This window comes from Arthrobacter echini, assembly GCF_004803505.1.
GTDB classification, from domain to species: domain Bacteria; phylum Actinomycetota; class Actinomycetes; order Actinomycetales; family Micrococcaceae; genus Arthrobacter_D; species Arthrobacter_D echini.
In genome coordinates, this window is sequence record NZ_SSWH01000001.1 from 225,411 (window position 1) to 279,840 (window position 54,430).

At 66.4% G+C, this 54,430-nt stretch carries 60 protein-coding genes and 1 tRNA gene (2 of these 61 only partly in view); 31 read left to right on the forward strand and 30 right to left on the reverse strand.

Annotated elements, in window-relative coordinates; genetic code table 11:
- Together E8P82_RS01090 and E8P82_RS01095 are read left to right on the forward strand one after the other, a co-directional pair.
- Positions 1–823 carry the 3' portion of an alcohol dehydrogenase catalytic domain-containing protein gene (locus tag E8P82_RS01090; protein WP_136452881.1) on the forward strand. Its footprint begins 299 nt before the window's first position, so only the last 823 of its 1,122 coding nucleotides appear in the window; the start codon falls outside the window, past its left edge; its stop codon occupies positions 821–823.
- Between the two features lie 69 nt (positions 824–892).
- Entirely contained in the window at positions 893–1,756 is an 864-nt protein-coding gene (locus tag E8P82_RS01095) for an aldo/keto reductase (RefSeq protein ID WP_136452642.1), read from the forward strand.
- A 33-nt stretch (positions 1,757–1,789) separates the two neighbouring features.
- On the opposite strand, the gene E8P82_RS01100 is transcribed toward E8P82_RS01095, so the two are convergent.
- Positions 1,790–2,455 (reverse strand): cyclase family protein, encoded by a 666-nt coding sequence (locus E8P82_RS01100; protein ID WP_136452643.1) that lies wholly within the window; start codon positions 2,453–2,455, stop codon positions 1,790–1,792.
- Positions 2,442–3,866, reverse strand: a complete 1,425-nt coding sequence (locus E8P82_RS01105) for a purine-cytosine permease family protein (RefSeq protein WP_136452644.1) — start codon at positions 3,864–3,866, stop codon at positions 2,442–2,444. The genes E8P82_RS01100 and E8P82_RS01105 overlap by 14 nt, the downstream gene beginning before the upstream one ends.
- Before the next feature lie 148 nt (positions 3,867–4,014).
- Between E8P82_RS01105 and E8P82_RS01110 the strand changes: the two genes are divergently transcribed.
- Positions 4,015–4,713 (forward strand): SDR family oxidoreductase, encoded by a 699-nt coding sequence (locus tag E8P82_RS01110; RefSeq protein WP_136452645.1) that lies wholly within the window; start codon positions 4,015–4,017, stop codon positions 4,711–4,713.
- A gap of 147 nt (positions 4,714–4,860) precedes the next feature.
- On the opposite strand, the gene E8P82_RS01115 is transcribed toward E8P82_RS01110, so the two are convergent.
- The 3 genes from E8P82_RS01115 to E8P82_RS01125 all read right to left on the reverse strand — a co-directional run bounded on the left by E8P82_RS01115 (position 4,861) and on the right by E8P82_RS01125 (position 7,890).
- Positions 4,861–6,270 (reverse strand): MBL fold metallo-hydrolase, encoded by a 1,410-nt coding sequence (locus tag E8P82_RS01115; RefSeq protein ID WP_136452646.1) that lies wholly within the window; start codon positions 6,268–6,270, stop codon positions 4,861–4,863.
- A 196-nt stretch (positions 6,271–6,466) separates the two neighbouring features.
- Positions 6,467–7,237, reverse strand: a complete 771-nt coding sequence (locus E8P82_RS01120) for a sulfite exporter TauE/SafE family protein (protein ID WP_136452647.1) — start codon at positions 7,235–7,237, stop codon at positions 6,467–6,469.
- Positions 7,234–7,890 carry a rhodanese-like domain-containing protein gene (locus E8P82_RS01125; protein ID WP_136452648.1) on the reverse strand — a complete coding sequence of 219 codons (657 nt, stop codon included), beginning with the start codon at positions 7,888–7,890 and terminating at the stop codon, positions 7,234–7,236. The genes E8P82_RS01120 and E8P82_RS01125 overlap by 4 nt, the downstream gene beginning before the upstream one ends.
- Positions 7,891–8,012: 122 nt before the next feature.
- Here E8P82_RS01125 and E8P82_RS01130 point away from each other — a divergent pair, with 122 nt between their 5' ends.
- Positions 8,013–8,270 carry a metal-sensitive transcriptional regulator gene (locus E8P82_RS01130; protein ID WP_136452649.1) on the forward strand — a complete coding sequence of 86 codons (258 nt, stop codon included), beginning with the start codon at positions 8,013–8,015 and terminating at the stop codon, positions 8,268–8,270.
- Between the two features lie 3 nt (positions 8,271–8,273).
- On the opposite strand, the gene E8P82_RS01135 is transcribed toward E8P82_RS01130, so the two are convergent.
- A complete protein-coding gene (locus tag E8P82_RS01135) occupies positions 8,274–9,026 on the reverse strand; it encodes a YqjF family protein (protein ID WP_246020867.1) in 753 nt (250 codons plus the stop codon).
- Between the two features lie 247 nt (positions 9,027–9,273).
- Between E8P82_RS01135 and E8P82_RS01140 the strand changes: the two genes are divergently transcribed.
- The gene (locus tag E8P82_RS01140; protein WP_136452650.1) at positions 9,274–9,927 is read left to right on the forward strand and encodes a hypothetical protein; all 654 of its coding nucleotides are present in this window, start codon (positions 9,274–9,276) and stop codon (positions 9,925–9,927) included.
- Here E8P82_RS01140 and E8P82_RS01145 read toward each other — a convergent pair.
- The 3 genes from E8P82_RS01145 to E8P82_RS01150 all read right to left on the reverse strand — a co-directional run bounded on the left by E8P82_RS01145 (position 9,852) and on the right by E8P82_RS01150 (position 12,096).
- Positions 9,852–10,484, reverse strand: a complete 633-nt coding sequence (locus E8P82_RS01145; RefSeq protein ID WP_168796461.1) for an RES family NAD+ phosphorylase — start codon at positions 10,482–10,484, stop codon at positions 9,852–9,854. The genes E8P82_RS01140 and E8P82_RS01145 overlap by 76 nt on opposite strands.
- A complete protein-coding gene (locus E8P82_RS14960) occupies positions 10,481–11,011 on the reverse strand; it encodes a hypothetical protein (protein ID WP_168796462.1) in 531 nt (176 codons plus the stop codon). Before E8P82_RS14960 ends, E8P82_RS01145 begins: the two co-directional genes overlap by 4 nt.
- A gap of 95 nt (positions 11,012–11,106) precedes the next feature.
- Positions 11,107–12,096 carry a GNAT family N-acetyltransferase gene (locus tag E8P82_RS01150; RefSeq protein ID WP_136452652.1) on the reverse strand — a complete coding sequence of 330 codons (990 nt, stop codon included), beginning with the start codon at positions 12,094–12,096 and terminating at the stop codon, positions 11,107–11,109.
- A gap of 118 nt (positions 12,097–12,214) precedes the next feature.
- On the opposite strand from E8P82_RS01150, the gene E8P82_RS01155 reads away from it, so the two are divergent.
- From E8P82_RS01155 to E8P82_RS01165, 3 genes are all read left to right on the forward strand, one after another.
- Positions 12,215–12,601: a PadR family transcriptional regulator gene (locus E8P82_RS01155; RefSeq protein WP_136452653.1), complete on the forward strand. Its 387-nt coding sequence runs from the start codon at positions 12,215–12,217 to the stop codon at positions 12,599–12,601.
- A complete protein-coding gene (locus E8P82_RS01160) occupies positions 12,598–13,311 on the forward strand; it encodes a hypothetical protein (protein ID WP_136452654.1) in 714 nt (237 codons plus the stop codon). The genes E8P82_RS01155 and E8P82_RS01160 overlap by 4 nt, the downstream gene beginning before the upstream one ends.
- A gap of 98 nt (positions 13,312–13,409) precedes the next feature.
- Entirely contained in the window at positions 13,410–13,700 is a 291-nt protein-coding gene (locus tag E8P82_RS01165; protein ID WP_246020868.1) for a DUF1905 domain-containing protein, read from the forward strand.
- A gap of 63 nt (positions 13,701–13,763) precedes the next feature.
- On the opposite strand, the gene E8P82_RS01170 is transcribed toward E8P82_RS01165, so the two are convergent.
- Positions 13,764–14,648 (reverse strand): DUF2268 domain-containing putative Zn-dependent protease, encoded by an 885-nt coding sequence (locus tag E8P82_RS01170; RefSeq protein ID WP_136452655.1) that lies wholly within the window; start codon positions 14,646–14,648, stop codon positions 13,764–13,766.
- 134 nt (positions 14,649–14,782) lie between these two features.
- Between E8P82_RS01170 and E8P82_RS01175 the strand changes: the two genes are divergently transcribed.
- Positions 14,783–15,391 carry a nucleoside/nucleotide kinase family protein gene (locus tag E8P82_RS01175; RefSeq protein ID WP_211096766.1) on the forward strand — a complete coding sequence of 203 codons (609 nt, stop codon included), beginning with the start codon at positions 14,783–14,785 and terminating at the stop codon, positions 15,389–15,391.
- 7 nt (positions 15,392–15,398) lie between these two features.
- Here the strand turns inward: E8P82_RS01175 and E8P82_RS01180 are convergent, their stop codons facing one another.
- Entirely contained in the window at positions 15,399–16,769 is a 1,371-nt protein-coding gene (locus tag E8P82_RS01180) for a hypothetical protein (RefSeq protein WP_136452656.1), read from the reverse strand.
- A gap of 73 nt (positions 16,770–16,842) precedes the next feature.
- Here E8P82_RS01180 and E8P82_RS01185 point away from each other — a divergent pair, with 73 nt between their 5' ends.
- Positions 16,843–17,064 (forward strand): hypothetical protein, encoded by a 222-nt coding sequence (locus tag E8P82_RS01185; protein WP_136452657.1) that lies wholly within the window; start codon positions 16,843–16,845, stop codon positions 17,062–17,064.
- Between the two features lie 260 nt (positions 17,065–17,324).
- On the forward strand, positions 17,325–17,606 hold the full coding sequence (locus tag E8P82_RS15465) for a PLD nuclease N-terminal domain-containing protein (RefSeq protein WP_136452658.1): 282 nt from the start codon (positions 17,325–17,327) through the stop codon (positions 17,604–17,606).
- 512 nt (positions 17,607–18,118) lie between these two features.
- Here the strand turns inward: E8P82_RS15465 and E8P82_RS01195 are convergent.
- The 5 genes from E8P82_RS01195 to E8P82_RS01215 form a co-directional block, all read right to left on the reverse strand.
- The gene (locus tag E8P82_RS01195; protein WP_136452659.1) at positions 18,119–18,325 is read right to left on the reverse strand and encodes a hypothetical protein; all 207 of its coding nucleotides are present in this window, start codon (positions 18,323–18,325) and stop codon (positions 18,119–18,121) included.
- Entirely contained in the window at positions 18,322–19,116 is a 795-nt protein-coding gene (locus E8P82_RS01200; protein WP_246020869.1) for a MerR family transcriptional regulator, read from the reverse strand. Before E8P82_RS01200 ends, E8P82_RS01195 begins: the two co-directional genes overlap by 4 nt.
- A gap of 267 nt (positions 19,117–19,383) precedes the next feature.
- A complete protein-coding gene (locus tag E8P82_RS01205) occupies positions 19,384–20,016 on the reverse strand; it encodes a uracil-DNA glycosylase family protein (RefSeq protein ID WP_136452661.1) in 633 nt (210 codons plus the stop codon).
- Positions 20,017–20,133: 117 nt separating this feature from the next.
- On the reverse strand, positions 20,134–21,039 hold the full coding sequence (locus tag E8P82_RS01210; protein ID WP_136452662.1) for an ROK family protein: 906 nt from the start codon (positions 21,037–21,039) through the stop codon (positions 20,134–20,136).
- 221 nt (positions 21,040–21,260) lie between these two features.
- The gene (locus tag E8P82_RS01215; RefSeq protein ID WP_136452663.1) at positions 21,261–22,067 is read right to left on the reverse strand and encodes a DNA-formamidopyrimidine glycosylase family protein; all 807 of its coding nucleotides are present in this window, start codon (positions 22,065–22,067) and stop codon (positions 21,261–21,263) included.
- 190 nt (positions 22,068–22,257) lie between these two features.
- On the opposite strand from E8P82_RS01215, the gene E8P82_RS01220 reads away from it, so the two are divergent.
- Both E8P82_RS01220 and E8P82_RS01225 read left to right on the forward strand, forming a co-directional pair.
- Entirely contained in the window at positions 22,258–22,518 is a 261-nt protein-coding gene (locus E8P82_RS01220; RefSeq protein ID WP_211096767.1) for a hypothetical protein, read from the forward strand.
- Positions 22,519–22,590: 72 nt separating this feature from the next.
- Entirely contained in the window at positions 22,591–23,046 is a 456-nt protein-coding gene (locus E8P82_RS01225; protein ID WP_136452664.1) for a YtxH domain-containing protein, read from the forward strand.
- 80 nt (positions 23,047–23,126) lie between these two features.
- On the opposite strand, the gene malQ is transcribed toward E8P82_RS01225, so the two are convergent.
- The 4 genes from malQ to E8P82_RS01240 form a co-directional block, all read right to left on the reverse strand.
- Positions 23,127–25,271 carry a 4-alpha-glucanotransferase gene (malQ, locus tag E8P82_RS01230; protein WP_136452665.1) on the reverse strand — a complete coding sequence of 715 codons (2,145 nt, stop codon included), beginning with the start codon at positions 25,269–25,271 and terminating at the stop codon, positions 23,127–23,129.
- A 113-nt stretch (positions 25,272–25,384) separates the two neighbouring features.
- Positions 25,385–26,422: an MBL fold metallo-hydrolase gene (locus E8P82_RS01235; RefSeq protein ID WP_246020870.1), complete on the reverse strand. Its 1,038-nt coding sequence runs from the start codon at positions 26,420–26,422 to the stop codon at positions 25,385–25,387.
- Positions 26,423–26,438: 16 nt separating this feature from the next.
- Positions 26,439–26,543 carry an MFS transporter small subunit gene (locus E8P82_RS15470; RefSeq protein WP_425455968.1) on the reverse strand — a complete coding sequence of 35 codons (105 nt, stop codon included), beginning with the start codon at positions 26,541–26,543 and terminating at the stop codon, positions 26,439–26,441.
- Between the two features lies 1 nt (position 26,544).
- Complete coding sequence (locus tag E8P82_RS01240) at positions 26,545–27,930, reverse strand: OFA family MFS transporter (protein ID WP_136452666.1); 1,386 nt, start codon at positions 27,928–27,930, stop codon at positions 26,545–26,547.
- A gap of 185 nt (positions 27,931–28,115) precedes the next feature.
- Between E8P82_RS01240 and E8P82_RS01245 the strand changes: the two genes are divergently transcribed.
- Positions 28,116–29,450, forward strand: a complete 1,335-nt coding sequence (locus E8P82_RS01245; protein WP_136452667.1) for an APC family permease — start codon at positions 28,116–28,118, stop codon at positions 29,448–29,450.
- Positions 29,451–29,481: 31 nt separating this feature from the next.
- Here the strand turns inward: E8P82_RS01245 and E8P82_RS01250 are convergent, their stop codons facing one another.
- Positions 29,482–30,024: an acyl-CoA thioesterase gene (locus E8P82_RS01250; protein ID WP_136452668.1), complete on the reverse strand. Its 543-nt coding sequence runs from the start codon at positions 30,022–30,024 to the stop codon at positions 29,482–29,484.
- Between the two features lie 61 nt (positions 30,025–30,085).
- Between E8P82_RS01250 and E8P82_RS01255 the strand changes: the two genes are divergently transcribed.
- From E8P82_RS01255 to E8P82_RS01265, 3 genes are all read left to right on the forward strand, one after another.
- Entirely contained in the window at positions 30,086–30,823 is a 738-nt protein-coding gene (locus E8P82_RS01255; protein WP_168796464.1) for a maleylpyruvate isomerase family mycothiol-dependent enzyme, read from the forward strand.
- Between the two features lie 66 nt (positions 30,824–30,889).
- Positions 30,890–31,891, forward strand: a complete 1,002-nt coding sequence (locus E8P82_RS01260; RefSeq protein WP_136452670.1) for an NADP-dependent oxidoreductase — start codon at positions 30,890–30,892, stop codon at positions 31,889–31,891.
- Positions 31,892–31,955: 64 nt separating this feature from the next.
- Entirely contained in the window at positions 31,956–32,732 is a 777-nt protein-coding gene (locus E8P82_RS01265) for a sulfite exporter TauE/SafE family protein (protein ID WP_281275759.1), read from the forward strand.
- 12 nt (positions 32,733–32,744) lie between these two features.
- Here E8P82_RS01265 and E8P82_RS01270 read toward each other — a convergent pair whose 3' ends face one another.
- A complete protein-coding gene (locus E8P82_RS01270; protein WP_136452671.1) occupies positions 32,745–33,407 on the reverse strand; it encodes a pyridoxine/pyridoxamine 5'-phosphate oxidase in 663 nt (220 codons plus the stop codon).
- Positions 33,408–33,491: 84 nt separating this feature from the next.
- Between E8P82_RS01270 and E8P82_RS01275 the strand changes: the two genes are divergently transcribed.
- From E8P82_RS01275 to E8P82_RS01285, 3 genes are all read left to right on the forward strand, one after another.
- Positions 33,492–34,283 carry a phosphatase PAP2 family protein gene (locus E8P82_RS01275; protein WP_136452672.1) on the forward strand — a complete coding sequence of 264 codons (792 nt, stop codon included), beginning with the start codon at positions 33,492–33,494 and terminating at the stop codon, positions 34,281–34,283.
- Between the two features lie 150 nt (positions 34,284–34,433).
- Positions 34,434–34,862, forward strand: coding sequence for a DUF4190 domain-containing protein (locus E8P82_RS01280; protein ID WP_136452673.1), 429 nt, complete (start codon positions 34,434–34,436; stop codon positions 34,860–34,862).
- 4 nt (positions 34,863–34,866) lie between these two features.
- A complete protein-coding gene (locus tag E8P82_RS01285) occupies positions 34,867–35,730 on the forward strand; it encodes a DUF1684 domain-containing protein (protein WP_136452674.1) in 864 nt (287 codons plus the stop codon).
- A gap of 45 nt (positions 35,731–35,775) precedes the next feature.
- Here the strand turns inward: E8P82_RS01285 and E8P82_RS01290 are convergent, their stop codons facing one another.
- Positions 35,776–36,297, reverse strand: coding sequence for a mycothiol transferase (locus E8P82_RS01290; RefSeq protein WP_136452675.1), 522 nt, complete (start codon positions 36,295–36,297; stop codon positions 35,776–35,778).
- Between the two features lie 225 nt (positions 36,298–36,522).
- On the opposite strand from E8P82_RS01290, the gene E8P82_RS01295 reads away from it, so the two are divergent.
- Together E8P82_RS01295 and E8P82_RS01300 are read left to right on the forward strand one after the other, a co-directional pair.
- On the forward strand, positions 36,523–37,806 hold the full coding sequence (locus E8P82_RS01295) for an alpha-hydroxy acid oxidase (RefSeq protein WP_136452676.1): 1,284 nt from the start codon (positions 36,523–36,525) through the stop codon (positions 37,804–37,806).
- A 99-nt stretch (positions 37,807–37,905) separates the two neighbouring features.
- On the forward strand, positions 37,906–38,622 hold the full coding sequence (locus tag E8P82_RS01300) for a hypothetical protein (RefSeq protein WP_136452677.1): 717 nt from the start codon (positions 37,906–37,908) through the stop codon (positions 38,620–38,622).
- 87 nt (positions 38,623–38,709) lie between these two features.
- Here E8P82_RS01300 and E8P82_RS01305 read toward each other — a convergent pair whose 3' ends face one another.
- Both E8P82_RS01305 and E8P82_RS01310 read right to left on the reverse strand, forming a co-directional pair.
- Complete coding sequence (locus tag E8P82_RS01305) at positions 38,710–39,072, reverse strand: cupin domain-containing protein (protein WP_136452678.1); 363 nt, start codon at positions 39,070–39,072, stop codon at positions 38,710–38,712.
- Positions 39,073–39,123: 51 nt separating this feature from the next.
- Positions 39,124–40,137, reverse strand: coding sequence for an alpha/beta fold hydrolase (locus tag E8P82_RS01310; protein WP_136452679.1), 1,014 nt, complete (start codon positions 40,135–40,137; stop codon positions 39,124–39,126).
- 216 nt (positions 40,138–40,353) lie between these two features.
- Here E8P82_RS01310 and E8P82_RS01315 point away from each other — a divergent pair, with 216 nt between their 5' ends.
- The 3 genes from E8P82_RS01315 (at position 40,354) to E8P82_RS01325 (ending at position 42,870) form a co-directional block, all read left to right on the forward strand.
- Positions 40,354–41,169, forward strand: coding sequence for a hypothetical protein (locus E8P82_RS01315; RefSeq protein WP_136452680.1), 816 nt, complete (start codon positions 40,354–40,356; stop codon positions 41,167–41,169).
- A gap of 38 nt (positions 41,170–41,207) precedes the next feature.
- A complete protein-coding gene (locus tag E8P82_RS01320) occupies positions 41,208–42,524 on the forward strand; it encodes an alpha-amylase family glycosyl hydrolase (protein ID WP_136452681.1) in 1,317 nt (438 codons plus the stop codon).
- Between the two features lie 85 nt (positions 42,525–42,609).
- Entirely contained in the window at positions 42,610–42,870 is a 261-nt protein-coding gene (locus E8P82_RS01325) for a hypothetical protein (protein ID WP_136452682.1), read from the forward strand.
- Positions 42,871–42,885: 15 nt separating this feature from the next.
- Here the strand turns inward: E8P82_RS01325 and E8P82_RS01330 are convergent, their stop codons facing one another.
- Entirely contained in the window at positions 42,886–43,665 is a 780-nt protein-coding gene (locus tag E8P82_RS01330; protein ID WP_136452683.1) for an SDR family NAD(P)-dependent oxidoreductase, read from the reverse strand.
- Between the two features lie 1,261 nt (positions 43,666–44,926).
- Here E8P82_RS01330 and E8P82_RS01335 point away from each other — a divergent pair.
- From E8P82_RS01335 to E8P82_RS15375, 3 genes are all read left to right on the forward strand, one after another.
- A complete protein-coding gene (locus tag E8P82_RS01335; RefSeq protein ID WP_342773205.1) occupies positions 44,927–45,517 on the forward strand; it encodes a PDDEXK nuclease domain-containing protein in 591 nt (196 codons plus the stop codon).
- 86 nt (positions 45,518–45,603) lie between these two features.
- A complete protein-coding gene (locus E8P82_RS01340) occupies positions 45,604–45,879 on the forward strand; it encodes a type II toxin-antitoxin system Phd/YefM family antitoxin (protein WP_136452684.1) in 276 nt (91 codons plus the stop codon).
- Positions 45,876–46,181: a type II toxin-antitoxin system RelE family toxin gene (locus E8P82_RS15375; RefSeq protein ID WP_281275761.1), complete on the forward strand. Its 306-nt coding sequence runs from the start codon at positions 45,876–45,878 to the stop codon at positions 46,179–46,181. The genes E8P82_RS01340 and E8P82_RS15375 overlap by 4 nt, the downstream gene beginning before the upstream one ends.
- A 312-nt stretch (positions 46,182–46,493) precedes the next feature.
- On the opposite strand, the gene E8P82_RS01350 is transcribed toward E8P82_RS15375, so the two are convergent.
- The 3 genes from E8P82_RS01350 to E8P82_RS01360 all read right to left on the reverse strand — a co-directional run bounded on the left by E8P82_RS01350 (position 46,494) and on the right by E8P82_RS01360 (position 49,143).
- On the reverse strand, positions 46,494–47,591 hold the full coding sequence (locus E8P82_RS01350) for a PQQ-dependent sugar dehydrogenase (RefSeq protein ID WP_211096777.1): 1,098 nt from the start codon (positions 47,589–47,591) through the stop codon (positions 46,494–46,496).
- Between the two features lie 346 nt (positions 47,592–47,937).
- Complete coding sequence (locus E8P82_RS01355) at positions 47,938–48,750, reverse strand: GIY-YIG nuclease family protein (protein WP_136452686.1); 813 nt, start codon at positions 48,748–48,750, stop codon at positions 47,938–47,940.
- Positions 48,751–49,070: 320 nt separating this feature from the next.
- Positions 49,071–49,143 (reverse strand) — tRNA-Ala (locus E8P82_RS01360).
- 105 nt (positions 49,144–49,248) lie between these two features.
- Here E8P82_RS01360 and E8P82_RS01365 point away from each other — a divergent pair.
- The 3 genes from E8P82_RS01365 (at position 49,249) to E8P82_RS01375 (ending at position 54,313) form a co-directional block, all read left to right on the forward strand.
- On the forward strand, positions 49,249–50,820 hold the full coding sequence (locus E8P82_RS01365; RefSeq protein WP_136452687.1) for a DHA2 family efflux MFS transporter permease subunit: 1,572 nt from the start codon (positions 49,249–49,251) through the stop codon (positions 50,818–50,820).
- 9 nt (positions 50,821–50,829) lie between these two features.
- Positions 50,830–52,329, forward strand: coding sequence for a S10 family peptidase (locus tag E8P82_RS01370; protein WP_136452688.1), 1,500 nt, complete (start codon positions 50,830–50,832; stop codon positions 52,327–52,329).
- A gap of 199 nt (positions 52,330–52,528) precedes the next feature.
- Positions 52,529–54,313, forward strand: a complete 1,785-nt coding sequence (locus E8P82_RS01375) for a glycoside hydrolase family 15 protein (RefSeq protein WP_136452689.1) — start codon at positions 52,529–52,531, stop codon at positions 54,311–54,313.
- A 38-nt stretch (positions 54,314–54,351) separates the two neighbouring features.
- On the opposite strand, the gene E8P82_RS01380 is transcribed toward E8P82_RS01375, so the two are convergent.
- Positions 54,352–54,430, reverse strand: the end of a protein-coding gene (locus E8P82_RS01380) for a DUF456 domain-containing protein (RefSeq protein WP_136452690.1). It continues 422 nt past the right edge of the window; only the last 79 of its 501 coding nucleotides appear in the window; the start codon falls outside the window, past its right edge — the gene reads right to left on this strand; the stop codon is at positions 54,352–54,354.

Sequence of the window (54,430 nt, forward strand, 5' to 3'; positions counted from 1 at the left end):
CCGCGCCTGCTCCGCGGGCCGTCCCGCACTGTGCTATCGCGGCGCCGAAGCGAACGGGAGCGGCGATCTCCTCCACGGCCCGGCGCTGCTGCACTCCGTCGAGGGCGACCGCATCAATCATCATCTCGGCGTCTCCGCCTTCGCCGAGTACGCCGTGGTGGCGCGCGAGTCGGTGGTGGTGATCGACGACGACGTCCCGTTCGACGTCGCCGCGATGTTCGGGTGCGCGGCCCTGACCGGTATCGGCGCGGTACTGAACACGGCCGACGTGCGCGAGGGGCAGTCCGTCGTCGTGTTCGGCCTCGGCGCTGTGGGGCTGATGGCGGTCATGGCCGCCGCGCAGATTCCGGGGACCACGGTGATCGCCATCGATCCCCTGGCCTCCAAGCAGGAGCTCGGGCTGAGCTGCGGCGCGCAGCACGCCGGAGCCCCGGAGGACGCCGCTGAGCTGGTGCGTCAGGCGACCGACGGCGGGGCCGACGTCGTCATCGAAGCGGTCGGGAGCGCCCGCGTCATGGAGGCGGGCCTGGAGCTCCTGGCACGCGGCGGCGCTGTGGTCTCCGTGGGGCTGCCCCACCCGGACCAGGAGATCACCACCGCCGCACTGCAGTTCGCGGGCATGGGACGCCGGCTCCTCGGCTCGTACATGGGCGACGCCGTTCCCGAACGCGACATCCCCCTCTACCTGGACCTGTGGCGGAGGGGCCGGCTTCCCGTCGAGCTGCTCCACACCGATACCCGCTCACTCGATGACCTCAACGAGAGCCTCGACGCGCTCGCCGAGGGTCGCGTGGTCCGCCGGATCTTCACGCTGGACGGTTGATCCGACGCTCGCGGTGCAGGGCGAGTGGTGCTTACGATGGTCGGCACGTCAACCCGAAGGAGAACGGCCATGCAGCAACGCTCACTCGGCGGAACCCAGGTCAGCGCCGTCGGCCTGGGTGGAATGCCCATGTCAATCGAGGGACGGCCCAACGAGGACCGCTCCATCCGCACCATCCACGCGGCGCTCGACGCCGGAATCACGCTCATCGACACCGCTGACTCCTATCACCGCGATGCCGGCGAGGTGGGCCACAACGAGTCGCTCATCGCGAAGGCGCTCGCGGCGTACGGGTCCGATACCTCGGGGATCCTCGTCGCGACCAAGGGTGGAGCGCAGCGCCCGGGTGACGGCTCATGGACGCTGAACGGGCACCCCGACTACCTCAAGGAGGCCGCGAAGGCATCACTGAAGCGTCTCGGCGGGGAGGCCATCGGGCTCTACCAGTACCACCGGCCCGATCCGGACGTCCCCTACGAGGACTCCATCGGCGCGCTGAAGGAACTGCTCGACGACGGCGTGATCCGCATGGCGGGTATCTCCAACGCCACCGTGCACCAGATCAGGAAGGCCAACGAGATCCTGGGCGGCAACCTCGTCTCGGTGCAGAACCAGTTCTCCCCCGCGTTCCGCTCCAGCAAGGACGAACTGGACTACTGCGGCGAGAACGGCATCGCCTTCCTGCCCTGGAGCCCACTGGGCGGCATCAAGAAGGCAGGAGAACTCGGCGAGAACTTCGCACCCTTCCAGGAGGTGGCCGACAAGCACGGCGTCAGTCCGCACCGCGTGTGCCTGGCCTGGGAGCTCGCGCTCGCCCCGACCGTCATCCCGATCCCCGGCGCCTCACGGCCCGAGAGCATCCAGGACTCGGCTCAGGCGTCCGACCTGGAACTCTCCGCCGATGAGATCGAGGTCCTCTCCCGTACGGAGTAGGGCGCCACACCCTGTCCGAGCGTCGTCCGTCGGCTATCCGGCGGCCGACGGCGGGCCGAGCTCCAGGGCGACGGCGCGCCCGGGTGCGCCGTCGCCCCCGGCCAGGGGCAACGGGAGCACGGAGACCAGCGGACTGTCCCAGGTGACCGCAACCAGGTTCGTCAGATTCTCCACGATGACGCCGCCTGCGCCGAGGAAGCCCGCGTGGAACGGCAGGTGCCCCTCGTTGTCGAGGGTGGGATCCGGGTTGAGGGTGTCGACGCCCATGACGGTGATACCCGCCTCGAGGAGGCGAATGGCGATCTCCGGCGCGAGCACCGGATGCTCGAGATACCGCCGCCCACCGAAGTGTTCCGACCAGCCGGTCCGGAACAGGACCATGGCGGTGTCCTCGAGCCCGTCCAGCCGGGCCCCGACCGTCGCCCACGAGATGGTCTCGTGTTCCCTCGCCCCGGTGCAGTCCACGATGCGGGCCGTGCCCACCAAACGGGCGAGGTCGATGGCGTCCACCGGGTCGCCGTCGACGATCGAGTGGAGCGGTGCGTCGAGGTGCGTGCCGGTGTGGGAGCCCGCATGGAGCGAGGCCACCTGGTAGCCGTCGTCGACCACCGTGGCCACGGTGGTCAGCGAGACCGCCGGATCGCCGGGGAAGACCTGCATGCCGGTGTGGATCGGCTGGGAGAGATCAATGACGCGCATGGTCCGCCGCGTCGGGCTCGTCCAGCAGGTGCATGTGACTCCGCGCTGTCCGGTCGATCCTCCCTGTGACTGCGGCCCACCCCAGGTACAGCAAGGCAGAGAGGACGAAGGTGGGGATCGTCGCCCCGATCGGGCTGGGCACGATGTAGGTCAGGAACAGCGAGGTACCCGCGCCGGCCAGCCAGACCAGGACTGCTGCGATGTTGACACCGCCCGTGAACCAGTACCGGCCACCCGTGCCACGGAGGATATCGCTGCCGTAGTGGCGTGAGCGCACCAGGTAGTAGTCCACGATCATGACGGCGAAGACCGGGATGAACAGCGCGCCGACCACCGTGAGGAAGGCCGCGAACCGGTCGAGCAGCCCGAGCCAGGTGGCCCCGAGGATCGACACGGCACCGAGCACGATCGCGGTCGGCAAAAAGGTGATCCGGCGCGAGGGGACCATGTTGACCACGGAGGACACCATGCCGTAGACCACCATCGTGTTGGTGGCCATCACCGACAGGAAGATCACAACGGCCAGCGGTGCGCCGAAGATCGCGACGATGACGGTGGGATCGAACGCGACCGCCTCACCGCCGTCGAGCACCACGAAGCCGATGGCAGTGGCCCCGAGGATCATCGCGAGCACGGTGGACAGCACGTACCCCACGCCCGAGCCGATCATGCCCGCCGTCTGGGTGCGGGCCAGTCGGTTGAACTCCGCCGAGAGCACGGTCCAGGAGATGGCGGTGGCGATCACGACGTCGAGGACGACGACGGGCGTCCAGCCCAACGCGGCGTCCGGCGGGATCGCCGCGAACTCGGCGGGACTGTAGGCGAGGAAGGCGGTGGTGAAGATGTACGCCATGAAGATCAGGATCACGAGGGCCAGCCACGGCTCCACCCGCGCGATGCCCGCATGCCCGAAGATGGCCAGGCACACCACCAGCAGCTGGCAGAGCACCGAGAACAGGACGGGACTGGAGAAACCGGTGGTCTCCTCGACGACGAAGTTCACCGTGACACCGGCCAGCATCGCCTGCACCCAGCTCCAACCCATGAGCGTGATGAGATTCGCTGCGACGGGAAGGAAGGATCCGCGGAGGCCGAACGAGCCCTTGGTGAGCGACATCGTGGCCAGGCCGGTCCGTGTGCCCATGTTCCCCACCAGGACCAGCACGGAGCCGCCGATCACGGTGCCGAGGACGATCATGGCGATGGCCGTGGGCCAGCTGACACCCGGCACGAAGAGGGTACCGGTGAGGAGCGTGGTGACCACCAGGTTCGCGGCGAGCCAGATCAGGCCCATGCGGGCCGTGCCGAGGCTACCCCGGAGTGGTCCGTACCCATCGGAATTGGAGTCGAGGTGGTCCGCCAGCCGACGGTACGTCGAGCGGTTCGTCGTCCCGGCGTAGTCCTGCGCCATGATGGTCCCGCTTCCGGCAAGTTGTCGGTCAGTAAACGTTTGTTGCTTCTCGAGTCTGTGTGGCGGGCGGGACGTTGTCAACGGTAACCCCCGTCCCACTGTGCGGACCGACCGGGGTCTGCATCCGGAGCGTTGCTAGGGTGTCGACATGACTGCCATTCCCGTCGCCCTGATCACCGGCGCCTCCCGCGGTATCGGGCGCGCCATCGCGGATGAACTCGCCGCCACCCATCATCTGCTGCTCGGGGGACGCGATGCGGCTGCGCTCGCCGAGGTGGCGTCGTCGCTTCCCTCGGCAGAGCCCTTCGCGGCGGAGCTGCGGGACGCCGACCAGGTAGCGGCAGCGGTCGCCGGCGTCGATCGGCTCGATGTCCTGATCCATTCGGCGGGAATCCTGCGCATGGGTCCGGTGGCGGAACTGTCCGACGACGCCTGGCGGGAGAGCTTCGAGGTGAATCTCTTCGCCGTCGCCTCCCTGACGCGCGAGCTGCTGCCTGCGCTGCGTGCTGCCGGCGGGCAGGTCATCACCATCAACAGCGGCTCGGGCTTCAGCTCCGGCGCGAGCTCCGCTATCTACAGCGGGACGAAGTTCGCGCTGCGGGCCTTCACCGACGCGCTACGCGAGGAGGAACGGCAGTACGGCGTGCGGGTCAGCTCGATCCACCCGGGCAGGGTCGCCACCGACATGCAGGAGGAACTGCACGCGTGGGAGGGCAGGCAGTACAGCGCCGAGGCGTGGATCCGGCCCGACCAGGTGGCCAAGGCCGTGCGGCTCGCCGTCGACGCCACACGCGAATCGACCATCGAGACGCTGACCATCCGGCCCTCGGGCATCTCCCTCGGATAAGTCTCCGGAGAACGGGGCCGCTGCGGCCAGCAGACGGTTGTCCCGAGAAACACCAGTGGGACGACGCATCATCAATGTGTCGTCCCACTGGGCCTCGGGAGGTAGCAGCTTCGCGAAGAATCTGCCCTTCCGACCGGCAGATGCCGCTCAGGCAGTAGCCGCGGCCTTCCGAGACTGCTGCCAGGCACTCCACGCGGTGTAGCTGCCGTCGAGTTCGACGACGTCGTAGCCGGCCCTGCGCAGTGCGCTGGCGGCGACGGAGTTCCTGAGTCCGCTTTGGCAGTAGGTGACGATGGTCCCTTCGGTGGACAGTTCGTCGAGGTGCCACATGATGCGGCCGCCGTTGAGCTGGTAGGCGCCTGGAATGTGGCCCGCGGTGTGTTCGGTGCGGTTGCGTACATCGAGGATCATCGCCGCATCGATGTCCGGTAGGTCCGCCGGCTGAACGAGGGCGGGCGTCGTGGTAGGGAGCCCGTCGATGCTGGTGACGTACCCGGCCGCGTTGTCGATGCCGACGCGGACGAGGTGATCGCGGATCTCCTGGGCCTGCTCCGGTCCGGTGGCGAGCAGGACGAGCGGGTTCTTGTCCTGCTCGGGGTTCACGACCCAGGCGCCGTAAGTGGCAATCGCAGCGCTGGCTGGGATGTTCAGGGACCGCTCCACTGTCCCGGCATGGACTTCGTTCGCCGAGCGGGTATCGATGAATGTCACCGCATCCGCGGCGAGATCATCGGCGACCTTCTCCTGGTCGAGTTCGGTCAGGGGGGCGCGCTCGCCCATGACGACAGGGCCATCACGGTTCTCGCGCTTCATCCGGCTGAAGTAGGCGTGGGCGTCGGGCTGGCCGTCGAGGAGTTCATCGATGAAGCCCTGCTCGTCGTTCGCCGCAAGATACGGACCCCACCAGGAGTAGAGGCGCTCGTAGCCGACCGTTGTGGACGGAATCGCTCCGAGGGCTTTGCCGCAGGCACTGCCGGCACCGTGTGCAGGATGCACCTGCACGTAGTCGGGCAAGGTCAGGAAGCTCTCCTGCAGACTCCTGAACAGTTGTTTCGCGCCCTCGAACCGGGTATCGACGCCACCTGCGGCTTCATCGAGGAGATCCGGACGGCCGAGATCGCCGGAGAACACGAAGTCACCCGAGAGCAGGTACCCGGGCTTGTCGCTGAACGCACCGTCGGTGACCAGGAAGGACAGGTGCTCAGGGGTGTGTCCGGGGGTATGGACAGCCTGGATCGTGATATTGCCGAGGGTGATGGTGTCCCCGTCGTGGAGGCGGGTCGCCTCGAAGGCATACTGCCAGTCCGCCCCACCCTCCCCGGAGACATAGATCTCGGCCCCGGTCGCTGCCGCGAGTTCGCGGGTGCCGGAGAGATAGTCGGCGTGGATGTGGGTCTCGGTGACGGCCGTGATCTTCATGTTGTGCTCCGCGGCAAGATCCTGGTAGACGGCGATATCACGTCGACCGTCGACGACGATCGCTGTGCCGTTGGCCTGGCAGCCAATGAGGTAGCTGGCCTGTGCAAGGTCTTCGTCGTAAATGCGCTCGAACAGCATCGGTGCTCTCCTTCTTCGATTCGGGGGACCAATCCTCCGAAGTAGCTCCTTCTTATACCCCCTGGGGTATCTTGCTTTACTCATCGTAATACCGTGGGGGGTATGCGGCAAAACAAGTTGTGGCCCCTGAACGAAACAGGAGCGGGAACTCGTCCGACCGAAGAGCGAGCAGTGGTCAGTGGTCAGTGGTCAGTGGTCAGTCGAGGATCAAGGTGGCGACGCTGCTCGATCCCACCCATGCGGCCACCGCGAAGATCAGAACGGCGAACGAGACGCGGACATGGCGGTCATCGAGCCGACGTGCGAACCGGGCCGCTGCAAGAGACCCGAGAATAGCGGGGACGGCGAAAGCGAGGACGCTGGGCCAATGAATCGCGAATCCCGCCGCATGGGCGCTGAAACCGGCTGCGGAGTTGAGCACGATGATCGCCAGGGAAGACCCAACGGCCTGCCTCATTCCCAGCCCCAGGAAGAGCGTCAGGGCAGGGGTGAGCAGGAACCCGCCGCCAACACCGAGGAGGCCGGTGAGGAACCCGACCAGCAGGCCCACTACCACTGCCTTCGGGGCACATGCTCGGAAGGATCCGCCCGGCCCGGTGCTGCAGGAGCCCTCGGCCTCCGTGGTGCGACCGAGCATGCGGACACCGGCGATGATCATGACCCCGGCAAAAGCGATCATCAGGGCGGTTGGGTCGACCAGACGGCCGACCGCCATTCCCGCCCACGCGGACGGGATACCCGCAGCGCCGACGATGAGGATCACCGGCCAGTTCAGTCCCGCCCTGATCCGCGGAACAAGTGCTGCCAGGGAGGAAGCACCCACGACCAGCAGCGATGTGGGAATCGCCTCTGCCGGACTCATACCCACCCCGTAGACCAGAGCGGGGACGGCGACGATGGATCCACCGCCGCCCACCACTCCGAGGACGAGCCCGATGACAAGCCCGAGGATCAGGGCTGCGATCACGCCGTCGGTGTCTCTTCCGCCCGGCCGCTCACCGCGGGGAACTGCCGGATCGCTGATTCGCGGGTGGGCTCCTGGGCTGCCTTGTTCCAGGGCATTGCCGACAGGGCCCGCCCCATCGCACATGTGTTCGTCGCCGCCGAGAACGTCAGACCGGCCCCGATAGCGCCAGCCAGTAGACGGACCTTCGGAGACACGAACCGCCCACCGGTCAGGCCGACCAAAACCAGGGAGCCGGCCGTGAGGCGGACCTGGCGCTCGAGGTCCCAACGGGCTTTACCGCGGACCACGTCACCACCGGCGGACGCGAACCCGGGCACACCTCCGGTAAGGACATGGGCGGCTCCTACCCCGGAGGCGGACAGGCGCTGGCGTGCCTGTTCTGCTCGGACGCCGGACTGGCAGGCCAAAACCACCCGGCCGCCCAGACGGGCAGCGAACTCATCGGCGTGCTCCGAGAGCAACGGCAGCGGCACGTTGTAGGAACCGCGGATATGAAGGGACTCGAATTCCGCCGCCGAGCGCACGTCGATCACCACGACGTCCTCGCCGCCAGCAATCCACATGCGCAGCGTGCCAGGATCAAGCGCAGCCACAGCAGGAGCCAAGGCAGATCCGGCGTCCGAGGCAGAGTAAGAAGGGGCGGGAGTGTTCATGACAAGCCTTTCGAAGACGGGAAACGCATACCCCCCGGAGTATTCCGCATGGTTCCCAAAATCGTCAAAATACCCTTGGGGGTATATCCTGATGGCAGGTAACCACGACTCCTGGAGGCACTGTGCAACTCGATCCGACCGAACTGACCCCGGTGATCAACCGGCTCAAGCGAGCCCAGGGCCAGCTGGCCGCGGTCACCCGCATGCTGGAGGAGAGCAAGGACTGCAAGGACGTCGTCACCCAGCTCGCAGCAGTATCCAAGGCCCTAGACCGGGCAGGGTTCGCCATCATCGCCAGCGGCCTCGAACAGTGCATCGTCCGCGAGGACACCAGTCTCGACAAGAAGGAACTCGAGAAACTGTTCCTCACCCTCGCCTGAGGCTCATCGATACGAGCATCGACCCGTAGGCACCACACGGGGTCGCCCGAACTGGGTCTGCACACCCGGGGAGAACAGCACGGAATTGGGCGGGCCGTCCACCGCCAGTCCTGCGGCGGCGAGGAGTCCGTCGTCGAGCCCGGTGAGGGTCGCCGGGTGCAGCGGCCACGGCGTGTGGGTGTTGGGGATGTAGAGCGTCCGCCCGGCAAGGGTGCTGTGGAGGCCGAAGCGTGCCGTGAACTCCAGGGACACCGCGTCCTCCGCCGTCCGCGTCGTGTCAGGCTCGACGACGAAACGGGACGTGGCCTGCCCGCGGAAGCGGACGACGTCGTACCCGTATTCCCCGTCCGCGCGTATCGGCGAGCACCTCGACCAGACGTAGGGGATGCCGCCGGCCCTCGCCGCGAGGACCACGGCGAGGCGCGAGGCATCGAGGGTGACGAAGACGACGCCGCGGGTGCCGTCGGGCCCGCGGGAGTAGAGGCGCACGTTGATCTCCGTGAACGAGCCGAAGTACGGGACGGGCAATCCCTTACCCACGCCGGCGCCGACCATGCGGAAGCCGATCAGCCCCACCCACGACGATCCGTCCACCTCGTCCGGCACCACGCCGGGCGGCATGTGAGGTGCCACGGCGGCGGTGTCGATCCGCCAGTGCAAAAAGACCGCGTCCGCCCAGCGCTGGTCCATGATCACCGGGCGGGGCAGGTCGGGCGCGAGGAACCGGTCGGGGACTTCTGTCTGGTCGGTTCTCATGTGGCCGCCTCCGCGTCATCGCTCTATCGGGAAGCTCCTCGCTGCTGCTCCGGCTTCATAGGTACTGTACCCAGCGGGGCAGACACCGGTGGTGTGGCACAGTTCGCTTGTGACCGATGGTCGACGCGGTGGAGGTAGCGTCGTCGTTCATGGTGAGTCAGCACGTCGGAGACACCGCCGCGGTGTCGAGCTCTGACCCACTGGACCCGCAGATCGCCCGACTACCTTGACCGCCCGGAGGCTGCCCGTGATTCGCTCTGCGACACCTGAGGATCTCGACCTGCTCCTGTCCGCGCGGCAAATCGAACCCGTCGCGTTCGTCGATGCCGATCGTTTTCGCCGTGAACTCGACCAACGCCAGTACCGGCTGGAATGGAGCTGGCTCCATGAGGTCGAGGGCAGGCTGCTTGCCCGGGCTCTCTGGTGGGGTCCGCCGGACCATCGTTTCCCCGTCTTGCTCGACTGCATCTGGGTCGATATGAGCCTTCCGGACCCGGCTCCCCTGGTCGCTCGACTCGTCAACACGGCACAGCGATCGTTCCGGGACGCCGGTCTGGAACAGCTTCCCGACGCGAACCTCACCGTCGCGACGGGCTGGAAAGACGACCCGGACGCCGTCGCAGCCCTCACCTGGCGCACCGGCGCATTGGCGGCGGCTGGACTCAGCGAACGGATCGAACGTCTCAGCTATGCGTGGACGCCTGAGGACGGACTTCCGCAGCGCAGCGCGCTCCTGACATTCAGCGCCGCCGACAACCAGGCTTTCCTCGACGTCTTCGCCGCGGTGGCGCAGGGAAGCCTGGACCTGTTGCCTCAGCGCGGCGGTCACGTCTTCGGGAGCGGCGGCGGTGGCGGCACGATATCCGCTTGCGCAGCTCTGGGTGGGCGCTCAATCATATAGCCGAGCCCCGACTGCAGGAGTGCGTCGACGCCGGAGAGTTGCCCGCAGATGGGCCACCGCGCGTCTCCCGTCCTGTTGAATACCGCAAGTGAGGTCCATTCGGTACCACTGGTGAAGCGGGAGGTGTAGACCATTCCGCGGTACCCCTCAACGTGGAAGGCTTGGGCCCATGCACAGGACACGGCGTAGTCCTCCGTCGTCGTCAGTTCCCGATTGGCTCCGAACTGCACTGCTTTCGGATCCGTCGTGTCGGCGACCCTCACTTGCGTCGGCAGCCGCAGTTCGTAGACATTCATTTCCGCGATCTGCGTCGTGGTCATCATGCCGCTGTTGAGTAGCCGTTCGCGGCCCCGCTCACGAACCGCTGTCTCGATATCCACGGCCAGATAGCAGGTGCCGTCGGGCGGTTCCAGATCGAAGCGTTGCGTGCCGGTCGACCCGAACCACCACGGGCTGTGGTCGGTGCTCGTCGCACGGTAGAGCGGGAGGTCGGGTGGGACGGTGATGGACGGAAAGCCCGTGAGCGGTTTCGTTGGCTTGTCGATGTAGGGCGTCATGCAGCCCAGGCTGCTGCGTCGTGCTTCGCGAGCTGGAGAACGGCATCGACGGAGCCGCCGCCACGAAGCCAGTCGATGACGCTCTTGTCGTCGAGCTGTCCGGGAACCACCGACTGGAGCCACAGTGCCCATGTCCAACCGTCCGCTGTCCCCTGGGCGAGGATCTTCAGAGTGCTGTTCAATCCCGGCAGGAGTTTACCGTCGTCCCGGAATTGCCAGACGGGGTACAGCCATTGCCGGTCCTCGGTGAAGCACCCGAGGATGGTGTGAGCGTCTCGGCGCTTTTGGAGTGCCTGGCGCGAGACACCGAGCCAGCTCTGCAGCCCTGCCCCGTCGTAGAACGGTCCGGTCTTCTCAGCGAGCCTGCTCCCGGAGAACTCTCGAGGAACGATGGACGCCATGCGTCTGGCAATCTCATTAATGTCGGCGTCCACCATGAGACCGAAGTCCAGATCCTGAATCCGAAGGCGAACGGCATCCAGGAGCTGGTCCTGAATTTTCTTGCCGGCGCTTTCTCGCTCTGCCATAGTCACTCCTTCCCGTCAACCTGTCACCCGATGATAGGTATCGAGAGCGCAACCAGTCAACCATTAGAGATCTTTCCTGCCACCCCGTCGTAGCGCTACAGGCCAAGCTCGTCGTCGACCCGCACCTTCTGGAAGATGGCTTCCACTTCCACCGGGAGGAAGCCGAGGGCAGTGTTGATGGAGCGCATCCGGACATTCTGATCGTCACTACTGGTCGTGACGCGATCGATCCCTCCCAACCTCCGGGCCTCGTGGAGGGACGCCAGTTTCACGCCAGCGCCCAAGCCGTGGCCACGGTGATCCTTGAGGACCAGGGTTCCCTCGATCCATGCAGCTTTACCTGGGATTCCCGGCACGACGATGCAGGTCCAGGCGACCACGTTGCCGTGGGCATCAACGGCGATCGACTCCACACTTGACCGCCCCTGGGCGATCCTCAGGTCGATCTCCCCGGCATACTCCTCGGGGCTCACCGCCGTCTCTTCCCACCCCAGCTCGCCGTGCGGGGCCTCCGCGTCCACGAGACCCTTGAGCTGACCCACCTGCTCACGGAATCGTTCCGGAATGCCGTCGACGTAGCTGGACACGGTGTAGCCCTTGACCATCGGCACATCAGCCAACTGCGCGGCAGCAAGATCCAGTTCGACGACGGTCTCGGTCGTCGCGACGCGGTAACCCTGTGGCGAGAGGAAGCGTATCTCGAGATCAGTGATGTCCTCCTGTCTCGGCCGGGTGACACTCGTGACGAATCGCTTCGTCGATGGAGAGCAGGCTCTTTCAGCGGCCTGCACCAGACTGGCGCCGATGCCGTGACCCTGGTGATCGGGGTGAACCCAGACCAGGATCCAGGTCGTGTCCGGGACGTCGTCGGATGTCATGCATGCGGCGAGGCCCTGCAGTGTCCCTCCGTCCCATGCGCCGAGAAGGCGGTTGGTCCAGCCGTCGTCGGCACGCCAGCCAAGCGTTCGAGCGTCAGCGCCACTGCCTATCCACCCGGGCCGTGCATGTTCATTAGCTGCGGACTCGACGTCGTACGCCGCCGCCAGGATTCGATCGTCGGCAAGGTCCAGCGGGCGAATCCTCATGTGCGCCAACCTATCGTCCAACCTGTGCGGCTATGGACAAGGGCAAACAGGACGACGAGTGTCGGCGCATCTTCGTACGATACTTTACAGACTAACTACTTAGACAGACAATATAGCCATGGAAGTGACAACCTCAGGCCCCGCTACCGCGGAGGGCGTCGAGTGGCCGAGCGATTGGCTGCGCGCGACACTTGGGCTCCTCGCCCTCCGTGCCCTCTCCGCCGGGCCCTCCTATGGGTACGCGATCATCAGCGAACTCGAGCGCCACGGCTTCGGCACCATCAAGGGCGGCACCCTGTACCCGCTCCTCACGCGCTATGAAACCGCCGGTCTGGTCTCGACCGAGTGGAGAGCCGGCGACGGAGGTCCCGGCCGCAAGTACTTCGACCTCACTGAGCGCGGACACGCCGAACTCGCTCGGCTCAGCGCCGATTGGTTCCACTTCAGTCAGCTCAGTACCGATTACCTCGATCCCGAACGACGTCCGAAGGAGCCCTCCGTATGATGCAGCAGACCAGCGACAAGAAGTGGTTCGACGAGCTCACCCTCGAACTCCGCCTCCGTCAGGTCCATGGCAGCGCCATCGGTGACACCCTGGCCAGCGCACGCGAGCTTCTGCATGACACTGGCCAGAGCGCCAAGGAAGCATTCGGACCAGCGCGGCAGTACGCCGCTTCACTCGAGCTCCCATCAACGCCGCAGTTCGCCTGGGTGCGCAAGTCACTCTGGCCGCTACTCCTCGGCCTGCTGGCGTTTCTGCTCTTCAGTCAGGCCGTCGTATCCCTGGTCCAAGCCGAGCAGCTCCTGGTCTCGCCCGCGCAATTCGCCCTTCTGCTCATTCCCGTGGTGCTGATCGCCCTCTTACCGCTCTACATCGATGCAGCAGTGCGCCACTTCTGGATCCTTATGGTTCTCGTCATGATGGGGTCGCTGTCAGGGGCGTTCTCGGCCTTGGTGGCTCCGAAGACTCCGGCAGAAGCGTGGCTCGCAGTGGATCCGCTCCCGTGCGTCATCGGCAGCGCTCTCGTCATGATCGCCCAGTCGGTCTTCAATACCGTCCGGACTCTCCGCTCCACGAGCGACGACGACATCATCGACCCGCTCGCCGTGAAACAGAGCAGTGCAACGGGCACGAAGATATTTGTCCACGTCACCAATTGGCTGTTCCCGATCTACGCCCTCGCCGTACTCGGTCTCACTCTGGCCCTCAATTGAAGCGACGTGAGGGCTGGACACACCGCACACGGTGCGGCACCGTGAGGGTGTCCTGTCGATAGACGAAGGGAATCACGATGAGCACCACTCCAGGTCCCATGGACCTCACTTTCACCGCTCCCATCGGAGTGACGGTCAGAGGTGACGAGTGGTCATGCGTCGAAGTGCCCGATTCGAAGGAACTGTTCGGCACGGGCAAGGCCGTGAAGGTGTCCGCGACGGTCGACGGCGAACCGCTGACCGTGGGCTGCTGCCCACGGGGGTGGGAGGTCATATGCTCTCGGTCAGTGCCAAGCTGGGGAAGATTGGGAAGGACATCGGCGACGTCGTCACTGTCAGGATTTCCGAGCGACTCTCGTGAGCCGGGCACCAAGCGGCCTGGAGAGTGATCCCTCCTCGAAGGCCTACAGCGTTGACCACTAGCTGCGTCGACCACAAGCTGTGGAGCGGCATCACTCCAGAGCAGTGAGAGCGACGTCGATGATGTCCTGACTGGGGACATGCAATGCCTGGGCTGCTGTTCTTCCTGACGTACGCAGATATGCATCGACGAGGCGGTTCCCGGCAGCGTAGCCCGCTCCGGTCGGCAGTCCCACCGGTTCGCCGCCGAAGCGTTCGACGGCCGCATCGCCGTGGACCCATGCGGTGAAGTGCTGCATACCGGCAACCTGCAAACCGGTGACGACCTTGTCGAAGACCGCGTCGTCATGTAGCTGCGGCAACCCGATGGGCGTATACCCCGCGTCACCGTAGAGTTGCCGGGCGAAAGCATCGGCCAGGCCCTCCGCCACGATCTGCTCACCGACCAGCACGTGGGCAGGATTCCAGGTTACGCCGGCCGGCGCGTACCGCAGATTGTGATTGAGCTCGTGCACGGCAGCAGCCTCCACCCGGTCGAGGTTCTCCTCGGTGGGCCACAGGGTGAGTGAGATGAAGCCGGTCGTGCTGCCATTACCACTGAATCCGTGTACCGGACCCATGAAGTACTCATCCCGCGGATCTCCGAGGACGAGAAGAACGGTGACGTCGGGGACGGTGATCCCCGGGGTAGCCGCGAGCTGCAGGCCGAGCGCATCCTTCATTGCGGTGTCGATGCGTGTCCAGACGTCGGCCGACCTGAGACACTCGAGGCCGTCCAGCACCTCGTCGATACGGTCGTCGACGGGAAATCCGAAGCTCATCGCGTGCATCGCGACCAGGTCGACGTCGCCCGGGAAGTACCGGAACATCCCCTGCACCGGGGTGAGCATCTCGCGCAGGAGACCAGCCCGCTCACCCATGGGCGCCGTCAGAACTGCGTTCATGCCGGCGTTGGTGTCCAGAATCGTGATCGTCATGACTCCGACAGTACGGACTGACGTCGTGTCAGGGTCAACGGCGCCGCTGATTCGGGGAGGATGGCCGCATGGATGATTTCATGGGGTCGCTGATCGACGACCTTCTGACCACACTCGGACCTGCCGGTCGGGTTGTGGCCATCGACGGCGTCGACGGCAGTGGGAAGACCACCTTCGCCGCCGAACTCGCAGCCGGTGTTCAGGATCGGCCTGTCGTCGTCATCCATGCGGACAACTTCCTCAATCCCTCCTCCATCCGACACGCCAGAGGGCGGAACTCACCGGAGGGATTCTGGAAGGACACCTACGACTATGCGGCGCTGATGGAGTTGGTACTCGACCCCCTCAGCTCAGGAGGAGACGGGTGGTACTCGCCCTCATGCTATCACCCGGTGGCGGACCGGACGGTACAGGCTCCGAAGATTCACGCTCCAGCAGCAGCGCTGGTCGTCGTCGAAGGGATGTTCCTGCATCGTGACGAGTTGATCGGCCACTGGGACGCCTCGGTGTTCCTCGATGTCCCCTTCGCCGAGACCGCGGCACGCATGGCGGTCAGGGACGGCAGCAACCCGGACCCGGAACACCCGAGCATGCGCCGATACATGGGCGGGCAACGGCTCTACTTCGACGCTGCACGACCGTGGGAGCGCGCCACGTTCGTTGTGGATAACCGTGCTCTCAGCTTGCGCATGATCTCGAAGCAGCCGTCAAATGCCTTACACACTGCAGACAATGCTGAGTGACGCGGCCTCAGATCTCCAGGACGCCGTCGACCGCCGCTGAGCGGGGAGGTATAGCACCGGTGCTGATGTCCTCCTCGAGGTGAACTGTCGCGTAGGCCCATTCGCGCGGGCGTCCTGCATCGTCAAAGACCCCGTACCGCCTACGGAGGCGAAGATCGGGCACTGCGCGGTGTTCGAACGAGACGACGATCGCCGTCGCTGGCCAGCCGCCCTCCTCGGTGATGTGGACGTTCCGGTAATCACTTGGTGATCGACGAGGGCTCGGATGATCATGCGTCCACACGACGTACGGATCATCGAAACCCTCGAATCGGCCACGGATCCTTTCGATGGCCTCGGCCCGTTCTTCCTCCGTCAGGGCCACCAGTGTCCACTTGGCACCCTCCACTCTGTCCAGGTCGAGACGGTCCGTCCACTCGGCGACGGCGCTCCGCTTGCGCTCAAGATCGGCATACCACGAATCATCGTCATCGTCATCGAGAACCGGTCGTGACGGCAACCGGTCGGTGACGATCGATGCAGGCAGCCCCTCACTCACATCAACCTCGACTTCGCGGGCCTCGTCGACGAAGGTCGAACCGGCATACTGCTGATCCTGCACTTCCCGCGGCCCGGTGGGGTAGTACTGCACCGTGAGCCTGGTTCCCGTGAGGTCAGCCCCGTGCACGAGGTGATCGACGACGATCACAGAGCGCGTGCCATCGGTGTGAATGCGCACCAGCTCAGTGGCAGGGGTCGGCAGCGACTTGCCGGGCGCGCGTGGCACCAGCCCGGGACCGCCGTCGTCATCCGAATCGGTTCCGTCTACCCATTCGGCGCCACCCGGCGCAAGGGGAAAGTAACCGAAACCCTCCTCTCCGCCGCCGTCGTCTGACGAGGATGCTGCTTCCTCCTTAACTGGACGGGACCAGAACGGTTCCGTCGGCGCCCAACCCAGCGACTCGGGATCGAGCCCCTCCAACTCGGGATCCTCAAGGTCTTCCGACTCGGTATCTGCTGATTCCGTCCAGTTCGAGGCCGGTCGCGGATCGCCGACCCACAGTCCACCGGCATCAGCGCCCATCGGCTGACCGACACCGAGATCACAGGCTGCCCCCACTCCCTGGGCGGTGATGAACACGGCGGAGCGCCGCTGAAGCATCTCTGTGCCGTCGTCGTTCTCGGCCGTGTAGATGAGCCACGCTCCGGTCGATGTGGGCAACATCTGCGCTTCTCCGACAGCAGTCTCGGGCATCGGGGCATCAGGCCACACCACCCAGCTCACGGTCGAGTCCGCAGCAACGATCGCCGCGACCGGACGGGACGCATCGGGCACCGCAGTGATCGAGCCCACTCGAGCGGCATCAAGGGGAATCAGCGGATTCACGAGTCCTGGCACGACGTCATGCTACAACTCCGACCGAGCCACGATCATCAGTAGAATGATGCTCTGTGCCACGAAGGAGCAGCCCGTGAAAAGAAGACCCCTCTCCGCAAGCTTCATGAAGGCCACGGGAACGCTACGCATGTTCTTCGGCCCTGCACAGCAGGGCTCGACGGCGGGCCCTGTCGTCTATGTCGACGACGAAGCGCAGCGGATGCGGCAGGAGCAGCTCGAGCAGTGGACGGTGATACGCAACGCCGACGGTTCGACCTACTTGACCTCCAAGAAGGATGAGCAGGGCGAGCATTAGGGCGGAGCATCCAACACCTCAGTCGACGAGCGCAGACTCATGACACGCCGCGCTCCACACGCAGGTCTTCGCGTCTCCCACCCCAACGTTACGACCTCTGTGGTCGATACAACTCGTGCTTTTCTCTTCGTCAGTAGCGGAAATTTCAGAACACCTGGTCATAGTGTCAACTGGTGGAAGCCTAGGATGGAACGACGTCCGTATTGTGAGGGACTGGAGGCAATCCGTATTGTGAGGGACTGGAGGCAAGGGGGACTGTGATGCTGGCGTGGGCCACTCAAGGCGCAAACCCACTCGTTCCTACTAGTTGGGAGTTCTTGGTCACCGGGATCGGGTTGCTCCTCGCGCTCCTGCTTGTCGCGGCCTTTATCGACATCGCGCGTTCTCGCCATCTCACCGGCCTCACTCAAGCGGTATGGGTACTCGTTGTGCTGGCCTTTCCTGCGATCGGTCCGCTTCTGTGGTTCGTCATCGGCCGCCGCACTACTGCGGTTACTCGTGATTCCCGCAGTGGCCCTACCAGCAGCGCCGGGTATCAATAAGGATCGAGCACCAGGACCGTAAGCTTTCCTGATGCGGAATAGGCACGGCACCTGAGCTTTGACTTCACGCGTCAAAGGCTGGAATCCTCGTTCTCATGCGGTCTCTTCCATTTTTCGTCGGGCTACTCGTGGCTCTCATCATGTATGTGGTTCTCGATGCGTTCACAGACCTGCCGATGTCACTTCACTGGCTCGCCGGGATAGTAACGGGGCTGGCTGCCACCGCCTGCGTGGCACTATGGCCGATCGCCCCAGGGCGAGAAGCCAACCCCGACCACGTCGACCGGGGCGCCTAGGTAGATTCTCGAACGCAATACTCAAGTAATGACTCGATGACTGACTGCTGGAGATGAGCACTCTCTCAGTCCCTGGTTCACCGTGACTTCGGCTCGCACCACATCCGCCGGAACGCATCCAACACCATTCCTCACCGACTGCGACAACGCATGCCGACGGTCTACGGAGTTCCGCCCTGCCTGCGCACCGAGTCCGTGCCTCCTGTGGTGGCCCAGTTAGATGGCGGGTGTGCGCTTCGAAGGCCGGAGGAGGATCACGGCGATTCCGAGGACGGCGGTAATGCTTCCCAACGCCACTGTGATCCAGAACTGGTGAGGTTCGTAGGGCCCGAAAAGTGCCGGCAGACTCAGGATCAGGGCCGCTGCCATCAGTGCCATGGCGATGAGCAAACCAATGAAGACTCGAGGGGTTCTCCTGGTCATGACGGCTCCCTACTGCGGACAGGAGCCTGGAAGGTCGTGGTGCCGTCGGCGTCGAGCAGTTGCCGGTAGATATTCGTGGTGATGAGCCCCTCCTTCTCGAGGGTGCTGTCGAGCACCATCCACATGTCAGCCGCCGATGCGGGAGGTGCGTCGAAGCTGACCGTGACGCCGTGCTCCGCGCCCGGGATCCCTATGACGTGCAGCAGCTCGTCCTCGAGCATGGCTGGGCTCAATGTGCCTACGCTCACCACGAACTCCTCCTCCGCGGTGCCGTCGTAGGTGAACACGATCCCGGCGTCAGCGCCCATCAGTTGCCCCTCCCGCTGCCTGATCCGCGGGAGCAGTGCGGAGACGGCTGTGCCGATCTCGGACTCGTCCGTGACCCGGGACTGCAGACCGACAAGCCTCAGTGGATTGAGGGGGCCGAGGCAGATGTTCTGCATGGTGGCATTTCCTTCCTGGAGTGCAACGAGGCGCGACCGCACCTCGCGTAGACGTGCGGAGGCAGTGTCGATCTCGGCGAGCAGTTCGCCCTCGCGTGCCCGCAGAAGCTCGACAAGGCGCTGCTGCTTGAGCTCAGGGCCGAGTAGAACCTCGATAGTCTCCAGACCGAAACCCACCGCACGCAGCGCCGCGATCGCTCGGGCGCGACCCACCTGAGTCACGGCATACCGGCGATAGCCACTGAATTCATCAACCTCAGCCGGCGCGATCAGCCCGATGCTCTCCCAATGGCGCAGCATCCGCCTCGATACGCCGGCCGCGTGCGCGATCTCTCCTATGCTCAACATGTCATCACCCATCGGAGACCCTTCCACAGTGGAAAGGTCAAGACCGAGTCACTGCTGCAGGAGGGGCATTTCGCCACCGGACATCGCTGTGGCGCACCACGATGGAGGTGTGATGCTTTTCCCCTGCCGTGACGTGACGGCCACGGAATGGATTGCCACGGGCAACGAGCATTGGTGGGACCTGGTGACACTGGGCCCGCGAGGATTCCCGGCATAATCGCGTCTGCATTTCGCCGCCGACCCCACCACCATCGGCGCTCAACGCATCTAGATCGGCTGGCTTGCGCGGATCCCCGCCCTGCCCATCGCATCGGTGTAGGCGGACTGGATGTCCTTCAGCCACAGCTCCTGGTTCGCCGGAGTCCCCTTGAACGCTCGCTCTCCTGGTGCGCGGACCTCATAGATCTTGAACCCGCGCTTGACGATGGCCCGGTTTTCCAGCTTCATGAGTCTCCGGGCCGCCTTATGAGCGTCGGCGCCGTGGGCCACGAGCGCGGATGCCCGCGGAACCTGCTGGAGGAACGAGAGCAGGGGCTTCACGCCATCGGAAATCTGGTCCATCGTCAGGGCACGTTCCTTGCCGTCCGGGATGTACCAGGGATAGGCGTTCCACGGCATGAACGCGTCGGGCCGCAGACCGGCGGCGTCGTAGATCTCGGCCATCCGGATGGAGGCAGGGTCGTCGTTCTCGAACGACATGAAGCCTGATGGGAGCGATGGCCCCGGGTTGGAGAAAAGACTGACGATCTTGCAGCCGTCGACGTCGTGGATCGGGTCGATGTAGGGGACCGATGACCCCGGCTTGGATTCTGCCAGCGTGTCACAGAGCCGATTGACGTCCTCGATCTGTGGGTCATACCGCTGATTCCATTGCTGTTCCCTATAAGCAGGGTCTGCCATACGCTGTACCAATTCAGCCTCCTCGCGGGCGGCGCCTGAAGTGACGCAAACCTGCCCGCAAGGTTCCAGCCTACGCCAGAGCGGTGGAAGACCCCCGGTAGGGGCTGCACCGGAGGCTCACGGCCGGGCCTCCGCGTCCATCGCGTCACTCGCCAGCGACAGTGCGCCGCGCACTCCCGATTCATCTCCCAGCTCAGGGCGCACCACGTAGTCACCAGCAGGGTTCGTCAGGGGATGCTCGGCCAGAGCGGTGCCCACCAACCGCGCCAGCTGTTCCCGAACGACGTCGAGCAGGCCCGGGGTCTTCATGACGCCACCGCCGGCGATGATCCGCTGCGGAGCAGTCGCGTAGGTGATGGTCGCGAGCAGTTGGGCGATGTAGTAGCCGGACAGTACGACGGACTCCTGCTGCCGCGGGCCGAGGTCGGTTCCGGGCTTGCCCCACCGGGCTTCGATCGCTGGCCCCGATACAAGACCCTCGAGGCAGTCGCCGTGGAACGGGCAATTGCCGGCGAACCGGTCGCGGGGGTGCCTCCGAACCAGGATATGACCCAGTTCGGGATGGCTGCGCCAGGAGAGCGGACCGCCGTCGACCACGAGACCCGCACCGACCCCCGTTCCGACCGTCACATAGGCGAGGTCACTGACCCCCCGTCCGGCGCCGGACCGGTGCTCGCCGAGGGCGGCCCCGGTGACATCACTCACCAGCCGCACAGGCGTTCCTGACGCGAGGTGCAGGTTCTCCAGCAGATCCGTGCTGCGCCAACCGGGTTTCGGGGTGGAGGTGATCCACCCGAACCGGGGCGACTCGACGTCGACATCGACCGGCCCGAACGAGGCAATCCCCACGGCGTCGAAGCGTCCGTCGTCGGCGTGATCTGCGAGGAAGTCACGAATCGCCGCGAGCGTCTCCTCGGGTGAAGTGGTTTCGATCCGCGTGTCGGCCAGAATGGTGCCCGGGTCCTGCCGATCGGCGACGGCGCAGATCACCTTGGTCCCGCCGGTCTCGATCCCGGCGATCACAGGACGGCCGTCCGCTCCGGCAACAGCCCGCAACCCGGTTCGAGCCGGACCTCCGGCGTCCCCGTAATGCTGCAGCAGGTGACGGCTCGGGGTTCGTCGGGCATTCTGTCGAGCATCAAGAGCGTCCGGGACATGGTCAACCTCGCGGGATCGGCGGTCGGGTCGCCTCCATCCTCCCACCGGTCGCACCACCGCGCACCGGCCGTCCAGGCCTGCGATCGCTATACCGTTCCCTTCATCGGCTGGCAGTGCGGACACCACCAGGTCCGACGTCGACCGGGGTCCCCGGGCACCTCGGCCCTGACCTGCACGGTGGTCCCGCAGCGCTGGCACGGTCTTCCCCCACGCCCGGCCACCCAGTGCTGTTCGCCCCGGCGCGTGTTCCCCGTGGTGACCTGATGCGCTCCGGGCCGAAAAGCGGAGAAACGCAGGCAACGGGCGCCGAGGGCCACCAAGGCCGGCACGTCGACGTCGGCCATGACCGTGTCCGGGTGGAGACCGCGGAGGAAACAGAGCTCGTTGGCCCAGAGGTTGCCGAAGCCTGCCACGTTGCGCTGGTCGAGCAGCGCTGCAATGACCCGCTGGCCGGCATCGCGCCGAAGTCTTCGGACCGCCTCGGCGGCAGACCAGTCGGCGCGGAGCGGATCGGGTCCCAGGTGCCCGACGACGTCGCGCTCCGACCGGGAGGCCACCAACTCGACGACCGGCAGATTCAGCCCGTAGGCGGTAGGCCCGCTCTCCACGGCCAGGATGACGCGCACCTCGGACAGCACGTTCGGGGGCAGCCTCCTGCCGGGAACGGTCACCGTCCAGGACCCCTGCATGCGGAGGTGCGTGTGGAGCGTGAGACCGCCGGAGAAGCGGGTCAACAGGTGCTTGCCGTGCGTCTCGTGCTCCAGTACCCGCGCACCGTCGAGCGCCTCGGCCGCGTGGGCCGGCACCCTGAGATCGCCGCGGATCAGCGTCCGACCATCGAGAGACCTCCGCAGACGCCCGGCGAGACGGAACACGCTGTCACCCTCGGGCACGCGCCCTCCCCTCCACCACTAGGAGCAACAGGCTAACTTTTGCCACCGACACGCCCCTGGAATCAACGGACATCGCTTCCGTTATCCATCCCTGCCGGATACGCTATTGATTCGCCGGGCCTTTCCGGCGTGCGCGGTCCAGAAGAGGGCCCGATTCTCGTGTCATCCTCGTACCGGAGAACAAGGCCCCATGACCACCAGACTGTCGCCATCCGAAGACTTCCCGGAAGACCTCGCCGCACTCGACCTGCCCGAGGTCGAAATCCTCAACAGCAAGATCCACCGCGAACTCGACTACGAGTACATCCACGCCGGCGAGCCGTCCCTGGAGACGGAGATCCGCCAGGAGGAACTCGCGGAGGAACTGGACCGGCGCGAGAAGCAGCCGCAGTCGGACCCCGTTCGACCTTCGCAGTCCGACGTCGTACGGCCCCTGCTGCGATCCTCCTGAACACAGGCGATCACCTGCAGGCCCAATGGTCTAGATTCATCAGGGAACGCAGTCCATCGGAGGGAGAACGACATGAAGAACAAACTGGTTTTCAGCGCAGGAATGGCGGTCGGCTATGTCCTGGGCGCCCGGGCCGGTCGTGACAGCTACGAACAGCTCAAGTCGAAGGCACAGGAACTGTGGGGCAACCCCAAGGTCCAGGACACCGTGAGCAACACCGCCGAGACCATCAAGGACAAGGCTCCGGAGGTGCAGGACGCCCTGAAGGATGCCCTGCCGACGAGCGGTTCGGGTGGTAAGGACGCGGGGAAGGACTCCCAGCAGTCCGCTGAGCGTTCCGGCGCCGACGGAACGACCTCCTCGACGACGTCGACAACCGGTGGGACCGATGGCGGAACCGATGGCACCAGTGGCGGCTCGGGTCGTACGGGCCCGAGCGGCGGGGACCCGTGGGAGCTGGAGGATCAGCCGTTCCAGGCACAGGACGAGGACACGCGCCCCGAGCTCGGCAAGGACTTCGGGAAGTAGACATCCGCACTATCGCGTGACGAAGGGTCCCGGTTGCTGCCGGGGCCCTTCGTCGTCAGTACGCCTTGCCGGCCAAGAGCTCAGTTCCCGGAAGGCAGCCCCAGTGCGGCGATGAGGGAGGCGAAGCGCTCGTTCCCGGCGAGGTCCCCGACGAGCACCGCCCTTCCCCCGGCGTCGGCCAGCGGTATGCGCCAGTTGGGATACTCGTCGTCGGTGCCGGGCTGGTTCTGGGTGCGGCGCTCGCCCACGGCGTCGGCGAGCGCGACGCCGAGCAGCACCGACGGGGTCTGGCCGATGAAGGCGTGCAGTGCCTCGACCGTCTGCTGAAGCCCCGGGGCCTCGCCCAGCAGGCCGCGCTCGCGCAGGAGCCGGAAGAACTTCTCCTGGACCGCGCGGTCCTCGGCCTGCTCCTCCTCGACGGGCCGGCTGAGCAGACCGAGCTCCTCCCGCAACACCACGTGCTCTCCCTCGAGGTAGCCGGCGCTCGGCGGCAGATCGTGCACGGTCACCGTCGTCAGGCACGCTGCACGATACGTCTCGGGGGCAAGGGGCCCGTCCTCGTCCTGTTCGAACCAGAGGATCGAGGTACCGAAGATCCCCCGCTCGGCAAGATACTCCTGGACGCCCGGTTCGAAGACACCGAGGTCCTCACCGATCACGATCGCGCCCGCCCGTTCCGCTTCGAGGGCCAGGATGCCGATGAGTGCCTGGTGGTCGTAGTAGACGTAGGCGCCGGCCCCGGGCGCCTGTCCCTGCGGGATCCACCACAACCGGAAGAGCCCGAGAATGTGATCCACCCGGATCCCCCCGGCGTGCGTGAGGATGTTACGGAGCATGTCGCGGAAGGCCGCATACCCCGATGCGGCCAGCCGCCGCGGATGCCAGGGCGGCTGGCTCCAGTCCTGGCCGTGCTGGTTGAACATGTCCGGCGGCGCTCCCACGCTGATACCGGACGCGAGGACGTCCTGCAGCGCCCAGGCGTCGGCACCGCTCGGGTGCACACCCACGGCGAGGTCGTGCACCACCCCGATCGTCATTCCGACGCCTGTCGCTGTCAGCTGCGCCTCCTGCAGCTGCTCGTCGAGCAGCCACTGCAGCCATGCATGGAACTCGATGCGCTCGGCGTGACGCTCGGCGAACTCACGGGCGCCCTGCGATCCCGGCCGTCCGACGTCGTCCCAGGCTCGTGCGCCGGGCTCGAAAGTCTCCGCGAGCGTGGACCAGAGGGCGAAATCGGTCAGTCCCTGGCCCTGGCGTGAACGGTAGGCGTCGAAGCCGTGCTGGCGCTGCTCGGGACGCTCCACGGCGAACAGGAGCTCGAGTGCCTCGAGCTTCGCGGCATAGGACGAGTCGCGGTCGAGCAGGTCGGCGGCGGTGTTGGCCTGCTCGAAACCTGCTGCGAGCTCGTCCACGCGGGCGCGCGCGGCGTGGTCGAGGCGGGAGTACTCGGGGATGTCCTCGATGCGCAGGTAGAGCGGGTGGAAGAAACGCCGCGTGGTGGGGAGGTAGGGCGAGGGTTCCACGGGAGGCGTCGGCTCCGCCGCGTGGAGCGGGTTCACCAGCACGAAGTCCCCGCCCCTGTCGGCCGTGGCCCGCGCCAGCTGCCCCAGATCGGCGAGGTCCCCGATGCCCCAGGACCCGGCGGAGCGCACGGAGTAGAGCTGGGCCATGAGTCCCCAGCTGCGGCGGTCCATGAGGGCCGCCGTCGTACTCAGCCGATCCGGTGTGACCACGAAGGTGCACGAGGACTCCTGCCCCTCGACGCTCGCGTGGAGCGTGTGCCAGCCCAGCGGCAGCTCCCCCGGAATGCGTCCCTCGCGCCGCTCCAGATCCTGTCCGTCGACGGTCATGGTCTGCGTCGCCTCACCCACGGTGCCGTTGTGGCGCAGACCGTCCTCGTCGACCACCCAGAGCTCCACCTCGGCACCGGCGGGCGTGTGGAGAGTCACCGGCTCGGTGTCGCTGCGGCGCACCACGACGACGTCGGGGAGGACGGAGCGCCAGGGGGCACGCTCGACGTCGGCGAGCGCCCGCTCGATCACGGCATCAGAGGAGACATCGACTCCCATGGCCGCGAGCACGGCGACGAGGGTTTCCGGGGCCACGCGGGCAGGCTTGCCGTCCCACCCCTTGAACGTGGTTCCCACGCGGTGAGCTGCAGCGAGCTCCTCGAGGAGGGATGTGACGAGCGGCGCGGCTTGGTGGGGCTGTGTCGAATCGGGCATCCCTTCAATCTAGGCGAGCGGAGGCCTGACGGGTATTCGGCGGACTCCCGGCGCCGTCGGCCGCGCTACGCGCTCCCCGTGATTCTCCGGCCTCGATCCTCGGGATGTGTTCCTCAGGCCGTCGGAAGGGTTCCGTCGAGCGGTAGACCGGCCGTGACGAAATCCACGTGCATCTCGGTCTGGCGAAGAGCGGAGAGCAGATGCAGACCTGCGAGTCCGTTCCATCTCGCCGTCCAGGTCAGCCGGGAGGCGATCTCCCAGATACTGGGGCCGCCGGAACCGGGCGTGGTCCCCTCGAGGATCGCCGCGACCTCCCTGGTGCGCACCAGGTGGTGGTCCAGGCACGTACGAGCCCGTTCTGCAAGACCGCGGAAACGGTGCTCGTGGCCGGGGAGCGCCTCGTAGCTGCCGTAGGGTTCGAGCCTCGCCACGGACACGATGTAGTCGGCCAGGGGGTTCGACGCCGTGGGACCCCCGAGTCCGAGACCGGCGAACACCGTCGGCAGCACGTGGTCCCCGGTGTAGAGGAGACCACGCTCGTCGTCACGCAGGCAGATGTGCCCGGCGGTGTGACCGGGCGTCGCCATCACCTCGACGCGGAACCCCGGGAGGTCCAGGAGCTCACCGTCCACGAGGTCCTGATCCACGGACAGCGCCAGATGCTCTGGGGAACGATCGACGAAGCCGACCAGTTCGCGCCGTCGCCCCTCCGGTACACCCCACGCCTCCAGCCGGGCAAGGGCCTCGTCGAGGTCCAGCAGGCGGGTGCTGTGCCTCTCCAGCACCCGCCGCTCCACGCCGTGCAGCGCCAACGGAGCACCGGAGGCGGCCCGGAGGTGGGCCGCCAGGCCGACGTGGTCAGGATGCAGGTGCGTTCCGATGATGCCGGTTACAGCGTCGGCACCCGCGCGTCCGGGCGTGAGGGTCGTGAGCGCCGACAGCAGCCGCTCCCAGTTCGCAGCCGAGTCCCACCCGGGGTCGATGACGTGGACACCGCCGTCGTCCCTGCGCAGCAGGTAGCTGAACGAGTACGCGAGATGACCTCCGGGCATCGGTTGCGCGAGCGCCCAGACGTCCTCGCGCACCTCCTCCAACGCAGGCACCCCACCGTCCGCCGGGGAGGTGGGGTGCCGTTCATCCGTGTCGTCCATGCGTAGTGGGGCGTCCTCAGCCGCCGAACAGTGCCGAGACGCGGATGAGGGTCTGGGTCACTCCGTAGACGAGCGGGAGCCCGACGAGTGCCCAGACGAATGCGAGTCGTGCTGCGGCCATGTCAGGCCTCCTTCACTAGGTGTTCGGTGTTCCGGTCAGGTTCGTGGAACCGGGTATCGACGGGCTTGACGAGCAGATTGGCGATGAAACCGATGATCAGGAGAACCACCATGGTCAGCAGTGCCGGCTGGTACGCGCCGGCCGTCAGTTCCCCTGGCGTCCCCTGGGAATCGAGGAAGGCGTTGACGATCAGGGGCCCGGCAATACCCGCGGCGGACCAGGCGGTCAGCAGCCTGCCGTGGATGGCACCGACCTGGAAGGTGCCGAACAGATCCCGCAGGTACGCCGGAGCAGTGGAGAATCCGCCGCCGTAGAACGAGATGATGATGACCGCCATGGCGACGAACAGGAGCGTGGTCGAGGACCCGGCGAGGGCCAGCACCACGTACAGCACGGCGCCGACGCCGAGGTAGACCATGTAGATGCGCTTGCGGCCGATGGCGTCCGACGCCGTCGACCAGAGGAAGCGCCCACCCATGTTGCCGATCGAGAGCAGGCCGACGAAGCCGCCCGCGACCGCGACCGACACCGCCGTCGTACCGTCGGCGCCGCGGAAGAAGTCCTGGATCATGGGCGAGGCCTGCTCGAGGATGCCGATGCCCGCGGTCACGTTGCAGAACAGGGCGATCCAGACGAACCAGAACTGCGGGGTCCTGATCGCATTGGCTGCCGAGACGTTGTCCGTGGTGATGAGTTTGCGGGTCTTCAGCTTCGCCGGATCGAATCCCGCGGGCCTCCAGCCCTCCGCCGGGACCTTGATGGTGAACGCGCCGAACATCATGTAGACGAGATAGACCGCCGCGAGGGTCAGGAACAGCTTGCCGACGGCGTCGCCGCTCGCCACCCAGCCCTCGACGCCGGAGTCCGGGTCGTACAGCCGCAGCAGCTGGGTGGACAGCGGGCTGGCGACGAGGGCGCCGCCACCGAATCCCATGATCGCCATGCCCGTGGCGAGCCCGGGGCGGTCGGGGAACCACTTGATGAGCGTCGATACGGGAGAGATGTAGCCGATCCCCAGCCCGATACCTCCGATAAAGCCGTATCCCAGGTAGACAAGCCACAACTGATTGGTGAAGATTCCCAGTGCGCCCACCAGGAAGCCGGAGGTCCACAGCAGTGCGGAAGTGAACATCGCCATGCGCGGGCCGTTGCGGTCGACCCAGGTGCCCAGGACAGCTGCGGAAAGGCCCAGCATCACGATCGCGATGGAGAAGATGATGCCGATCTGGGTCAGACTGGCATCGAAGTGCGTGACCAGCGCCGTCTTGTACACGCTGGTGGCGTAGGCCTGGCCGATGCACAGGTGCACGGCCAGCGCCGCCGGCGGAATGAGCCATCTGTTGAATCTGGGGGGCGCGATCGTCCGGTCGCGGCTGAGCCAGCTCATGAAGAATCTCTCTGCGAAAGTCGGTGGCCGCCAGCGGCCGTGGGTGACGAACATCATTATGCGCTGTATCACAGGAAAAGACGCAAATTCAGTGCTCGAACACACGCTGATCCGGCGGTTCCGCATCGCCGAGCGGATCAGAATTCACTACCCAGCCTGCTTGGCGTTTCACCTAGACTGACGCCATGGCCACAGCTGAGCAGGTTCCCGATACCCGATTGAAGCGTGGCATCACCGGGCCGCTGCTCTACCTGTTCATCCTCGGCGACGTCCTGGGCGCCGGCGTCTATGCGCTGGTCGGCGTAATCGCAGGCGAGGTCGGTGGCGCCATCTGGATCCCGCTGATGGTCGCACTGGCGCTGGCGCTGCTGACCGCCGGCTCCTACGCAGAACTCGTGACCAAGTATCCCAAGGCCGGCGGTGCTGCGGTCTTCGCCGAACGTGCGTTCAAGAAGCCGTTCATCTCGTTCCTGGTCGGTTTCTGCATGCTCGCGGCAGGGGTGACGAGCGCGGCCGGCCTGGCGCAGGCCTTCGCCGGCGGTTACCTCACCACGTTCATCGATGTGCCGGTGATTCCCGCAGCACTCGTGTTCCTGGTGCTGCTCGGCCTGCTGAACATGCGCGGTATCAAGGAATCGGTGCGCAGCAACGTGGTCATGACCGTCATCGAGGTCTCCGGGCTGGTGCTGGTGATCGTGGTCGTCGGCATCTTCATCAGTGCCGGCAACGGCGATGTCTCCCGGGTCACCGAGTTCCCTCCGGGCGTCGGTCCGGCGACGGCGGTCCTGTCGGCCTCGCTGATCGCCTACTACTCGTTCGTGGGCTTCGAGGTCTCCGCCAACGTCGCGGAGGAGGTCAGGGACGTCAGCCGCGTCTATCCCCGCGCACTGTTCGGTGCGCTCCTCACCGCCGGGCTGGTGTATCTCCTGATCGGTCTCGCCTCCTCGATCGCCCTTCCTCCCGAGGAACTCGCCGGTTCCACCTCGCCGCTGCTCGACGTCGTCGCCGCCACCGGGGCCGGCATACCGAACTGGCTCTTCAGCCTCGTGGCGCTCGTGGCGGTCGCCAATGGCGCGCTACTCACCATGATCATGTCCAGCCGCATCACCTACGGCATGTCCGAGCAGGGCCTGTTCCCCTCGATCTTCGACCGCGTCCTGCCGCACCGGCGCACTCCGTGGGTGGCGATCATCGCCACGACGCTGGTTGCGATGGCCCTCACGCTCACCGGCGGGCTCGAGTCCCTGGCGCAGACCGTGGTCCTGCTCCTGCTGTTCGTCTTCCTGAGCACCAACATCGCCGTGATCGTGCTGCGGAAGGAGAAGGTGAACCACCGGCACTTCCGTATCCCGGTGATCTTCCCCTACCTCGCCATCGCCTCCTGCCTCCTGCTCCTGACGCAGCAGAGCGGCGAGATCTGGCTCCGCGCGGGGATTCTCCTCGCGGTGGGCCTGGCACTGTTCGGCATCCAGGCACTCGTCCGCAGTCGCTCGACGTCGACCGAGTCCACCAGGCGCTGACTCCCCGTCCCTTCCTGGGACGCGACCTGCTCTACCAGGCGTGCGGCGCAGGCCTGCGGGTACTCGGCAGGGCGTTGTCGATCCGCCACTGGTGGATCCATTCCGGCAGGACCAGGTCCTCCGGCGGTGCGCCGAACGTCGCGATGATCTCCTCGTTGCTCACCGGGCCGGAGGCGGAGACGAGGCGCGTGGCGATGACGGCGCGCGCGTAGATCTCGTCGTCCACCACGGTGCGCTGCTCGAAGTAGATGGCGCGCTCGTCGAGTCCCAGGATGCGCGTCTCGATGGTGTACCGCCGGCCGAGCGTGAGCGACTTGCGGAAGCTGATGGTCTCCCCTGCGGCCACCGGACTCCAGCCGCGGCGGCGCATCATCTGCCACACGCCGCTTCGCACCATGAGGTCGAACCGTCCGAGATCGAACACCGAGAAGTACATTCCGTTGTTCATGTGCATCGCGATGTCGATATCGGTCAGCAGGACCCTCATCCGCACACTGCCCGCCGACCAGATGCTGAGCGGCGGGCGGCGACGGGACGTCAGGAGCAGCAGCAGAGTGCGGAAGATCAGATGCATGCCTGTCACATTACCCGGCAGTAACATCGCCGGGTCCCGGGTGCGCGCCTACACTCAAGGCATGAGCCGACCCTCTCCCTATGCCCTTCCCTTCGACCGGTACAGGGAGCTCCTGGACCGGGAATACTCCGCCCTCTCGGACCTCGTGCAGCCCACACTCGACCGTTCTGTTCCGGCCTGTCCGGGCTGGAACGGGGAGGATCTCGTCCGGCACACGGCGATCGTCTTCCTGCACAAGGCCGAGACGATCAGGACGGGCGAGAAGCCCAGTCACGGCTGGCCGCCGCTGAGTGTCGGGAGCCTTCCGCCGCAGGCACTCCTGGCCCACTGCTACACACGTCTGACGGAGCAGTTCGACTCCCACGAGCCGGCGGATCGCGCCGAGAGCTGGGTGCCCGAGGACCAGACCGTCGGCTTCTGGATCCGGCGGCTGACGCTCGAGACCATGATCCACCGCTTCGACCTCGAGGAGGCGGCGGCCGGGCCGACGACGCCCCTGGATCCCGACCTCGCGCTCGACGGGATCGACGAGGTGTTCTTCGTCATGTTCGTCCGTGGGAAGCCCGACCCGGATGCCTCGGGAGGAACCATCCGGCTCGAGGTCGGCGCACACTCGTGGGACGTGCGGCTCGACCCCCAGCGCGCCGTCGTCGAGCGCGATGTCCCCGCCGAGGGGCAGGCGACGCTGCGTGCGGAGGCCCAGGAGATGCTCCTCTGGCTGTGGGGACGAGGACCGCAGCCCGAGGGCGCTCCGGATACTGCGGTCGAGCTGCGGAAACGGCTGGCCCGGGCTCTCTGAGCGAAATAATTGCCCTAGGCTAATAACTGAGTCGCAGCATCGATCGATCCAGCATCAGGAGCAGTCATGACCCGCAGTACGCAGATCCAGCTCGTCGCACGTCCCGTCGGCACGCCGACCAGCGAGAACTTCAGGACCGTGAGCGTGGAGCTCCCCGAGCTCGGTCCGGACGAGGTGCGGGTGCGCAACGAGTTCCTGTCCGTCGACCCGTACATGCGTGGGCGCATGAACGACGCGAAGTCCTACATCCCGCCGTTCGGCCTGAACGAGACGATGACCGGGGCCGCGGTGGGCCACGTGATCGACTCGACGTCGGACGCCCTTCCCGTGGGTACCGCAGTGCTTCACAGCTACGGCTGGCGTGATGTCGCCCAGGGGCCGGCGGCGCACTTCTCGGCCCTGCCCGAGACCGCCCTGTCCCTGTCCGTCTTCCTCGGGGCCGCCGGCATGACCGGTCTGACCGCGTACGTGGGCCTCAAGCGCATCGCCGGCCTGGCCGAAGGGGAGAGCGTCTTCATCTCCGGTGCAGCGGGTGCCGTCGGCACGATCGCCGGTCAGGTGGCCAGGAAACTCGGAGCGTCGCGGGTCATCGGCTCGGCCGGATCGGCGGAGAAGGTCGCGGTCCTCAAGGAGAAGTACGGCTTCGACGAGGCCTTCAACTACAAGGACGCACCCGTCCGGCAGCAATTGCGGACCCTGACGCCCGAGGGGATCGACGTGTACTTCGACAACGTCGGCGGGGATCACCTCGAGGCGGCCCTGGACCGGCTGAACACCAGCGGACGTGTGGCATTGTGCGGGGCGATCTCCCAGTACAACAGCACCGAGCGCTCCCCCGGGCCGGACAATCTGTCCAACCTCGTCACGCGATCCCTCAGACTCGAGGGGTTCACCGTGGGCCAGCACCAGGACCTGCAGGGCGAGTTCGCCGAGCAGATGACCGGGTGGCTCCAGGAGGGCAGTATCGTCTTCGACGAGACGGTGGTGGACGGCATCGACCATGCGCTGGACGCCTTCTTCGACATGATGAACGGGGCGAACACGGGCAAGATGCTCGTGCGGATCTAGGTCGACCCGAGGCGCCGCACGTCCCATCGGAACCGTAGCTCCGGTCGGAAAGGATGCTCGACGCGTGCTCGAAACTGCAGTGATCCTCGCCGCCGCGTTCTGGGCGGGCATGATCAACGTCGTCGTCGGTTCCGGCACGCTGGTGACCTTCCCCACCCTGCTGCTCTTCGGCTACTCGCCGATCGTCGCGAACATCTCCAACAGCATCGGGATCGTCGGCGGCGGCCTGTCGGGGTCCTGGGGGTACCGCCGCGAGATCGCGGCGAACAAGCGGCTCCTCCTGCGGCTTCTGCCGCTCTCGGTCCTCGGCGGTCTCGCGGGCGCCCTGCTGCTGCTGGTGCTGCCCCCGGAGGCCTTCCAGGCGATAGTCCCCGCCCTGATCGTCCTGGGCCTGGTGATGGTCGCGATAGCGCCCCATGTGCAGCGGAGTGCGGCCGCCAAAGCCGGACAGGCAGCGCCGGACGCGGCACCGTCCCGGCGTCGGGCCCTGCTCCTGCTCGTGGGGATCGGACTCCTCGGCGTCTACGGGGGCTACTTCGGCGCAGCGCAGGGCATCCTGATCGTCGGTCTGATGAGCATGGTCACGCTGGAGAGCCTGCAGCGGATCAACGCGATCAAGAATGTGCTCACCACGGTGGTGAACGGCGTCGCCGCCCTCACGTTCATGGTGTTCGCCTGGGACTTCATCGACTGGACCGTGGTGCTGCTCATCGCCGTCGGTGCGACCCTCGGCGGCCTCGCGGGAGCGAGGGTGGGCCGCAGGCTCTCACCCACGGCGCTGCGGGTCACCATCCTCGTCATCGGCACGATCGCCCTGATCCGGATCGTCTTCTTCAGCTGACCCGTCGGCTCCTCAGGGCCGGAGCAACTGCCGGCGCCACCCGGCGCCAAAGCGGGTGTACAGCAGCCGGGTGTGCAGTCGCTGCTGGTCGGCCTGCCAGAACTCCACCGTCCGCGGAGCCACCGTGAAGACCGTCCACGTGGTCGACGCCAGGCCGTCGGCGGCCTCGAGGCGGTGCACCTGCTCCTCGACGGCAGCGTCGAGCTCATCGCGGTCGGCCATCACCTCGCTCTGCCCGCCGGCGAGCACCAGGGCACGGGCCACGGGATGCCGACGCTGGAAATCGGCGTCGTTCTCCTCGGTACTGCCCACCGACACGGGGCCACGGACCCGTACCTGGCGGCCGGCCGCGGGCCAGAAGAACGTCAGCGCAGCAGCGGGATGCGCCTGCAGCTGACGTCCCTTCGGGCTGTCACTGCTCGAGGCGACCTGCCATCCGGTAGGGCCGACCTCCTTGAGGATCACCACGCGCGCATCCGGCATGCCGTCGTCGTCGACCGTCGAGAGGGTGAGCGCGTGCGGGGCCGCGATCCCGTCGGCCACGGCCTGCGTCAGCCACGCGAGGAAGAGCTCCACCGGCGCATCAGGTGCCGTCCCGGGGTCGAAGGACGGCATCTCGTCGGGGAAGACGGGAACACCCTGGACGACGTCGCGGATCCGCTCTGCTTCATGCATGGCGTCAGCGTAACCCGCGGGCTCGCGTCGTGAGCGTGGAAAGTACGGGGCGTGACTGCGGGTCGACCCGCATAGAGTCGGTGGATGCCAACCGACGACGATCATGTAGGACAGCGGAATCTGACCAGCTGGGTGACGCCTGTGGGGCGTTTCCTCGTCCGGCGCCTGGAGCCCCTCGCCCGCTGGATCGGCCCCTACGCCGCACTGCTGCTCATCATCGGGATCGGAGGCGGAATCGCGGCCCTTCTGGCGGCGGCGTCGGCCGAGGTGTACGAGGCCGTGGTGGAGTCCGACGACGTCGCGGTCCTCGACCGCCCCATGCTCGATCTCGCGGTGTCGCTGCGTCAGGACTGGCTCGATACCGCCGTGACCTGGTACACCACCATCGGCGGGCCGGTGGGCATGCCGATCATCGCCGTTGTCATCATGGTGCTGCTCGCGCTGCATCGCCGCTCGTGGACCCCGGTCATCCTGATCCCGGCCGCCGGCTTCGGCTCCCTGCTGATGACCGTCGCGGGCAAGGACGCCATCGGCAGGCTCCGACCACCGCTGGAATTCGCCGTGCCTCCCTACGAGACCTCGCCGTCGTTCCCCAGCGGGCACTCCCTCAATGCGCTGGTCATCGCCGGGATCGTGGCGTACCTGCTCGTGCTGCGCCAGCACCGCGCGCGCACCAGGGTCCTGACGGTAGCGCTCGCTGTCGTCTTCGCCGTCACCATGGGGCTGAGCCGCGTTTACCTGGGCCACCACTGGTTCACCGATGTGCTGGTGGCGTGGACGCTCGGGACCGCCTGGCTCGCCGTCGTCGTCACAGTTCACCGGCTCTTCCTGACCTTCCAGAGCTCCGGCTCGGCGGAGGACGCTACTCCCGGATAGCCGAATAGCCGGGCTCTGTGGCTCTTCCCGCAGTGTTTCGGCTCGACCATTCCAGCGCTGCAGGATGCACTGCAGGAGCCAACGCGGCATGATGAGGTGCAGGATCAGGTGCTCCGGTGCACCCGAACAGCAGCCGACCAGGAGGACCAGATGTCCCAGGACCCCTATCAGAACCAGCCCCCCGGCAAGCACGAGAACCCGTACGACGGCGGCGCATACAGCCTGCAGGGCACGGGCTCGGCCTACCAGCCCCATGGGCAGTCGTACCAGCAGCCGTATCAGCCCGGCTACTCCGACCCCGGGATGTATCAGCCCGCCTATCAGCGGATGGAGGGGGAGAAGGCAGCCCAGCTCTCCCTCATCCTCGGCATCGTGGGGTTCTTCGTGGCAGGCCTCATCCTCGGACCGCTCGCCATCTGGCAGGCCGGGAAGGCCGAACGGCTCGGTGTGCCGGCGACGGCCGGGAAGATCCTCGGCTGGATCCTGACGATCCTGTACGGGCTGGGGGTTCTCGCGATCCTGCTGTTCGTCATCGTCGCGGTAGCGGGACTCGGGGCAACGGCCAGCTACAGCGGGTGAACCGGTGTCCCATCGATCGAAGACCAAGAGCACCGATACCGGCGTAGCGGAGGAACTCTGGCAGCAGTTCCGCGCAGCACGCACCGCGAGCCTCAGGGAACCGCACGGCTGGCTGACGCTCACCTCCCTCCAGTGGCTCGACGAGACCTGCGCCGCTATGGAGATCGTTCCCGGGCTGTGGTCCGCCACAGGTGATCGGGCATGCCTCACGGCTTCCACGGACGACGGGCTGACCGAACTGCGCACCGGTCGGCGCGTCGCGGGTACCGTCACCGCGGTGCTCGACGACGAGGAATCGCTCTTCTGGGTCTCCCACGGAGGGAAGGACGGAGACCGGATCGTCGTCGAACTGGCGCGCCGCGCGGGTCGGTATGCCATTCGTACCCGGGATGCCGAGTCCCCGACCCTCACCGGGTTCACCGGAGTACCGGTCTTCGGCTACCGGCCCGATCTCGTGCTGGAGGGACGCTTCGAGCCATACCCCGCCCCGCTCGTCGAACCCATCAGGACGGCCCACCCGGCGGTACAGGCGCGCCACACCGGCGTGGGCGACGTCGTCTTCGCCCTCCCGTCCCTCCCGGAGGGACCGCGCGAGGTGCGGCTGAGGGCCGCCCGGGACGACACCGGCTCACTCTCCATCACGTTCCACGACGCCACCAACGGCAGCACCACCGCGCTGTGGCGCAGGCTCACGACGCCGCCTCCCGCACCGGACGGCGCAGTGGTCCTGGATTTCAACAGGGCCATCAACTACCCCAGTGCCTTCACGCCCTTCGGTACGTGCCCGATGCCCGTGAGCTCGAATACCGTGGACGCACCGATCGAGGCAGGAGAGCGGCAGCCGACCGGCATCGGACCGGCCCGCTGAGGTCCGGCCGTGCTCAGCCCGGTGACTCCTCAGTCCGGTGACTCCTCAGTCCGACGAGCCAGCGGCGAGGATGATCCCCCGGGCGTAGGCGGCCTGACCCACATGCTGTTCGGCATCCTCGAGGACGCTCACGAGCCGTACCAGCAGTGTCACCGGTGGATCCCACCGGACGTCCACCACTCGATGCAGATCCTCGTCCTGCAGCCCGGCGATGAGGTTCATGACCAGCTCGTGAACTGCTCCGAAGTACTCGAGCAGTTGCTCTCCTGAACTGACCTTCACCTGATCGACCTGCTCAGACGTGTGCCCCCAGCCGGTGTCCCTTGGGTCGATGGACAGTCCCCAGCGTTCGGCGTAGCCATCGGCGCGCCAGAGTTCGGGGTGCCCGAAGGCCTCGGAGAAATGAGCATCCGCGATGCGGGTCAGATGCCAGATGAGCCATGCCACGGAGTTGCCGACGCCACCCGGACGCACCGACAGCTGGTCGGCGTCCAGATCCTTGACCGCGCTGCGCATCAGATCGGGCAGGCGTCCGTATCCTTCGTTCAGGACATCGATCGGCTTCATGGCCGTCCCTCCTGGACAGGGGTGGGTACGACGTGCTCAGGCTGTTTCACTGTCAGCTCCACTGGTGTCGGGTCCGCGGCCGGTCGTCCGGTCGCTCCATGCAGTGTAGCCAGCGCGGAGTCGCAACCAGAACGTAGGATCTGTTTTCCGACCAGACGCGACTTCTCCGGTCATCCTCGACCGAGCGGCCGCACCCGATGCCCGACGACGAGCACAGGAACCCTCATGCAGATCCCTTCCCGTACATCCCTCCCACCGGCCCTTCGACGTCGGATCCCGAGCGTCGCCGACCTTGCGCCCCTCATGCAGTTCAGGAAGCCCGAGTTCGGAACAGCGGCCCGGCTGAAGCAGGCCAACACCATCTGGGATCTGCGCGACATGGCCAAACGACGCACTCCCACCGCACCGTTCGACTACACCGACGGCGCGGCCGAGGCCGAGATCTCCCTGGCCCGCGCCCGTGAGGCCTTCCTCGAGCTGGAGTTCCGTCCCGGGATCCTCCGCAATGTGGAGACCGTCAGCACCACCGCCGCGGTCCTCGGGCAGACCTCGGCGTTGCCCTTCGGGATCGCGCCCACCGGGTTCACCCGCATGATGCAGTCGGAGGGCGAGTACGCCGGATCGCAGGCGGCCGAGGCCGCGGGCATCCCGTACACGCTCTCCACCATGGGCACCGCGTCCATCGAGGACGTGGCACAGGCAGCACCTGGCGGGCGCAACTGGTTCCAGCTGTATCTCTGGACGGATCGGGAGCGCTCCATGGAGTTGATCCGTCGCGCCGCCGCCGCGGGGAACGACACCCTGATGGTCACGGTGGACACCGCCGTCGCCGGGGCCCGCCTCCGCGACGTCCGCAACGGCATGACCATCCCGCCCGCCCTGACCCTGAAGACCGTGATCGATGCCTCCTACCGGCCCGGCTGGTGGTTCAACTTCCTCACCCACGAGCCGCTCTCCTTCGCCTCGCTCTCGCGCTATTCGGGCACCGTGGCCGATCTCATCAACTCGATGTTCGACCCCACCCTCACCTTCGAGGACCTCGACTGGCTACGCGAGGTGTGGAAGGGCAATCTCGTGGTCAAGGGGATCCAGACGCTCGACGACGCGAAGAAGGCCGTGGACCACGGAGCCGACGGCATCATCCTGTCCAACCACGGGGGCCGCCAGCTGGACCGCGCCCCGATCCCCCTGCACCTGCTGCCCCGTGTCGCCGCCGAGCTCAAGGGCAGGACGGAGATCATCCTCGACACGGGGATCATGAGCGGCGGGGACATCGTCGCAGCCATCGCCCTCGGCGCGGACTTCACCCTGATCGGCCGCGCGTATCTCTACGGCCTCATGGCCGGTGGTCGCAGGGGCGTCGATCGCACCATCGAGATCCTGGCAACGCAGACCGCACGCACCATGCAGCTGCTCGGCGTGGACCGGATCGGGGACCTGACCCCGGACCACGTCCACCTGCTCGGAGGGGCGGCGGCCGACGTCGAGCACGCGGGACTGATGCAGTAGCGCTCTCGGCTCCGTCGAGACTGCACATATGACCGCGTGCGCCCCTCCGAGCCGGTCATATCTGCGATCTCGACCCATGCGTCCGTGGTTGGATGAGCCATGGGGACAAAAGCGCTGCACGTCATGGTCGTGGTCCTGATGAGTCTTGCGGCCGTCTCCTGTACCGGCGGCGCGCCCGACTCGGACGAGTCAGTACCCACGCCCGGTGCATCGACGTCGGCCGCCGCCGAGCCGACCGATCGCCTCGAGAACAGACTCGCGTCCCTGACCGATCTGGAGGGCAGGCCGCTCTACATCGAGCCGGAGAGCCGGACCCGGGCCCTCCTCGAGGCCGGATCGACGCCGCCACCGGTCGAGCCCACGTATTCGCCGACCGAGTGCGCTCCCCCGCAGGAGTTCACACCGCCGCCGGAATCCCTCGAAGGGGTGTGGGGCCGGAGCAATCTCAATGACGGCGAGTATCGCCTGGAGGTCTGGATCTACACGGCTCCCGAGGAGGAGCTCGTCGAGTACCTCATTCCGTCCGACGTCGAGGTAGACGCACTCTGTCAGGACTTCGCCTTTTCATTCAGCGGGATCACGCAGAACTTCTCCTACACCCTGCGCGATTCACCTCCGGTGGCACCGCATGCGCAGCGCTACCACTACACGGTGACCCAGGACGGTTCTACAACGCGTTATGTGACGATCGCCGCGGTCAACGGCACCGTTGCGACTGTCGTGACGCTGTCGACCGACGAACCGGCCGACCGTGCCATGAGCGACGCCATACTCCGCCTCGCCCAGCAGGCCACGCAGCGGATCGACGAAGAATGAGATGCATCGGAGTACTTCCCGTTGAAACCACAGATATGACCGCACACATCCGTCCGGACCGGTCGTATCTGCGGTTTCAACCGGCGGTCAGAGTTCCTGCAGGGCTGCCGTCCGGTCTCCGCCGGCGTCGCCCGTGTTGATCGTCCCCTTGGGCTCGAACAGGAGCGCAGAGACCTCCTCGTCCGCGCGCGGGCAGTGCTCGACGCCGGCGGGAACCACGAAGACGTCGTCCGGCCCCAGCTCCACGTCCCGGTCGCGGAGCTGGATGGTCAGGTGGCCGCTGCGTACCATGAAGAGTTCATCGGTGTCCGGGTGGGTGTGCCAGACGAACTCGCCCTGCAGCTTCACCACCTTGACGTCGTAGTCGTTGACACTCGTGAGCCGATGGGGTTGCCAGTGCTCCGAGATCAGGTCGAGGGCGGCGGACACGTTGCGGACATCAGGTTCCATCCCTCCATCATGACCGCACCTCACCGGGGAGAAGAACCCAGGCGGATCCCGCTACGACCTGCCCCTGCCGCGAGCCTCGGCCTGCTGCTCACGGCCCTGTTCGACGAGGTGGTCGTCGTCGGTCTTGTTGCCCTTGAACTCGACGGCGATACCGTGGAACTCGGTCGCAAGAGCGCGGATGACGCCGCCCAGCCCGAGCGAGGAGTGTTCCCTGGGCAGTTCGGGCACGACGGCGATCCCCCCACCATCCGCCCGGTCAGCGCCGGCGCCGTACGACACCGCGTGGTGGTCGGCGAGATGGCCGGTGGTGTGCCGGACGCAGAGGGCAGCCACCTCGCGGGCATGCGCGTGCATCACCGAGTGAGCTGCTCCCTCGATCTCGACGACGGCGGAGTCGCTGAACAGTTCACCCAGGGCTGCCACCCACGGGCGGGGACAGACGGCGTCGAGCTCGCCGCGGATGATGAGCGTCGACGTCGTGACCTGTGGCGCAGCGCGCTCGATCGGGTACGTCATCATCTGCGGAAGGATCTTGAAGAACCAGTCGAACCCGCACGTCAGATACGCGACGACGGCGAGGAACGTGACGCGGAACGGCTCGTGCAGGCTCGAGTGGACGAAACGCAGGGCCTGGACCGGCACGGAGCGTGCGGACGCGTCGATGACGGGGCTGATGAGGACGAGGCTCGACAGCCCCGGGCGGATGGCCGCGAGCTCCGCGCAGATCTGCGCACCCATGGAGTGACCGACGACGATCGGGTCGTCGAGACCGAGCTCGTCGATGGCGGCGCTGACGAGCTCCGCGAACTCCCTGATCGAGAGAGCCTTGCGCGCGTGCGGGACGCCGCCGAAGCCCGGGAGATCGAGTGCGTAGACGGGACCGAACTGCCGGAGGTGGGGTGCGAGCTGCTCGAAGTAGTGCGAGGACACCCCGATGCCCGGGACCAGGACGAAGGCCCGTTCGCCCGGGTCTCCGACGGATGTGGCGCGAGCCCACAGGTCGTTCCGGTGGATTCTCTGCACCGTGATGTCCGGGCCGCTGTCCGATCCCCCCAAAGTAGCCACGCCCCATTCTCATGCTGGACCCCACGAAAGCTCCAATCGGGCCCGCCATGCACCCAGCAGCGCTCCCGAACGAACCCACATCACAGGGTCTCGGACGTCGGTGCAGCGCCTGCGGATGATGTATCCACTTCGGTGTGGGACGCGCTCCTGACGCAGCGCACTGGTTGTAGCCTTGCCGAAGTGGGCCTCATGCCCGGCAACCGTCGAAGGAGCCTTATGCCACGCTCAACGCCCCTCGTGGGACTCGCCCTTGCGGTCCTCCTCGCCCTGAGCGCCTGCTCCTCCTCCGGGGACGACACGTCGACGGAGCCGGCACCAGCCGGCGCGAGCACCGCGCCCGCAGCTGATGCCGCGAATAGTGAGCCGGCAGCTGACGCCACGAGCGCCTCCCCTGCGACTGACACGGCATCGGCGACTGCCGCCCCGACCCAGGGCGACGGCGCGGGCACCTACTCCTCCGCCGAGCTCACTGCCATCCTCGAGACGGTGCAACTGCCCGAGGGCTCGGCAGTGCAGGTTCTTCCCACGGACGAGCTCGAGCAGAGCATGGGTCTTGCCCGCGAATTCCTCAGCTCCGTCGAGATCACGCCCGAGGAATGCAACGTGTTCGTGGAGAACTCCCTGGAATCCCCCGAGGGCGCAGGCTATGCCGCCGGAGTGGTGGACGCCGATGGCGATGCCATCCAGACCATCATCTCGGTCGCCTCCTCGTCGGATAAGGCGTTCACCGAGGATCGCATCCAGGCCTCGTCCGACGCCCTGGATGCCTGCTCGTCCTTCAGCATCGAGGCACAGGGCATCACCATCGATCAGGAGGTCCAGCGACTCGAGACGACGACGGAGGCGGACAGGAGCTTCGGCACCCTCACCTCGCAGTCGGTGGAGGGTGCGCAGCAGCAGACCATGACCGTCCTCGGCGTCAGCGGCGATCTCGCGGTGACGGCAGTCAGGACGGGTCTCGGTTCGGTGCCGGAAGGCTCCCAGGGCGAACTCGAGGACCTGATCGACGCCACGCTCGCAGCAGCCCGGTAGGAGTGACCGAGGGACAGGGAACGACGGAGGGCAACACAATGAACGAACCGGACTGGATCCAGCACGCCATCTGGTGGCAGGTCTATCCGCTGGGCTTCGTGGGAGCGGAGAAGACGACGACCACGGAACCCGCCGCACCGCACCGCCTGCTGGACCTCGTGCCGTGGCTCGACTACGCCGTCGAACTCGGGGCCTCGGGGATCGCGCTCGGCCCCGTCTTCGCCGCCGAGACGCACGGCTACGACACCACCGACTACTTCGCCATCGACCCGAGACTCGGCACACTCGAGGATCTCGACACGCTGGTCGCCGAGGCGCACCGGCGCGGACTGCGGATCCTGCTCGACGGCGTCTTCAACCACGTGGGGCGCTCCTTCGGGCCCTTCCAGCAGGTGCTCACCGAGGGACCCGGCGCAGACACGGCGACATGGTTCACGCTCGACTGGCCCGACGGCGCCGCACCCGGCGTCGAGCCCGGGTACCGCGACTTCGAGGGCCACCACCACCTCGTGGCGCTGAACCACGCGGAGCCCGCCGTGGCCGACTTCGTCGTCGAGGTCATGCAGTTCTGGCTGGACCGCGGCGCCGACGGCTGGCGGCTCGATGCGGCGTACGCCGTCCCGTCCACCTTCTGGGCCGGCGTGACGTCGCGCGTGCGGGCGGCGCACCCGGACGCCTACTTCGTCGGCGAGTACATCCACGGCGACTACGCGGCCGAGGTCACGGCCGGTGGGCTCGACTCCGCTACCCAGTACGAGCTGTGGAAGGCCATCTGGAGTTCGCTCAACGACGCGAACTTCTTCGAGCTTGCAGCCGCCCTCGAGCGGCACACCGCGCTCCTGGCCTCCTTCGCGCCGCTGACCTTCGTCGGCAACCACGACGTCACGCGCATCAGCAGCAGGCTCGACGACGCCGCACTGCTGCCGCTCGCGCTCGTCATCCTCTTCACGGTCGGCGGCACACCGTCCGTGTACTACGGGGACGAGCAGGGGTACCGCGGCATCAAGGAGGACAGGGCAGGGGGCGACGACGACGTCCGGCCGTTGTTCCCGGCGTCACCGGGCGACCTCTCCGCAATCGGGCAGCCCGTCTTCGCGGTGCATCAGGAGCTCATCGGACTCCGGCGTCGCCATGCCTGGCTGCACCGGGCGACGACGGAGATCCTGCAGCTCTCCAACGAGGTCCTCTCCTACCGGGCGGGCGCTGGCAGTGGTTCGCTCGTGGTGGCGCTCAACCTCTCCGACAGTGAGCAGCGCGTCGACGCCGGAGGTGCCTCCTCGCTGCTGGGCGGGCACGCATCGCTCGACGGCGGCGTCGTCGTACTGCCGCCGAAGGGCTGGGCCGTCCTGGACTGAGAACCGGCGTCAACTGTGCCCCGCGATACTCGACCGCCGGGGCGTCAAGAGGATAATGGACGGACACCGAACGCGGAGGGGACTCATGAGCCAGGACGAGCCGGGCACGGACCCGGGTACTTTCACGCCCTGGCCGCGCCCGATCCCGCTGGATGTCCTCAGCGGCGTCAAGAAGGTGCTGCTCGTGGCGGTGATCCTGGTGGGCGTCCATCAGCTGTTCCCGGCCACGAGTATCGGTTCCTCGCTCAGCAGTACGTTCACCCTGCTGGTGGTGCTCTCGTGGCTCGGGCCGGTCGGTCGCCTGCTGGCGACGAAGCGGTGGACCAGGAAGTCCGCCGAGGAGTGAACGGCCCGCCCTCGTTCAGCGGGTAGGCGAACCGCCGTCAACGGGAATCGTGTGCCCGTGGATGAAGGAGGCGTCGTCGCTGGCGAGGAAGCACACGGCGCGTGCAATCTCCATGGGCTCCCCGTAGCGGCCGGCCGGCGCCTGCATGGTGAGATCGTAGAACGGGAAGTCGGGCGTGATCTCCGCGCCCTCGAATGCCGCGGTCTTGATGACACCCGGGCCTATACCGACGGCGCGGATGCCCTGGTGGCCGTAGTCGTAGGAGATCTGCTTGGTCAGGCCGATCACACCATGCTTCGCCGTCGTGTACTCGGCGCCGACCTCACTGGCGACCACGCCGGAGGCCGAGGAGACATTGATGACCACGCCCGCACCGCGTTCGAGCATCGACGGCAGAACTCCCTTCGTCACGAGGAAGACGCCCTTGAGGTCGACGTCCATGATCTTCTCCCACTGGCTCGTCTCGATCTCGAGCAGCGGGAGGTAGGCGCCGAAGATACCCGCGTTGTTGATCAGGACATCGATACGGCCGAATGCCTCGAGCGCGGTATCGACCATCGCCTTGACGGAGTCTTCGTCGACGACGTCGACGGCGATCCCGACTGCCTCTCCTCCTGCAGCCCTGACCTCTTCGGCAGTGGCATCAGCGCGTTCCTGGGTGAGGTCGGCGACGATGATCTTCGAGCCCTCCTTGGCGAGCTCGGTGCACATCACCTGGCCCAGGCTCGAACCTGACTGGTCCTGGCCGTGGCCCCCGCCGGTCACCAGAACCACTTTGTCCTTCAGTCCACGCATGTGCATCTCCCTGGGAGTCGATGAAATCCTGCTCACTACGCCCTCGTCAGTCCGGCGGGGCACGTGGTGTGGACCATAGCGGTAGTCGTCTGGTCGGTGCAATCCCTGGAGAAGTCAGTGTGCCCGCCGCGATGCACGCTGATGGGGACCAGGACGCAATCGTCCAAGAGGCGGTTGGACAAAGGGTGATCAGAATTTCGTATTCAAGGACGGCCACTGATCCGGCATGTTGGGTGGCACGCGATGCTCACCAGATGCGCAGATCATGATCTCAGCTTCGTTCAAGAAAGCGAGGTTTTGGCCTCAGCTCAATCGTCCAGACGGTGTCTGGACGATTGGTTCCGACTCGTTCCAGTCCGCCGCGAAGGAGTGCATGCTGTAGAGGGCGGCGTCGTACCGGGCCGAACTCGACCGCCTGCGCGTGCACCTTGCCGGTAAGCTCGGGCCGGTACCGGCGAGGACAGGCAAGGCCGCCGAGTGGTATCGGGTCGCGACGGAGACCGAGGCGTACCGGAACAAGTACAACATCGGCGCCCACGAAACCGCCGTGGTCCCGAAGCAGTACCGGCAGGACCCGTCGCCCAACTACTGGTCGCCCGTGCGAGCGCCCTGCACGAGCACAGTGCCCTCACGGAAAAGGCATCGATCAGCGCGCAGCAGACCCGGCAGCGGGCCGATGAGGCCGCGAGCAGGGAACGTATCGCGCGGGAGCAGGCCGCCAACCAGCGGGTCAGGACCGGTTCCTCCCCCGACGTGCCGCCTCCAGCGACCAGCTCCCGGAACCGCAGCAGCGCGAAGCGCGGATCGTGGACTCCATCGGACCCGAGACCCCGGCCACCAAGGAGGAGAAAGACATGGCCGTGGTCGAGCGTGTCCTGGCCCGACACCGCGCCACCACCGCAGCAGCGGTAGACCCCTCTAACCGACTAGCTCTGGTACTTGCACAAGCGCCGTGGCTGGATGCCGTGCCGAGAAGATGAGGAGATGACGACCTCCAGGATCGCCCTGGCTGATGACTGCGGGACGACCTTGCAGGCGTTGAAGGACCGGGTGCGCGAAGCCCGTCACCGGGTCCAGCGAACGGTCAACGCGCAGCTGATCGAGCTGTACAGGACGCAATTGTCCAGCAGCCTGTTGGACAATTGCCGTGGGGTCATGTCATCACCCTGTTGGACAAGCTCGATGACAGCAAAACCCGCGCTGGTATGCCGCTGCAGCCGTAAAGTACGGGTGGTCCCGGAACGTGTTGATAAACAAGTCCATGGAGCGCACCGGGACCGCGCCGTCGAACTTCACACGCAGTCTGCCCTCGCCCGAGTCGGGGCTGGCTCAGCAGAGCGCCAAAGATCCCTACGCCTTCGAGTTCCTCGGACTATCTGGAGATGTCGCCGAGCGAGACCTCGAGCAGGCCCTCATGGACCGCATCGTCGATACCTTGCGCGAGCTTGGCCCTGGGTTCGCGTTCGTGGGCCGACAGGTGCACTTCGACGTCGAGGGCGACGATTTCTACATCGACCTGTCGTTCTTCCATGTCGAGCAATTGCGCTACATCGCGATCGAGCTCAAGACCGGTACGTTCCAGCCCGAGTACGTCGGAAAGCTCACCTTCTACGTCGCCCTGGTCGACGACAAGCTCCGACGTGAGACCCACGCCGACACCATCGGGATCCTCATCTGCGGCGCCGAGAACGACCACACCGTCCGCTACGCCCTTGGAGGATCAGACTCACCGATGGCCGTCTCGACCTACACGTACGAGAACCTCCCGGCAGCGGAACGACAAGCCCTGCCGGCAGCCGACGAGCTCACCGCCGCCTTCGACCAGATCGGTTCAAACGACATCGGGGAGTAGGTTCGTCAACCTCATAGTGATATAACGATGACCATCGGCCTGAAGTTCGGCTATACATTAGCCGAACTATTGGCCAATATAGTGGGATGAGAACAGTCCCCCTGAGCGAAGCGAAAGACAAGCTCTCGTCTCTTGTCGACGAGGCCGATAAGACGCACGAGATCATTCAGATCACCCGACACGGGCATCCGGCGGCGGTCCTGATGTCCGCTGACGATCTGGAGTCACTCCAGGAAACCATCTACTGGCTGTCTCAGCCTGACATCAGAGACGATCTGGCCCAGGCCGAACGCAACATCACCGAAGGCGCAACAGTCAGCGGTGATGACCTGCGTCGTGAATTCGGACTGCCGCCGAAGTGAGCGATACGCCCTCAGAGGATCGGGCGGGTGATCCTGGTGCTTGGAACGTCGAAGTCACCGGTCCTGCGCTGAGTTGGTTCCGCCAGCTCCCCGAGAAGGCTGCGGCCGCGATCGTCGAATTCGTCACCGGGCCCCTAGCCGACAACCCGCGCCGGCTCAGCAAGCCCCTCACAAACGAACTCCTCGGACTGCGCACCGCGCGTCGTGGTGACTATCGGGTGCTGTTCACCCTCGATCCTGAACAGCACGTCCTGTATGTCCACCGCATCGAACATCGCTCGAGCGTATACAAGGCCCGGTAGCCCCACTGCTACCGGCGTGGATGAGCACCGCGCACAGCACGACCGCGCCCACGATCCCGAACAACACCACGAAGGAACTGTTCGCCGGGTCCCTCATCGGGTCACACTCGCCTGCGCCGCAGCCCACGCCTCATTGGTGTCATGGACCCTGTGCTCACCGGGGGTCAGTCTGACCCGGAACGGGATGCCCGGTCCGGCCCCGGTCTTGAGCATGAACCGCCCCAACCCGGGCGACCAGCACACGGTCTGCACCACGGTGCGCAGATCCGTCTGGGAATCGTCGATCGCGGAGGTGTCGAAGTCCGTCGAGGGCTACTCTGCAGCAGCGGGGTCCAGCCGCAGCACGCGGTCGTCTTCGGGACCGGGGGCCCCGCGGCCGTCGGTGTTGTTGGTCAGCACCCAGAGCGACCCGTCCGGCGCGACGACGACGTCGCGCAGCCGCCCTTGCTCGCCGACCAGGTACTCGGTCGAGGCGGAAATGTCATCCAGCGGAACCTCACGCAGCCGCTCGCCACGCAGATTCGCGACCCAGATGCTGCCGTCAGCGATCGCCATACCGCTGGGACTGGCATCTGACGGAGCCCACTGCTGCACGGGATCCACGAAGCGGTCGTCGCCGGCCATGCCCTCCACGACGGGCCAGCCGTAGTTCCGGCCAGCCTCGATGACGTTGAGCTCGTCCCAGGTGTCCTGCCCGAACTCGGACGCGTACATCGTGCCGTCGTCGTCCCACGCCAGGCCCTGCGGATTGCGGTGACCGTAGCTGTGCACCGGGGAACCCTCGAACGGATTGCCCTTCGGGACGTCGCCGTCCGGTGTGAGACGCAGGATCTTGCCCGACAGTGAATCGCGGTCCTGAGCCGCTTCGCCGTTCCCGGCGTCGCCCACCGTGATGTAGAGCATCCCGTCGGGCCCGAAGGCGATCCGTCCCCCGTTGTGAATTCGCGCGGAGGCAATTCCGTCCAGGATGGTCTCCGGCTCACCGAGGCCCAGCGAGCCCGGTGCCCCGGTCAGTTCGTAGCGTTCCACGCGATTCTCGTCATCGGCGCTGAAGTAGGCGTACAGGTAATCGTCGTTGACGGCGATGCCGAGCAGTCCGCCCTCGCCCATCGGCATTGACGCGTCGATCGTTCCGATCTCGCGCTGCTGCCCGTCGTCCGTGAGTTCGAGGATCCGGCCCGAGTCCCGCTCACTGATCAGCGCGGTGTCCCCGTCGAACGCGATCGACCATGGCGCGTCGAGACCTGATGCAATGGTCGAGACGTCCACCTCGCCCGCACGCACAGAGGACGACGCGTTCGGCTGCGTCGACGAGGACTGTTCGGGGTTCGTCGTGCACCCGGCCAGCAAGGCCATCGTCAGCACCGAAATGAGCACAGTGACCGAGCTGCGATCTGCCAGGAAAGACATTCTCATGGCGCTCTTTCCGTCGAGGTAGGAGGTACCGCGGGACAGCGTCCGTCTACTGGGTACACGCTAGACAACCGGCGCCGCACGTGGAAGCCCCTCTGTGCAACCACTGGATAGACGTCAGCTTCCACGTCCTTCATGTGAGGCGTGTCCTGGGTCACGGTAGACAAAGGACTCGGCCGCGCTGGAGCGGCACACGGCCGAGACTATCTACTCGAACCACGACGATTCGGCCGCTCACCTCTACAAGGGCGGGTAGTGCGTCGTCGGCTTGGCGCGCAGTTCAGATGCAACGACACCAGGATCGAAGCATGCACCTACTCTACGGACGACGACGGTTCATGCTCTAGTTCCGATTCAACCCGTGCCGGCGTGTATCGAGCGCAACTTTGAAGTGACTCTCGGTGGCGTCTATCGCCTGCGTCGGTGTCGACGGGTCGAGCACACGAAGAAGCGAGAAGCGGAAATTCTTCGGATCGAGACCGCGGAGCTCGACATTGCCACCGTGCCCGTTGGCCGCGTAGGCATTCCACCGCTGTCGGATGCTCTCCGCGCCGTCCGCCTTCCCGACGTAGTGGCGTCCATCGCGGGTATCGGTGATGAGGTAGATGCCGATCACGGACGCAAGCGCTGTGCGCCACGACGCGTACCGATTCTCTCGCATGACCGCCTGGAGCTGCACATAATCCAGAACGAGGCGGTCAAAGCCCGGGAACGGCACGGGCTCTGCATCAGCGATGCCCACGACCGGATAGCTCGCCGCAGTGGTGGCCCGCATCCACCAGGCGCGAGGCGATCGCCACCTGACCACCAGCCGATTCCGGAGATCGGCCAGGTGCTCCGACTCGACGAGGTCGAAGGTCCGACGCACCCTGTCACTGGAGAGCTCTCCGCGATTCTCCACGACGGACCAGAGACGCGCCTGATTGCCGCCTTCTCGGATGAAGACCACCCAGAAGCGAGGTGGAACTGCCGGGAATCGCTGCGTGTTCGCGGACTGGTTGCGCGTGTACTCGAGGATCTCGGCATTGGTCGAGTCCGCATGGATACCCTGCAGGGCGCCGTCCTCGTGCTCCCGTACATACGCATGCCGGATCACCAGCGCATCAGGGAACTCGATGCCCGCGTCGAGCAGAACCGGGCCGAACGTCAGTGCCATCAGTAGAGCTCGTCTTCTCGTGTTGTTGTCCAGCGCCACAACCGAACTCTCGGGAGGCACACAATGATCCGATCGGATGACCGCCCTTCTACGTGAGGGGCACCATCGGGGTTCGCGCGACGACCACCTTGAACAGATTCAGGGGAAGTCCTGCACCGGCGAGGAACTGCGATCATCGATGCCTGTGCCGTTGACCACCACACTGCTCGAGCGAGCCTCGAGGGAAGCGCGAGAGGACGCCCGGGAGGTGATCTGCTCGTACCGCGGAGTTTGTGCCCTTGCACCTGCCGATGTCAGGTGTTCTAGTACGTCTTCACTTGTGGAGCTTAGGGGAATCGAACCCCTGACCTTTTCATTGCGAACGAAACGCTCTACCAACTGAGCTAAAGCCCCGGATACTGCCCACCACACTGTACCCACGAGGACGGCCTGGCCCCAAGTCGCTGTGCCGCGCCGCAGCCCGGTCGTGGTGTCGGACGCCGGGCGTAGTCTTTCTCCATGTCCAGCAACACCCGTGCGAAGACCCCTGCTGTGGCGCAGGATGACGACATCCGGCCCTGGCCCGCGCTCTGGTCGCTCGTCATCGGCTTCTTCATGATCCTCGTCGACTCCACCATCGTCTCCGTCGCAACACCCGCCATCATGGAGGGGCTCGGCGCCGGCATCAACAGCGTCATCTGGGTGATCAGCGCCTATCTGCTGGCCTACGCCGTCCCGCTGCTGGTGACCGGCCGGCTCGGCGACCGGTTCGGCCCGAAGCGGATCTACCTCATAGGACTGGTGGTCTTCACCCTCTCCAGTGCGTGGTGCGGGCTCGCCGGGTCCGTGGAGGTGCTCATCTTCGCCCGCGTGCTGCAGGGGCTCGGCGCCGCGCTCATGACACCGCAGACCATGTCCGTCATCACCCGGATCTTCCCGCCCGAGCGCCGCGGCACCGCCATGGGTCTGTGGGGTTCGGTGGCCGGGGTCGCCACGCTCGTGGGTCCGGTGCTGGGCGGACTGCTCGTGGACTCGGCCGGCTGGGAATGGATCTTCTACATCAACGTGCCCGTCGGCGTCGTGGGCTTCATCCTCGCCGCGCGTCTCGTGCCGACCCTGCCGACGACGTCGCACCGTTTCGACATGCTCGGGGTGTTCCTCAGTGCCGCCGGACTCTTCTGCCTCGTCTTCGGCATCCAGGAGGGCGAGACCTACAACTGGGGCACCATCGCCGGCCCGCTCTCCGTCTGGTCGCTGATCATCGCCGGCATCGTGCTGCTCATCGCCTTCGTGATCTGGCAGCGGATCAACAAGGGGGAGCCACTACTTCCGCTCAGGCTCTTCAGGGACCGCAACTTCTCCCTGGCCAACACCTCCATCACCGCCATGGGGTTCTCCATCACCACCATGACGCTGCCCCTGATGCTCTACGCGCAGACGGTCCGCGGACTCTCCCCCACCCAGGCGGCACTCCTGCTGACGCCGATGGCCGTCATCTCGGGAGTCCTCGCTCCCTTCGTCGGCAGATTCGTCCAGCGGAGCAATCCGAAGTACCTGGCCGTGGCCGCGTTCGCGGGGATGTCCGGTGCCCTCTTCTGGCTGGGCTCCATCCTCACCACGGACGTACCGCTCTGGATGCTCCTGCTGCCGGTCTCCCTCCTGGGTCTGTCGAGCGCGGGGATCTGGGCACCGGTGTCCCTGACCGCCACCCGCAATCTCGCGCCCTCGCTCGCCGGGGCCGGCTCCGGCGTCTACAACACCACCCGGCAGATGGGCGCGGTGCTCGGCAGCGCTGCCATCGCCGCGACCATGCAGTCACGCCTGATGACCAATCTGGGCGGAGGCGCCGTCAGCACCACTCCGGACGTGGATCTGCCCGACGAGGCGCGGGCCGCCTACGCCCTGTCGATGGGCCAGTCGCTGTATCTTCCGGCCACCGTCATCATCATCGGCTTCATCGCCGCCCTCTTCTTCGCGAAGCCGCAGCAGAATCGCATCTGGGAGCAGGACGCCGGCTCGGCCGGGAGGAAGGACTCCGCGCAGGAAAAGGCAACCGACTCCTCACCTGTTGCCTCGGAGAACTACCGGTAGGCTGCTGTCATGGCCGATGAGACGCAGGACACACAGGAACCGCTGAAGGATTCGCAGCAGGGCGGCGGGCAGATGCAGGCCAAGGAGGTCTCCGACGACTTCGCGGTCCGCGAGCACACGTCGTCCTCCGGCCTGAAGTACACGACGACCACAGGGCGCCTCGTCCTGCGCCGCGAGGAGACCAAGGACGGAAAGGCCGACGGCTTCAAGCCCAAGGCCGAGATCTTCGTCGTCGCCTACACCAAGCAGGACGCCGAGCCGGGCCGCCCGGTCACGTTCGCCTTCAACGGCGGGCCGGGGTCGGCCTCCGTGTGGCTGCACCTCGGCCTGCTCGGCCCGCGTCTGGTGGACTCCGGCGACGTCGGCTCCATGACACCGGCGCCCTTCGGCCTGGTCGACAACCCGGACAGCCTGCTCGAATCCAGCGACCTGGTCATGATCGACCCGGTCAACACGGGCTTCTCACGCGTGGTCGAGGGCGAGAAGGCCGACGAGTTCCACGCCTTCGTCGAGGACAGGGACCTCGTCGCCGAGGTGATCCGGCTCTGGACCACCCGTAACAACCGCTGGCTCTCCCCCAAGTACCTCGTGGGCGAATCCTACGGAACGCTCCGGGCCGTCGCGGTGGCCGGGCGCCTGTTCGACGCGTACGGCATGGCCGTCAACGGGCTCGGCCTCATCTCCACCGTGCTCAACATGTCCACGCTGCGCTTCTTCCCGGGCAGCGATCTGCCCTACGCCCTGCATCTGCCCACCTACGCCGCCATCGCGCACTTCCACGGTCGGCACGGCGAGCGCGAGCTGGCCGACGTCGTGCGCGAGGCCGAGGACTACGCCGCCCGCGACTTCGGCTACGCACTGACGCAGGGTAACCGGCTGAGCGCCGAGGAGTACGACGACGTCGTCGCCCGCCTCAACGCCATCACCACGCTCGACGAGGACTTCATCCGCCGGACGAATTTCCGCTGGGCCTACCATGAGTTCGCCGCCGAACTGCTGCGCTCCGAGGGCCTGGCCGTGGGCCGCATCGACGGCCGGTTCGCAGCGCGGCCCGAGAATCGCCAGGCCTCCGACGCGTTCGACGACCCGAGCCTCCGCGCCATCACGGGCCCCTACTCGGCGGCCATGAACCACTACGTCCGGGCGGAGCTCGGCTACGAGAACGATCTGCCCTACGAGATCCTGACCGCGCGCGTCCAGCCGTGGAGCTACCGCACCTTCGAGGGCGCGCCGGTGGACGTCTCGGGTGTCCTGGAGCGGCTCATGGTTCACAACCCGATGCTGCGCGTGCACGTGGATTACGGCTACCACGACGGCGCGACCCCGCATTTCGCGGCCGAGTACGTCTGGGCACACATGGACCTCGACGACGCCGCCCGCGCCCGCTTCACGCATCACTATCACGAGGCCGGGCACATGATGTACCTCAACCCGCAGGCCAGGGATGCACAACTGAGCGCACTGCGGGCCTTCGTCTCCCCAGCAGGATCCCGACAGGAACAACCGTAGGATGGGAGGACCGGCTGCAGCAGTTGCCGGGCCCGAACAGAAGGACACACCATGTTGAGAAGAATCCTCTGGGCAGTGGTGCCCCTCGTCGCCTCCCGCGTCATGAGGAAGCGTCGCGGCGGGCAGCAGCCCGGTCGCAACGGCAAGCGCAACTGACGCGCACGCGATTACCGACGGCAGCGGACTGCAGAGTCTGATCATGGCCATCCGGGACGACGCCGGCTTCGCCGACCTCCGCTCCTATGCCGCCATCGGGGACGGCCGGACGGTCGCCCTCGTGGCGCTCGACGGCTCCATCGATTGGTATCCGACCCCGGACCTCGACTCCACACCGGCTTTCGCGCGCCTGCTGGATGCACGCGAGGGGTTCCTGGCGCTGGCGCCCTCGACGAGCTACGCCGTGGAGCGCCGCTACGTGGACGGCACGAACGTCCTCGAGACGACCTACACCACCGATAACGGAGCCGTCCGCGTCACGGACTCGCTGAACACGGGTGTGGCTGGTCGGCTGCCCTGGGGTGAGCTCGCCCGTCGCATCGACGGCCTGAGCGGATCGGTGGACATGGCCTGGAGCATCATGCCGGGTTCGTGCTTCGGAACGGCCTCCGCCTGGCTCGATGGCGAACCCGACCACCCCATCCTCCGCATCAACGGAATCGGGCTCGGAATCCGCGGCATCGACCACGGGCAGCACCCGCCAACAGGTCAGACGGTCGAGGGCAGCTTCACCACGTCCGAGGGATCGCGGCACCTGGTGGCCGTCGTGTCCACCCACGACGAACCGCTCCCCCTCCCCGACGCGCAGACCATCGACGACGGCGTCGACCGCACCATCCGGAACTGGCAGGTATGGTCCGACACCGTTGCCTACACGGGTGCCTACCGCCACGCGGTCCTGCGCAGCGCCTTGGCCCTCAAACTGCTGCTGCACAGCCCCTCGGGTTCCATCGCTGCTGCCGCGACAACATCCCTGCCGGAAAGTGCGGCCGGCGGAAAGAACTGGGACTACCGCTACGCGTGGGTCCGGGACACCGCCTACACCCTCCACGCGCTCACGAGGGTGGGCCTCCGTGAGGAAGTACATGCCGCCGTCTCCTGGATGCTGAAGAACCTGCGCTCCCAGGGCTCGGACCTGGAGGTGTTCACGCATCTCAATGGCGACACCCCGGAGGGCACACGCCATCCGGACCTCACCGGCTGGAGGAACATCGGCCCGGTGGTGGACGGCAACGGTGCGGCGGGCCAACTGCAGCTGGGCGTCTTCGGCGATCTGTTCGACATCGTCTGGGAGTACGTCCAGTCCGGGCATGTGCTGGACCCCACTACCATGCGGCAGCTCGCCGGGATCGCCGATCTCACCTGCGACATCTGGCACAACCGCGACGCCGGGATCTGGGAACTACCGGAGGAACGGCACTACGTCTCCTCGAAGCTGGGCTGCTGGAACGCGCTGAAGTGCGCCGTCCTGCTCGCGGAGCACGGTCAGCTCCAGGGCCCTGTTGAGCGGTGGGCCACCGAACGCGACCGCATCAGCGCCTGGGTCAACGAGAACGGGTGGTCCGAGGAGCGGCAGAGCTACGTCTGGTACCCGGGCTCCACCGACCTCGACGCCTCGGTTCTCCTGCACGCGACGAGCGGCTTCGACACCGGACCCCGCATGTCCGCCACGATCGACGCGATCCGCGATGAACTCGGGTCCGGCCCGCTCATCTACCGCTACAGCGGTATGCAGCAGGAGGAGGCCAGCTTCGTGGCCTGTGCCTACTGGGCGGTGTCCGCACTCGCGGCGGTCGGTCGTCGCGACGAAGCCGTGGAGCTCATGGAGCAGCTGCTTCCCCTGGCCAACGACGTCGGCATGATGTCGGAGATGATCGAGCCCGCCGACAATTCGTTCATGGGCAATGTTCCGCAGGGCCTGAGCCATCTCGCGCTCATCAACGCCGCCCTTGCCATCGCCGGTCCTGCGGACCCCATGACGAGCTGAGCAGGACCCGGCCACCTCGGAGCAGGAGCAGGAGCAGATCAGCTGGTGGTGAAGTAGACCCAGACGCCGATCACCCAGGTGGTTCCGGCGAGGCAGGCGAGCCCCAGCTCCACCAGG

What these genes read in the sequence shown, in the direction of transcription:
- E8P82_RS01280 (WP_136452673.1), top strand. Translation starts at nt 34,434, where the DNA reads ATGTCCCAGGACCCCTATCAGAACCAGCCCCCCGGCAAGCACGAGAAC.
- E8P82_RS01350 (WP_211096777.1), bottom strand. Translation starts at nt 47,591, where the DNA reads ATGTCTTTCCTGGCAGATCGCAGCTCGGTCACTGTGCTCATTTCGGTG.
- E8P82_RS01375 (WP_136452689.1), top strand. Translation starts at nt 52,529, where the DNA reads ATGGCCATCCGGGACGACGCCGGCTTCGCCGACCTCCGCTCCTATGCC.
- E8P82_RS01105 (WP_136452644.1), bottom strand. Translation starts at nt 3,866, where the DNA reads ATGGCGCAGGACTACGCCGGGACGACGAACCGCTCGACGTACCGTCGG.
- E8P82_RS01275 (WP_136452672.1), top strand. Translation starts at nt 33,492, where the DNA reads ATGCCAACCGACGACGATCATGTAGGACAGCGGAATCTGACCAGCTGG.
- E8P82_RS01305 (WP_136452678.1), bottom strand. Translation starts at nt 39,072, where the DNA reads ATGGAACCTGATGTCCGCAACGTGTCCGCCGCCCTCGACCTGATCTCG.
- E8P82_RS01260 (WP_136452670.1), top strand. Translation starts at nt 30,890, where the DNA reads ATGACCCGCAGTACGCAGATCCAGCTCGTCGCACGTCCCGTCGGCACG.
- E8P82_RS01220 (WP_211096767.1), top strand. Translation starts at nt 22,258, where the DNA reads ATGACCACCAGACTGTCGCCATCCGAAGACTTCCCGGAAGACCTCGCC.
- E8P82_RS01155 (WP_136452653.1), top strand. Translation starts at nt 12,215, where the DNA reads ATGGAAGTGACAACCTCAGGCCCCGCTACCGCGGAGGGCGTCGAGTGG.
- E8P82_RS01115 (WP_136452646.1), bottom strand. Translation starts at nt 6,270, where the DNA reads ATGCTGTTCGAGCGCATTTACGACGAAGACCTTGCACAGGCCAGCTAC.
- E8P82_RS01205 (WP_136452661.1), bottom strand. Translation starts at nt 20,016, where the DNA reads ATGGCAGACCCTGCTTATAGGGAACAGCAATGGAATCAGCGGTATGAC.
- E8P82_RS01245 (WP_136452667.1), top strand. Translation starts at nt 28,116, where the DNA reads ATGGCCACAGCTGAGCAGGTTCCCGATACCCGATTGAAGCGTGGCATC.
- E8P82_RS01135 (WP_246020867.1), bottom strand. Translation starts at nt 9,026, where the DNA reads ATGAGAACCGACCAGACAGAAGTCCCCGACCGGTTCCTCGCGCCCGAC.
- E8P82_RS01110 (WP_136452645.1), top strand. Translation starts at nt 4,015, where the DNA reads ATGACTGCCATTCCCGTCGCCCTGATCACCGGCGCCTCCCGCGGTATC.
- E8P82_RS01195 (WP_136452659.1), bottom strand. Translation starts at nt 18,325, where the DNA reads ATGACCAGGAGAACCCCTCGAGTCTTCATTGGTTTGCTCATCGCCATG.
- E8P82_RS15465 (WP_136452658.1), top strand. Translation starts at nt 17,325, where the DNA reads ATGCTGGCGTGGGCCACTCAAGGCGCAAACCCACTCGTTCCTACTAGT.
- E8P82_RS01320 (WP_136452681.1), top strand. Translation starts at nt 41,208, where the DNA reads ATGAACGAACCGGACTGGATCCAGCACGCCATCTGGTGGCAGGTCTAT.
- E8P82_RS01290 (WP_136452675.1), bottom strand. Translation starts at nt 36,297, where the DNA reads ATGAAGCCGATCGATGTCCTGAACGAAGGATACGGACGCCTGCCCGAT.
- E8P82_RS01270 (WP_136452671.1), bottom strand. Translation starts at nt 33,407, where the DNA reads ATGCATGAAGCAGAGCGGATCCGCGACGTCGTCCAGGGTGTTCCCGTC.
- E8P82_RS01160 (WP_136452654.1), top strand. Translation starts at nt 12,598, where the DNA reads ATGATGCAGCAGACCAGCGACAAGAAGTGGTTCGACGAGCTCACCCTC.
- E8P82_RS14960 (WP_168796462.1), bottom strand. Translation starts at nt 11,011, where the DNA reads ATGGCAGAGCGAGAAAGCGCCGGCAAGAAAATTCAGGACCAGCTCCTG.
- E8P82_RS01315 (WP_136452680.1), top strand. Translation starts at nt 40,354, where the DNA reads ATGCCACGCTCAACGCCCCTCGTGGGACTCGCCCTTGCGGTCCTCCTC.
- E8P82_RS01355 (WP_136452686.1), bottom strand. Translation starts at nt 48,750, where the DNA reads ATGGCACTGACGTTCGGCCCGGTTCTGCTCGACGCGGGCATCGAGTTC.
- E8P82_RS15470 (WP_425455968.1), bottom strand. Translation starts at nt 26,543, where the DNA reads ATGGCCGCAGCACGACTCGCATTCGTCTGGGCACTCGTCGGGCTCCCG.
- E8P82_RS01150 (WP_136452652.1), bottom strand. Translation starts at nt 12,096, where the DNA reads ATGAGGATTCGCCCGCTGGACCTTGCCGACGATCGAATCCTGGCGGCG.
- E8P82_RS01235 (WP_246020870.1), bottom strand. Translation starts at nt 26,422, where the DNA reads ATGGACGACACGGATGAACGGCACCCCACCTCCCCGGCGGACGGTGGG.
- E8P82_RS01255 (WP_168796464.1), top strand. Translation starts at nt 30,086, where the DNA reads ATGAGCCGACCCTCTCCCTATGCCCTTCCCTTCGACCGGTACAGGGAG.
- E8P82_RS01240 (WP_136452666.1), bottom strand. Translation starts at nt 27,930, where the DNA reads ATGAGCTGGCTCAGCCGCGACCGGACGATCGCGCCCCCCAGATTCAAC.
- E8P82_RS01300 (WP_136452677.1), top strand. Translation starts at nt 37,906, where the DNA reads ATGGGGACAAAAGCGCTGCACGTCATGGTCGTGGTCCTGATGAGTCTT.
- E8P82_RS01365 (WP_136452687.1), top strand. Translation starts at nt 49,249, where the DNA reads ATGTCCAGCAACACCCGTGCGAAGACCCCTGCTGTGGCGCAGGATGAC.
- E8P82_RS01095 (WP_136452642.1), top strand. Translation starts at nt 893, where the DNA reads ATGCAGCAACGCTCACTCGGCGGAACCCAGGTCAGCGCCGTCGGCCTG.
- E8P82_RS01295 (WP_136452676.1), top strand. Translation starts at nt 36,523, where the DNA reads ATGCAGATCCCTTCCCGTACATCCCTCCCACCGGCCCTTCGACGTCGG.
- E8P82_RS01335 (WP_342773205.1), top strand. Translation starts at nt 44,927, where the DNA reads ATGGAGCGCACCGGGACCGCGCCGTCGAACTTCACACGCAGTCTGCCC.
- E8P82_RS01225 (WP_136452664.1), top strand. Translation starts at nt 22,591, where the DNA reads ATGAAGAACAAACTGGTTTTCAGCGCAGGAATGGCGGTCGGCTATGTC.
- E8P82_RS01125 (WP_136452648.1), bottom strand. Translation starts at nt 7,890, where the DNA reads ATGAACACTCCCGCCCCTTCTTACTCTGCCTCGGACGCCGGATCTGCC.
- E8P82_RS01325 (WP_136452682.1), top strand. Translation starts at nt 42,610, where the DNA reads ATGAGCCAGGACGAGCCGGGCACGGACCCGGGTACTTTCACGCCCTGG.
- E8P82_RS01330 (WP_136452683.1), bottom strand. Translation starts at nt 43,665, where the DNA reads ATGCGTGGACTGAAGGACAAAGTGGTTCTGGTGACCGGCGGGGGCCAC.
- E8P82_RS01200 (WP_246020869.1), bottom strand. Translation starts at nt 19,116, where the DNA reads ATGTTGAGCATAGGAGAGATCGCGCACGCGGCCGGCGTATCGAGGCGG.
- E8P82_RS01370 (WP_136452688.1), top strand. Translation starts at nt 50,830, where the DNA reads ATGGCCGATGAGACGCAGGACACACAGGAACCGCTGAAGGATTCGCAG.
- malQ (WP_136452665.1), bottom strand. Translation starts at nt 25,271, where the DNA reads ATGCCCGATTCGACACAGCCCCACCAAGCCGCGCCGCTCGTCACATCC.
- E8P82_RS01165 (WP_246020868.1), top strand. Translation starts at nt 13,410, where the DNA reads ATGGACCTCACTTTCACCGCTCCCATCGGAGTGACGGTCAGAGGTGAC.
- E8P82_RS01250 (WP_136452668.1), bottom strand. Translation starts at nt 30,024, where the DNA reads ATGCATCTGATCTTCCGCACTCTGCTGCTGCTCCTGACGTCCCGTCGC.
- E8P82_RS01340 (WP_136452684.1), top strand. Translation starts at nt 45,604, where the DNA reads ATGAGAACAGTCCCCCTGAGCGAAGCGAAAGACAAGCTCTCGTCTCTT.
- E8P82_RS01170 (WP_136452655.1), bottom strand. Translation starts at nt 14,648, where the DNA reads ATGACGATCACGATTCTGGACACCAACGCCGGCATGAACGCAGTTCTG.
- E8P82_RS01145 (WP_168796461.1), bottom strand. Translation starts at nt 10,484, where the DNA reads ATGACGCCCTACATCGACAAGCCAACGAAACCGCTCACGGGCTTTCCG.
- E8P82_RS01100 (WP_136452643.1), bottom strand. Translation starts at nt 2,455, where the DNA reads ATGCGCGTCATTGATCTCTCCCAGCCGATCCACACCGGCATGCAGGTC.